At 66.1% G+C, this 56,560-nt stretch carries 53 protein-coding genes (2 of these 53 cut by a window edge); 27 read left to right on the top strand and 26 right to left on the bottom strand.

From position 1 onward, the window contains the following. Positions 1-1,008, bottom strand: the 5' portion of a protein-coding gene (locus ToN1_RS22890; protein ID WP_210147915.1) for a methyl-accepting chemotaxis protein. 627 nt of this gene lie to the left of the window's left edge; the window shows 1,008 of its 1,635 coding nt (coding positions 1-1,008); it begins with the start codon at positions 1,006-1,008; its stop codon lies off the left edge, out of view. A gap of 412 nt (positions 1,009-1,420) precedes the next feature. Between ToN1_RS22890 and pdhA the strand changes: the two genes are divergently transcribed. From pdhA to ToN1_RS22875, 3 genes are read left to right on the top strand one after another with little or no spacing between them, the layout of a single operon-like run. Further along, positions 1,421-2,512 carry a pyruvate dehydrogenase (acetyl-transferring) E1 component subunit alpha gene (gene pdhA / locus ToN1_RS22885; RefSeq protein ID WP_169208019.1) on the top strand — a complete coding sequence of 364 codons (1,092 nt, stop codon included), beginning with the start codon at positions 1,421-1,423 and terminating at the stop codon, positions 2,510-2,512. Further along, positions 2,505-3,485, top strand: coding sequence for an alpha-ketoacid dehydrogenase subunit beta (locus ToN1_RS22880; protein ID WP_169208018.1), 981 nt, complete (start codon positions 2,505-2,507; stop codon positions 3,483-3,485). Before pdhA ends, ToN1_RS22880 begins: the two co-directional genes overlap by 8 nt. Beyond that, positions 3,482-4,585: a dihydrolipoamide acetyltransferase family protein gene (locus ToN1_RS22875; protein WP_169208017.1), complete on the top strand. Its 1,104-nt coding sequence runs from the start codon at positions 3,482-3,484 to the stop codon at positions 4,583-4,585. Before ToN1_RS22880 ends, ToN1_RS22875 begins: the two co-directional genes overlap by 4 nt. 66 nt (positions 4,586-4,651) lie before the next feature. On the opposite strand, the gene ToN1_RS22870 is transcribed toward ToN1_RS22875, so the two are convergent. The 4 genes from ToN1_RS22870 to ToN1_RS22855 all read right to left on the bottom strand — a co-directional run bounded on the left by ToN1_RS22870 (position 4,652) and on the right by ToN1_RS22855 (position 11,455). Beyond that, the gene (locus tag ToN1_RS22870; RefSeq protein WP_169208016.1) at positions 4,652-5,776 is read right to left on the bottom strand and encodes an ABC transporter permease; all 1,125 of its coding nucleotides are present in this window, start codon (positions 5,774-5,776) and stop codon (positions 4,652-4,654) included. Positions 5,777-5,778: 2 nt separating this feature from the next. Continuing rightward, a complete protein-coding gene (gene rbbA, locus ToN1_RS22865; RefSeq protein WP_169208015.1) occupies positions 5,779-8,562 on the bottom strand; it encodes a ribosome-associated ATPase/putative transporter RbbA in 2,784 nt (927 codons plus the stop codon). Beyond that, complete coding sequence (locus tag ToN1_RS22860) at positions 8,526-9,599, bottom strand: HlyD family secretion protein (RefSeq protein WP_169208014.1); 1,074 nt, start codon at positions 9,597-9,599, stop codon at positions 8,526-8,528. Before ToN1_RS22860 ends, rbbA begins: the two co-directional genes overlap by 37 nt. A 218-nt stretch (positions 9,600-9,817) precedes the next feature. Then, positions 9,818-11,455, bottom strand: a complete 1,638-nt coding sequence (locus ToN1_RS22855) for a L,D-transpeptidase family protein (protein ID WP_244860864.1) — start codon at positions 11,453-11,455, stop codon at positions 9,818-9,820. Between the two features lie 79 nt (positions 11,456-11,534). Between ToN1_RS22855 and ToN1_RS22850 the strand changes: the two genes are divergently transcribed. After that, positions 11,535-12,095 (top strand): YcbK family protein, encoded by a 561-nt coding sequence (locus tag ToN1_RS22850; protein WP_169208013.1) that lies wholly within the window; start codon positions 11,535-11,537, stop codon positions 12,093-12,095. Positions 12,096-12,100: 5 nt separating this feature from the next. Here the strand turns inward: ToN1_RS22850 and ToN1_RS22845 are convergent, their stop codons facing one another. Next, positions 12,101-12,622 carry an Lrp/AsnC family transcriptional regulator gene (locus ToN1_RS22845; RefSeq protein WP_169208012.1) on the bottom strand — a complete coding sequence of 174 codons (522 nt, stop codon included), beginning with the start codon at positions 12,620-12,622 and terminating at the stop codon, positions 12,101-12,103. Between the two features lie 120 nt (positions 12,623-12,742). Here ToN1_RS22845 and ipdC point away from each other — a divergent pair, with 120 nt between their 5' ends. The 3 genes from ipdC (at position 12,743) to ToN1_RS22830 (ending at position 15,967) form a co-directional block, all read left to right on the top strand. After that, positions 12,743-14,365, top strand: coding sequence for an indolepyruvate/phenylpyruvate decarboxylase (ipdC, locus tag ToN1_RS22840; protein ID WP_169208011.1), 1,623 nt, complete (start codon positions 12,743-12,745; stop codon positions 14,363-14,365). A gap of 12 nt (positions 14,366-14,377) precedes the next feature. Further along, complete coding sequence (locus tag ToN1_RS22835; RefSeq protein ID WP_169208010.1) at positions 14,378-15,211, top strand: DUF3025 domain-containing protein; 834 nt, start codon at positions 14,378-14,380, stop codon at positions 15,209-15,211. Between the two features lie 99 nt (positions 15,212-15,310). Further along, positions 15,311-15,967, top strand: coding sequence for an HAD family hydrolase (locus ToN1_RS22830; protein WP_169208009.1), 657 nt, complete (start codon positions 15,311-15,313; stop codon positions 15,965-15,967). 16 nt (positions 15,968-15,983) lie between these two features. On the opposite strand, the gene ToN1_RS22825 is transcribed toward ToN1_RS22830, so the two are convergent. The 4 genes from ToN1_RS22825 to ToN1_RS22810 form a co-directional block, all read right to left on the bottom strand. Continuing rightward, positions 15,984-16,574: a nucleotidyltransferase family protein gene (locus tag ToN1_RS22825; protein WP_169208008.1), complete on the bottom strand. Its 591-nt coding sequence runs from the start codon at positions 16,572-16,574 to the stop codon at positions 15,984-15,986. Between the two features lie 205 nt (positions 16,575-16,779). Then, entirely contained in the window at positions 16,780-17,988 is a 1,209-nt protein-coding gene (locus ToN1_RS22820) for a 3-oxoadipyl-CoA thiolase (RefSeq protein WP_169208007.1), read from the bottom strand. Positions 17,989-18,017: 29 nt separating this feature from the next. Continuing rightward, positions 18,018-19,538: a 3-hydroxyacyl-CoA dehydrogenase gene (locus ToN1_RS22815; RefSeq protein ID WP_169208006.1), complete on the bottom strand. Its 1,521-nt coding sequence runs from the start codon at positions 19,536-19,538 to the stop codon at positions 18,018-18,020. A gap of 3 nt (positions 19,539-19,541) precedes the next feature. Continuing rightward, entirely contained in the window at positions 19,542-20,312 is a 771-nt protein-coding gene (locus ToN1_RS22810) for an enoyl-CoA hydratase (RefSeq protein ID WP_169208005.1), read from the bottom strand. A 212-nt stretch (positions 20,313-20,524) separates the two neighbouring features. Between ToN1_RS22810 and paaY the strand changes: the two genes are divergently transcribed. Beyond that, positions 20,525-21,139 (top strand): phenylacetic acid degradation protein PaaY, encoded by a 615-nt coding sequence (paaY, locus tag ToN1_RS22805; protein WP_169208004.1) that lies wholly within the window; start codon positions 20,525-20,527, stop codon positions 21,137-21,139. 124 nt (positions 21,140-21,263) lie between these two features. On the opposite strand, the gene ToN1_RS22800 is transcribed toward paaY, so the two are convergent. The 4 genes from ToN1_RS22800 to badH form a co-directional block, all read right to left on the bottom strand. Continuing rightward, positions 21,264-22,004, bottom strand: coding sequence for a nitroreductase (locus ToN1_RS22800; RefSeq protein WP_169208003.1), 741 nt, complete (start codon positions 22,002-22,004; stop codon positions 21,264-21,266). Next, complete coding sequence (locus tag ToN1_RS22795) at positions 22,001-23,155, bottom strand: acyl-CoA dehydrogenase family protein (RefSeq protein WP_169208002.1); 1,155 nt, start codon at positions 23,153-23,155, stop codon at positions 22,001-22,003. Before ToN1_RS22795 ends, ToN1_RS22800 begins: the two co-directional genes overlap by 4 nt. 100 nt (positions 23,156-23,255) lie before the next feature. Beyond that, entirely contained in the window at positions 23,256-24,038 is a 783-nt protein-coding gene (badI, locus tag ToN1_RS22790) for a 2-ketocyclohexanecarboxyl-CoA hydrolase (RefSeq protein WP_169208001.1), read from the bottom strand. A 48-nt stretch (positions 24,039-24,086) separates the two neighbouring features. Further along, entirely contained in the window at positions 24,087-24,854 is a 768-nt protein-coding gene (gene badH, locus ToN1_RS22785) for a 2-hydroxycyclohexanecarboxyl-CoA dehydrogenase (RefSeq protein WP_169208000.1), read from the bottom strand. A gap of 99 nt (positions 24,855-24,953) precedes the next feature. Between badH and ToN1_RS22780 the strand changes: the two genes are divergently transcribed. Continuing rightward, complete coding sequence (locus ToN1_RS22780; RefSeq protein ID WP_169207999.1) at positions 24,954-25,424, top strand: MarR family winged helix-turn-helix transcriptional regulator; 471 nt, start codon at positions 24,954-24,956, stop codon at positions 25,422-25,424. On the opposite strand, the gene aliB is transcribed toward ToN1_RS22780, so the two are convergent. Then, on the bottom strand, positions 25,421-26,569 hold the full coding sequence (gene aliB / locus ToN1_RS22775; RefSeq protein WP_169207998.1) for a cyclohexanecarboxyl-CoA dehydrogenase: 1,149 nt from the start codon (positions 26,567-26,569) through the stop codon (positions 25,421-25,423). The two genes, ToN1_RS22780 and aliB, sit on opposite strands and share 4 nt — an antisense overlap. 430 nt (positions 26,570-26,999) lie before the next feature. On the opposite strand from aliB, the gene aliA reads away from it, so the two are divergent. Both aliA and ToN1_RS22765 read left to right on the top strand, forming a co-directional pair. After that, complete coding sequence (aliA, locus tag ToN1_RS22770; protein ID WP_169207997.1) at positions 27,000-28,628, top strand: cyclohexanecarboxylate-CoA ligase; 1,629 nt, start codon at positions 27,000-27,002, stop codon at positions 28,626-28,628. 20 nt (positions 28,629-28,648) lie between these two features. Beyond that, the gene (locus ToN1_RS22765; protein WP_169207996.1) at positions 28,649-29,422 is read left to right on the top strand and encodes an enoyl-CoA hydratase; all 774 of its coding nucleotides are present in this window, start codon (positions 28,649-28,651) and stop codon (positions 29,420-29,422) included. 43 nt (positions 29,423-29,465) lie between these two features. Here the strand turns inward: ToN1_RS22765 and ToN1_RS22760 are convergent, their stop codons facing one another. Beyond that, positions 29,466-30,785, bottom strand: a complete 1,320-nt coding sequence (locus ToN1_RS22760; protein WP_169207995.1) for a DUF1615 domain-containing protein — start codon at positions 30,783-30,785, stop codon at positions 29,466-29,468. A gap of 240 nt (positions 30,786-31,025) precedes the next feature. Between ToN1_RS22760 and ToN1_RS22755 the strand changes: the two genes are divergently transcribed. Then, the gene (locus tag ToN1_RS22755) at positions 31,026-31,937 is read left to right on the top strand and encodes a ketopantoate reductase family protein (RefSeq protein ID WP_169207994.1); all 912 of its coding nucleotides are present in this window, start codon (positions 31,026-31,028) and stop codon (positions 31,935-31,937) included. Between the two features lie 22 nt (positions 31,938-31,959). Here ToN1_RS22755 and ToN1_RS22750 read toward each other — a convergent pair whose 3' ends face one another. Then, on the bottom strand, positions 31,960-34,002 hold the full coding sequence (locus ToN1_RS22750; protein WP_210147914.1) for a helicase-related protein: 2,043 nt from the start codon (positions 34,000-34,002) through the stop codon (positions 31,960-31,962). Between the two features lie 242 nt (positions 34,003-34,244). Here ToN1_RS22750 and ToN1_RS22745 point away from each other — a divergent pair, with 242 nt between their 5' ends. Beyond that, positions 34,245-34,448: a tautomerase family protein gene (locus ToN1_RS22745; RefSeq protein WP_169207993.1), complete on the top strand. Its 204-nt coding sequence runs from the start codon at positions 34,245-34,247 to the stop codon at positions 34,446-34,448. A 54-nt stretch (positions 34,449-34,502) separates the two neighbouring features. Here ToN1_RS22745 and ToN1_RS22740 read toward each other — a convergent pair whose 3' ends face one another. Further along, a complete protein-coding gene (locus ToN1_RS22740; protein ID WP_169207992.1) occupies positions 34,503-35,207 on the bottom strand; it encodes a 2-phosphosulfolactate phosphatase in 705 nt (234 codons plus the stop codon). A 165-nt stretch (positions 35,208-35,372) separates the two neighbouring features. Here ToN1_RS22740 and ToN1_RS22735 point away from each other — a divergent pair, with 165 nt between their 5' ends. Both ToN1_RS22735 and ToN1_RS22730 read left to right on the top strand, forming a co-directional pair. Beyond that, positions 35,373-36,533 carry a GNAT family N-acetyltransferase gene (locus ToN1_RS22735; RefSeq protein WP_169207991.1) on the top strand — a complete coding sequence of 387 codons (1,161 nt, stop codon included), beginning with the start codon at positions 35,373-35,375 and terminating at the stop codon, positions 36,531-36,533. A gap of 35 nt (positions 36,534-36,568) precedes the next feature. After that, the gene (locus ToN1_RS22730; protein WP_210147913.1) at positions 36,569-37,180 is read left to right on the top strand and encodes a DUF938 domain-containing protein; all 612 of its coding nucleotides are present in this window, start codon (positions 36,569-36,571) and stop codon (positions 37,178-37,180) included. A 152-nt stretch (positions 37,181-37,332) separates the two neighbouring features. On the opposite strand, the gene ToN1_RS22725 is transcribed toward ToN1_RS22730, so the two are convergent. Beyond that, positions 37,333-39,069 (bottom strand): SulP family inorganic anion transporter, encoded by a 1,737-nt coding sequence (locus tag ToN1_RS22725; RefSeq protein WP_210147912.1) that lies wholly within the window; start codon positions 39,067-39,069, stop codon positions 37,333-37,335. Positions 39,070-39,261: 192 nt separating this feature from the next. Beyond that, on the bottom strand, positions 39,262-39,729 hold the full coding sequence (locus tag ToN1_RS22720) for a MarR family winged helix-turn-helix transcriptional regulator (RefSeq protein ID WP_169205090.1): 468 nt from the start codon (positions 39,727-39,729) through the stop codon (positions 39,262-39,264). Positions 39,730-39,802: 73 nt separating this feature from the next. On the opposite strand from ToN1_RS22720, the gene ToN1_RS22715 reads away from it, so the two are divergent. From ToN1_RS22715 to ToN1_RS22670, 10 genes are all read left to right on the top strand, one after another. After that, entirely contained in the window at positions 39,803-40,960 is a 1,158-nt protein-coding gene (locus tag ToN1_RS22715; RefSeq protein ID WP_169205089.1) for an aminotransferase-like domain-containing protein, read from the top strand. Between the two features lie 53 nt (positions 40,961-41,013). Next, positions 41,014-41,985 (top strand): phosphoesterase, encoded by a 972-nt coding sequence (locus ToN1_RS22710; RefSeq protein ID WP_169205088.1) that lies wholly within the window; start codon positions 41,014-41,016, stop codon positions 41,983-41,985. A 60-nt stretch (positions 41,986-42,045) separates the two neighbouring features. Further along, a complete protein-coding gene (parS, locus tag ToN1_RS22705; protein WP_169205087.1) occupies positions 42,046-42,507 on the top strand; it encodes a type II RES/Xre toxin-antitoxin system antitoxin in 462 nt (153 codons plus the stop codon). Beyond that, positions 42,507-42,971 carry an RES family NAD+ phosphorylase gene (locus ToN1_RS22700; RefSeq protein ID WP_169205086.1) on the top strand — a complete coding sequence of 155 codons (465 nt, stop codon included), beginning with the start codon at positions 42,507-42,509 and terminating at the stop codon, positions 42,969-42,971. Before parS ends, ToN1_RS22700 begins: the two co-directional genes overlap by 1 nt. An 80-nt stretch (positions 42,972-43,051) precedes the next feature. Next, positions 43,052-43,924, top strand: coding sequence for an HDOD domain-containing protein (locus ToN1_RS22695; protein WP_169205085.1), 873 nt, complete (start codon positions 43,052-43,054; stop codon positions 43,922-43,924). A gap of 167 nt (positions 43,925-44,091) precedes the next feature. After that, positions 44,092-46,062 (top strand): M10 family metallopeptidase C-terminal domain-containing protein, encoded by a 1,971-nt coding sequence (locus tag ToN1_RS22690; protein WP_169205084.1) that lies wholly within the window; start codon positions 44,092-44,094, stop codon positions 46,060-46,062. Positions 46,063-46,186: 124 nt separating this feature from the next. Beyond that, entirely contained in the window at positions 46,187-46,900 is a 714-nt protein-coding gene (locus ToN1_RS22685; RefSeq protein ID WP_169205083.1) for an SIMPL domain-containing protein, read from the top strand. A gap of 38 nt (positions 46,901-46,938) precedes the next feature. Next, complete coding sequence (locus ToN1_RS22680) at positions 46,939-47,268, top strand: MliC family protein (protein ID WP_169205082.1); 330 nt, start codon at positions 46,939-46,941, stop codon at positions 47,266-47,268. Positions 47,269-47,360: 92 nt separating this feature from the next. Continuing rightward, positions 47,361-47,903: a C40 family peptidase gene (locus ToN1_RS22675; RefSeq protein ID WP_169205081.1), complete on the top strand. Its 543-nt coding sequence runs from the start codon at positions 47,361-47,363 to the stop codon at positions 47,901-47,903. Between the two features lie 94 nt (positions 47,904-47,997). Continuing rightward, positions 47,998-48,429, top strand: a complete 432-nt coding sequence (locus tag ToN1_RS22670; protein WP_169205080.1) for a CBS domain-containing protein — start codon at positions 47,998-48,000, stop codon at positions 48,427-48,429. A 29-nt stretch (positions 48,430-48,458) separates the two neighbouring features. Here ToN1_RS22670 and ftsB read toward each other — a convergent pair whose 3' ends face one another. From ftsB to ToN1_RS22650, 4 genes are all read right to left on the bottom strand, one after another. After that, on the bottom strand, positions 48,459-48,737 hold the full coding sequence (gene ftsB, locus ToN1_RS22665; RefSeq protein ID WP_169205079.1) for a cell division protein FtsB: 279 nt from the start codon (positions 48,735-48,737) through the stop codon (positions 48,459-48,461). A 110-nt stretch (positions 48,738-48,847) separates the two neighbouring features. Next, positions 48,848-50,137, bottom strand: a complete 1,290-nt coding sequence (gene eno, locus ToN1_RS22660; protein WP_169205078.1) for a phosphopyruvate hydratase — start codon at positions 50,135-50,137, stop codon at positions 48,848-48,850. A 56-nt stretch (positions 50,138-50,193) separates the two neighbouring features. Further along, entirely contained in the window at positions 50,194-51,033 is an 840-nt protein-coding gene (gene kdsA / locus ToN1_RS22655; protein ID WP_169205077.1) for a 3-deoxy-8-phosphooctulonate synthase, read from the bottom strand. A 10-nt stretch (positions 51,034-51,043) separates the two neighbouring features. Next, on the bottom strand, positions 51,044-52,687 hold the full coding sequence (locus ToN1_RS22650; protein ID WP_169205076.1) for a CTP synthase: 1,644 nt from the start codon (positions 52,685-52,687) through the stop codon (positions 51,044-51,046). Between the two features lie 111 nt (positions 52,688-52,798). Between ToN1_RS22650 and ToN1_RS22645 the strand changes: the two genes are divergently transcribed. After that, on the top strand, positions 52,799-53,926 hold the full coding sequence (locus ToN1_RS22645; protein ID WP_169205075.1) for a polysaccharide pyruvyl transferase family protein: 1,128 nt from the start codon (positions 52,799-52,801) through the stop codon (positions 53,924-53,926). On the opposite strand, the gene ToN1_RS22640 is transcribed toward ToN1_RS22645, so the two are convergent. After that, entirely contained in the window at positions 53,916-54,464 is a 549-nt protein-coding gene (locus ToN1_RS22640; protein WP_169205102.1) for an isochorismatase family protein, read from the bottom strand. The genes ToN1_RS22645 and ToN1_RS22640 overlap by 11 nt on opposite strands. A gap of 79 nt (positions 54,465-54,543) precedes the next feature. Continuing rightward, positions 54,544-54,948 carry an acyl-CoA thioesterase gene (locus tag ToN1_RS22635; protein ID WP_169205074.1) on the bottom strand — a complete coding sequence of 135 codons (405 nt, stop codon included), beginning with the start codon at positions 54,946-54,948 and terminating at the stop codon, positions 54,544-54,546. A 168-nt stretch (positions 54,949-55,116) separates the two neighbouring features. Here ToN1_RS22635 and ToN1_RS22630 point away from each other — a divergent pair, with 168 nt between their 5' ends. Next, positions 55,117-56,560: the 5' portion of an electron transfer flavoprotein-ubiquinone oxidoreductase gene (locus ToN1_RS22630; protein WP_169205073.1), read on the top strand. 200 nt of this gene lie beyond the right edge of the window; 1,444 of the gene's 1,644 nt are visible here — the first part of the coding sequence; it begins with the start codon at positions 55,117-55,119; its stop codon lies beyond the right edge, outside the window.

Genomic DNA, 56,560 nt, shown 5'->3' with positions numbered 1-56,560 from the left:
CGAACGGCGCAGGCTCTCGCGAGAAAGCTTGCGCACTTCCTCGGCGCTGCGGGCGACCGTGGCGATGCTCGCAACCATCTGCTCGACCGCCTGGGCCGTGGTTGCGGAAGTTGCGCTCTGGCTCTGCGACGACGCCACGACCTGGTCGGCACGCACGACCAACTCGGCCGCCGCGTTCGACACCTGCGCTGCGGATTCGCCGACATGGCGCACCAAACCGGCGATCTTGGCCATCATCTCGTTGAACACCGCCGAGGCGACGCCGATCTCGTCGCTCCCGCGCACCTCCAGGCGACGCGTGAGGTCGCCCTCGCCCGACACGATCGCGCGCAGACCCGCCACCATGCGCTCCAGCGGTCCGGTGACGGCCCCCCGGATGAAGGACCAGATGAAGACGAGAACCACAAGGCTCGCGACGAGCGCGATGCCGAGGGACTCCAGTCGCTTCGCGGTGATCGCGTTATGCATCTTGTCGAGCGAAATCTTGATCCCGATCGTACCGATCGTCGCATTTTCCGGCGCGTCGTGGCATTCGACGCAATTCTTGCCGAGGTATTTGGTGACGTTCTTCGCCGGGCGAATCGCGTACAGGTAAGCGCCCTTATCGTCCTCGCGTACGTCGATGTAGGGCTCGCCGCTGCGCAGCACCTGCGCCTCGAGCTCGTTGGGTTTCAGGTCATCGCGAGGCTTGCCCTCATCCTTGGAGCTCTCAACGCCCTCACGCGCGAGCTCGCCTGGGACGACGCGCAGTTCGCGGATCGCCGCGAGATGACTGATCTGGTCGAGCAGCACATGCTTCTTGTGCATCGTCTCGGTGATCATCATCGCCGTCAGCCCGGCAAGGGCTGAGTCGTGCATGCTCAGCGAGAAATCCATCGCCTGCTCGACCGCGAGCTTGCGACTGTTGTGGCTGTCCCAGAAGATCATTCCCGCCCACACGACGATCAGCAGCGCCCAGATCGACGCAGTCAGCCGAACCCAGATCTTGATGTCGGAAGTCCGCAGCATTTCGTTCCACCTTCGCCCGATGCAGGGGCGTAAAAATTTCGGGCTGCCGCAGGGCCAAACCCCGCGCGCCGTGCGATCCGCGCCGTGGAGCAAATCGCACGCCCATCAATAGCCACGTATCACATTCTATCTACATCGTCCCAACGTCACGTCATGATGAAGAAGGGAAATCGGTGTCATTTCCGTCAATTGACGTTCGACGCCTGACGACGAAACTGCCGCACGCGGCGACGGTCGACAGTTCGGACGTGTTGTCACTTCACGCCGCCGCGACGAGGGCATCCGCGTTGAATCGCAGGGTCGGCGTGACGTCTTTCCTTCGACGCAGACCATCGGCGCGCGTCGGATGGCAGGCATGCATTAGACTGAAATTTGACAGGGTCAAGAACAACGACGAACGAGGAGACTGGCCATGGCTACCGTTGCCCGGTTCGAAGTCGAATTCACCCGATTTCTCGATGCGGAGGGCGAGGCGACGCAGGAGCTTCCCGCCTTTGCGCTCGATCCCGCCAATCTGATCCCCCTCTACCGCGCGATGCAGCTCACGCGTGCCTTCGACACGAAGGCGATCGCGTTGCAGCGCACCGGCAAGATCGGCACCTTCGCGTCTGCGCTCGGCCAGGAGGCGATCGGCGTCGGCGTCGCCGGTGCAATGCGCAAGGAGGACGTGCTGGTGCCCTCCTACCGCGACCACGCGGCCCAGTTCATGCGCGGCGTGACCATGGCCGAGAGCCTGCTGTACTGGGGCGGGGACGAGCGCGGCAGCGACTTTTCGGTGCCGCGCGAGGACTTCCCGATCTGCGTGCCGATCGGTACCCAGGTGTGCCATGCGGCCGGCATCGCGTATGCCTTCAAGCTGCGCGGTGAGGCGCGCGTCGCCACGTGCTTCCTGGGCGACGGCGCGACGTCCAAGGGCGATTTCTACGAGGCGATGAATTTCGCGGCCGTATGGCGCGCCCCGCTGCTGATCGTCATCAACAACAACCAGTGGGCGATCTCGGTGCCGCGCGAGCATCAGACCTTGACGCCGACGCTCGCACAGAAGGCCATCGCGGCGGGCATCGCGGGCGTTCAGGTGGACGGCAACGACGTGATCGCCGTCCATGACGCGGCACGCCAGGCCGCGGAGAAGGCGCGCGCGGGCGGCGGGCCGACCCTGATCGAGGCGATCAGTTACCGCCTGGGGGACCACACCACCGCCGACGACGCCACGCGCTACCGCGATGCGGACACCGTGCAGCAGCAGTGGGCGAACGAGCCGATCCGGCGGCTGCGCAACTATCTGGCGCGCATCGGCGCCTGGGACCCGGGGAAGGAAGAGCGGCTGCTCAAGGAATGCGCCGATCAGGTCAATGCCGCGGTCGAGGCTTACCTGGCGATCCCGCCCCCCACCACGGCGGCAATGTTCGATCACCTGTACGCGACGCTGCCGGCCGCCTTGCAGGAGCAGCGCGAGGCTGCACAGTGGTTTGCATCGCACGACGGAGGAGGCAGCCATGGCTGAACTGAATCTGGTCGAGGCCATCAATCGCGCCCTGGAGTGGGAGTTGGCGCACGATCCAGCCGTGGTCGTGCTGGGCGAGGACGTCGGCGTCAATGGCGGCGTCTTCCGCGCGACGGTCGGACTGCAGGAACGCTTCGGCGCCGAGCGTGTGCTCGACACGCCGCTCGCCGAAACGGCCATCGTGGGAACGGCGATCGGCATGGCGGCGCAGGGCCTCAAACCCGTCGCGGAGATCCAGTTCTCGGGTTTCATCTATCCCGCGATGGACCACATCTGGAACCACGCCGGACGCCTGCGCAACCGCACGCGCGGCAGGCTGTCCTGCCCGCTGGTCGTGCGTTCGCCCTGCGGCGCGGGCATCCACGCGCCCGAACACCATTCGGAAAGCCCCGAGGCACTGTTCGCCCACCTGCCCGGTGTGCGCGTCGTGATCCCCTCCTCGCCCTCGCGCGCCTACGGCCTGCTGCTGGCGGCGATCCGCGACCCGGATCCGGTGATTTTCCTCGAACCCACCCGGCTGTACCGCCTGTTCAAGCAGGAAGTGGCCGACGATGGGGAGGCCCTGCCGCTCGACGTGTGCTTCACGCTGCGTGCGGGCACCGACGTCACGCTGGTGAGCTGGGGGGCGATGCTGAACGAAACCCAGGCCGCAGCCGAGGCGCTCGCGCAGGAAGGCGTGATGGCCGAGGTGATCGACGTCGCGACCTTGAAGCCGCTCGACATGACGACCATCCTCGAATCGGTCTCGCGCACGGGTCGGTGCGTGATCGTCCATGAAGCGACGCGCGCTGGCGGATTCGGCGCGGAGATCGCGGCAAACCTGGCCGAGCACGGGCTGTACTCGCTGCTCGCCCCAGTTCAGCGGGTCACGGCGTGGGACGTCGTCGTACCGCTGTCGCGACTCGAACACCAGTACATGCCGAGCGTCGAACGTATCGTCGCGGCGGTCAGGAAAACGCTGGAGGGCGCATGAAGATCTTCAAACTGCCCGACCTGGGCGAAGGACTGCAGGAAGCCGAGATCGTCGAATGGCACGTCAAGCCGGGCGACGAGGTGAAGACGGACCAGCCGCTGCTGTCGGTCGAAACGGCAAAGGCCATCGTCGAGATTCCCGCCCCGTGGGACGGGCGCATCGAGAAGCTGTTCGGTGCGGCGGGCCAGATCGTGCAGGTCGGTGCGCCGCTCATCGGCTTCGAGGGGGCGGGCGGCGACGCCGATGCGGGCACGGTGGTCGGTGAGGTGCAGGTCGGCACGCAAGTGCAGCAGGAGGCGCCGGCCGCGGTCGGACGACCGGCCGCTGCGATCAAGGCGACCCCGGCGGTGCGCGCGCAGGCGCGCCAGCTCAATGTCGACCTGGCCATGGTCACGCCATCGGGGCCGGACGGGCTCATCACGCTGGCCGACGTGCAGCGCGTCGCGAAGATCCTCGCCGAGGTCGGTCCACCCGAGATCCTGCGCGGTGTGCGCCGGGCGATGGCGCAGAACATGGCCCTCGCACAGAGCGAGGTGGCCGCCGCGACCGTGATCGACGACGCCGACATCCACGCCTGGCCGGCGGGCACCGACATCACGATCCGGCTGATTCGCGCGCTGGTCGCGGGCTGCAAGGCCGAACCGGGACTCAACGCCTGGTACGAGAGCCACACCATGGGCCGGCGCGTGCTGAAGAAGGTCGACGTCGGCATCGCCGTCGACCTCATCGACGGGCTTTTCGTGCCGGTGCTGCGCGACGTGGCGAACCGCGACCCCGCCGACCTGCGTGCTGGCCTCGACCGCATGCGTGCGGACGTCGCGGCGCGCAAGATCCCGGCCGAGGAGATGCGCGGCAACACCATCACGCTGTCGAACTTCGGCATGATCGCGGGCAAATACGCCGCACCCGTCGTCGTGCCGCCCACGGTCGCGATCCTCGGCGCCGGGCGCGTGCATGACACGGTTGTCGCGGTCGACGGCAAGCCGGCCGTGCATCGCGTGTTGCCGCTGAGCCTCACTTTCGACCACCGCGTCGTCACCGGTGGCGAGGCGGGACGCTTCCTCGCTGCGGTGATTGCCGATCTGAGCGCCGCGGCCTAGCGTCCTGCCGCGGCGCTCGGCACCGGGGGCGCTGTGACGAGCGCCCCGGCGAGCCCGCGGAGGCGCTCATGCGAGCTGGCCAAGCGTCTTGCGGAAGCGCGCCAGGGCGATGAGGAAGAATACGAGCCCGATCGCAACGATGGCGACGAAGTATGGCCACACGACCTCGATGCCCGCCCCGCGGTAAAGGATGGCCTGCGCCGCCGCCGTGAAGTGCGTCGTCGGCGCAGCCAGCATGAGCGTACGGACGAGTTCGGGCATGCTTTCGCGCGGGGTCATTCCACCCGACAACATCTGCAAGGGCAATAGCGTCAGCATCATCAGCAGGCCGAACTGGGGCATGCTGCGCGCGACCGTCGCAAGCAGGATGCCCATCGACGTCGTCGAGAAAAGGTGCAGCGCGACGCAGGCGAGGAACAGCGCGACGGAGCCTTCGATCGGCACGCGCAGCACGCCCTTCACGACGACGATGAGCGCAAACGCCGCCCCCAGCAGCACGACGAGGCCGTTCGACCAGACCTTTGCGAGCATGATTTCGCTGGGCGTGACCGGCATGACGAGCAGGTGTTCGACCGTGCCGTGCTCGCGCTCACGGATCAATGCGGCGCCGGCGAGGATGATCGACAGCATCGTGACCTGGTTGATGATCTCCATCAGCGAACCGAACCAGGACTGCGTCAGTGAAGGGTTGAAGCGCGCGCGCAGCGCGAGGTCCACGGGCGGCGCCGCGCTGCCGCGATAGCGCTGCACGAACTCGTTCACCTCGCCGTTGACGATCTGCTGGATGTTGCCGCTGCCGGTGAAGGCCTGGCTCATGCGTGTCGCGTCCACGTTGAGCTGGATTGCGGGCGAGCGCCCGGCCAGGACGTCGCGCTGGAAATCCGGCGGGACGTTGATGACGAAGGTGAAATCGCCCGCATCCATGCCTGCGTCGGTCTCCTTGGGCGACACCAGCACCGGCGCCTTGAAATGCGGCGGGTAGAAGGCCGACGCGAGACGCGCGGACAGCGGCGAGCCGTCTTCGTCGACGATCGCGACCGGCGCGAGGTGCAGCGAATCCGGCATCGCGGTTGCTGCAGTGTAGATCGCAAACGTGAACGTGTATGCGATCAGCACCAGCATGATCGGATCGCGCGCGAGGCTCCACAGCTCCTTCACGCCGAGGCGGTAGACGTTGACGGGGCGGCTCATCCTCAGTTGTCCTGCTTTCGCAACAGGGCGATGGAAAGGCCGATGATCACCGGCACCGCGAGCACGAGTGGGACGAACGCCGCGTGCAGGTCGGCGAGGTTCAGGGCTTTGCTGAACACGCCGCGGCTGATGATCAGCATGTAGGTCGCGGGAAAGAGCTCACCGACCACCCGCCCGACGCCCTCCAGCGAGGATACCGGGTTCAGCAGGCCCGCGAACTGGACCGCGGGGAGGATGGTGCCGATCATCGTGACGAACATCGCAGCAATCTGGCTGCGCGTGAAGGTCGATGCGAACAGGCCCAAACCCGTCGCGAAGCTCACGAAGAGCAGCGCCCCGAGCGCCAGGGCCAGGAAGCTGCCGGTCAGCGGCACGCCGAATACGGTGACCGCGACCAGGGTCATCAGCAGGAAGTTCAACATGCCGAGCACGACATAGGGCACCTGCTTTCCGAGCAGGAACTCGCTGCGGGTCACCGGCGTCACGTACAGGTTGATGATCGAGCCGAGCTCCTTCTCGCGTACCACGGAAAGTGCCGTAAGGATCGCCGGGATCATCAGCAGCAGCAGCGGAATCACCGCAGGCACCATCGCGGGCAGGCTCTTCACATCCGGGTTGTAACGAAAGCGCGTCTCGATCGTCGCGGCGCCCTTGCCCGCGTCGAGGCCTAGGCGCGTGGCCGCGAGGTCGACGAGCCAGCCCTGGTGCATGCCCAGCACATAGCCGCGGACGGTTTCCGCACGTTGCGGCATCGCCCCGTCCATCCATGCGCCGATCTGCACCGCGTTGCCGCGCAGCATGTCGCGCGCGAATCCGGAAGGGATCTCGATCGCCAGCGATATTTCGCCGCTGCGCATGCGCCGGTCGAGGTCGGTGTAATCGGCAAGCGGCGGATGCTCGACGAAGTAGCGCGAGCCTGCGAGATTCAGCGTGTAGTTGCGGCTCAGGGCGGTCTGGTCACGGTCGAGTACGGCGAAACCGAGATCGTCGACATCCATGCTGATGCCGTAACCCATGACGAACAACAGGATCAGGCTCCCCATCAGGGCCAGCGTCGCACGTACGGGGTCGCGCTGCAGTTCGAGCGTCTCGCGCAGCGCGTAGCTGAAGGCCCGCGACACGCTGAATGCACGTGGAGGGCGGCGCACATCGATGACGCCCGACGCAGCGGGGGGCCGCCCCGACCGACGTGGCGTCCGTTCGCCCTGCGCGCCCGCGTCCACGAGGTGTCCGATGAAGGCCTGCTCCAGCGTCGCCACTCCGCGGCTTGCGACGATTGCCGCCGGGGTGTCGCTCACCAGCACTTGCCCCGCATGCATCAACGAGATGCGGTCGCACCGCTCGGCCTCGTTCATGAAGTGCGTCGAGATGAAGATCGTGACCTTGTCGCGCCGAGCGAGGTCGATCATGAGCTGCCAGAAGTTGTCGCGAGCGATCGGATCGACGCCCGAGGTCGGCTCGTCCAGAATCAGCAGCTCGGGCGCATGCACCATTGCGACAGCCAGTGACAGGCGCTGACGGATACCCAGCGGCAGGGCGTCGGGCAGTTCGTCGATGACGTCGGCGAGACCGAAGCGGGTGACCATCGCGTCGACGCGCGGCGCGATCTCCGCTTCGGGCACGCTGAACAGGCGGGCATGGAGCACGAGGTTCTGGCGCACGCTGAGTTCGGTGTACAGCGAGAACGCCTGCGACATGTAGCCGACCCGCCGGCGGGTGGCGATGTCGTGCGGATCGACCGCGTGACCGAACAGCCAGGCCTGACCATCGCTCGGCGGCAACAGGCCGGTGAGCATCTTCATCGTCGTCGACTTGCCGCAGCCATTGGAGCCGAGGAAGCCGAAGATCTCACCGCGGCGGATGCGGAAGCTGACCTGATCGACCGCGGTGAAGTCACCGAAGCGCATCGTCAGCCCGCGCGCCTCGATGGCGATTTCCTCCGTCTCGCCATCCGTGAGCGGCGGGACGACGACGGCCCGGTGCCCGCGGCGCCGCTCCTCCGGCAGCAAGGCGATGAAAGCCGCCTCGAGGGCATCGGTGCCGGTGCGTTCATGCAGCTGGAGCGGTGTGCCGGTCGCGAGCACCCGCCCCGCGTCCATCGCGACCAGCCAGTCGAATCGCTCGGCCTCGTCCATGTACGCCGTTGCGACAATCACGCTCATCCCGGGTCGCTCACCCCGGATATCGGCGATCAGCTCCCAGAATTGGGCGCGCGCGAGCGGATCGACGCCGGTCGTCGGTTCATCGAGGATCAGCAGGTCCGGATCATGGATCAGCGCGCAACACAGGCCGAGCTTCTGCTTCATGCCGCCGGAAAGCTTGCCGGCGGGACGGTCGAGGAAGTGACTCAGGCCGGTCGCACCCGTCAGGCTGTCGATGCGCCGGCGGCGCTCGGCGGCATCATGGTCGAATAGACGGCCGAAGAACTGCAGGTTCTCCTCGACCGACAAGGTCGGATACAAGTTGCGCCCGAGGCCCTGCGGCATGTATGCGATGTGGGGGCATACCGCGTCGCGGTGGCGCTTGCTCACCATGTCGCCACCAAGCGCCTCGACGCGACCGGCCCGAACGGCCCGCGCCCCCGCCACCAGCGACAGCAGGCTGGATTTGCCGACGCCGTCCGGGCCGATGAGTCCGACCATGCGGCCGGACGGAATCTCCAGGTCGACCGCGTCGAGCGCCTGGGTCCGACCGTATTGCAGACTGACCCCGGCAAGCCGGGCGACCGGCGCATCGGCGACGCCGGCGTTCACTCCGGCACCTTCACCGCCAGCTTGGCGGGCCATTCGGCCTGGCCGTCGAGTTTCAACCACGCGAGGCCCGGCAGGCCCGTCTTGACCTGTGCGAGGTGGCGCTTCAACAGCTCGGGGTCGATCTGCGCCTTGACGCGGAACATCAGCTTCTGACGCTCGCTGGCGGTCTCCACAGTCTTGGGCGTGAACTGCGCGGTGCTCGCGACAAACGATACCCTGGCCGGAATCACGTAGGCAGGTGCCGCGTCGAGCACGATGCGGACCTCGCTTCCAAGCGCGACCCGACCGGCGACCGTTTCGGGCAGGAAGAAGGTCATGTACACGTCCGAGAGATCGACGAGATTCAGCACCTTGCCTCCCGCCCCCAGCACCTCGCCGGGCTGTGCGACACGGAACTGGATTCGTCCGGCGCGCGGCGCCTTGAGCTGGCTGTCGGCGATGTCGGCATCGACGCGCGCGACCGTCGCCTCGGCGGCCGCGACCGTCGAGCGCGCGCCGACGAGCTGCGCCTGGGCCGCGGAGATCGCCGCACGGGCGGCGGCGACCTGTGCCTTCGCTGCCGCCAGCGCAGCCTGGGCACCTCGCACGCGGGCACGATCGTCGTCGAGTTGCTGCATCGACGAAGCGCCGTCCACGGACAGCGCCTGGGAGCGCGCGAGGCGCCGTTGTGCCGCGTCCAGTTCGCTTTCGCGCTGCACCACCACCGCCTGCGCCGCCGCGATATCGCTTTCGCGCACCGCGACCTGGGCCTCGGCGCTGGAGACGGCATGGATGGTCTGCTGGTGATGCGCGCGCGCCTCCTCTCGCTGGGCCTCGAGCACGCTTACCTGCATCTGCGCCAAGAGTTGGCCGGCTTCGACGAAGTCCCCTTCACCGACGAAGATGTCCTGTACCCGCCCGCCGAGCTTGGCCGCAATGTCAATCTCGGTCGCCTCGATGCGGCCATTGCCATTCACAAACCCTTCGCCGGGGCCGTCCGGATTCGTCGCCTTCCAGGCCCACACCCCGCCGGCCACGGCCAACACGGCGATCAGCGCGGGAACCAGGTTCTTGCGGATTGGAAACGTCATGGTGTTCTCGCGTGGTTTGCGTTTGCGGGCAGTTCGACCGCCGCTCCGTGCGGAGATGGAAAACGCATGAAGAGCCTATCGACTTGCGCTAGGCACCGAACATATGTCGGATTTTACTGCAATGCACAATAACCGTCTCGCAGCGGCAGCCGGAGCGGCACCTCGACGATGCATTGGTGACTGGAGCCAGGAGCGCGTGAAACGGGGGCTGAGTCGCGTCACCGAACGTTTCCCGCGCGCCCGGCCGTGCTGAAGCGGAACGGGCGCGCCAGTGCCGCTGAAACCTCGGCGTCGCGATCGTAGAGGTCCGGCCGGAAGTCTGTTGTGCCGTCGTCGCCGACCTCGACGGTGTGGTAAAGGATCATCACCGGTACGCGCCGCTCGACCGGGACCGTGCGCGTTTCGCCGATCTCGATGGCCTTCTGCAGCGCCTCCGCATTCCACTGCTCCGGGTCGTCCAGCAACAGCACGGCCAGTTCCAGCGGACGCTCGAGGCGGATGCAGCCCGAGCTGAAGGCCCGCTCGCTGCGCCCGAACAGCGCTCTTGACGGGGTGTCGTGGAGATACACCGAGTACTCGTTCGGCAGCATGAATTTGATCCGCCCGAGCGGATTCTCCGCTCCCGGCGCCTGGACGATCTGGTATGGGAAGCCGCCGTTACGGTAGCGCGCCCAGTTGATGGCGGCCGGTGCGATCGTCCGCCCGGCGCCATCGACGACACGCATGTCGTTCTCGGCCAGGTAGCGGGCGTCGCGGAGCACATTGGGCACGACGTCCTCGCGCAGAATCGTCGGCGGCACCACCCATTTCGGATTGAGCACGAGGTACTGCATCACCGCCCGGAAGGTCGGCGTCTTGCGGTAAGGACGGCCGACCACCACGCGCGACTGCCACGCAAGGCGGTTGTCCAGGTACAGCCGGGCGCTGAACCCGGCGATGTCGACGATCAGGTAATCGCCCTCGATGTCCTGCGCGACCCAGCGCAGGCGTTCGAGATTCACGCGGATCTGCTCGATGCGCCGCCCGACGTCGACCTGCAGCTCGGCGAGCGTGCGGCGCCCGACGGCGCCGTCCGGTTCCAGGCCGTGGTGTGACTGGAAGGCGATGACCGCCGTGCGCAGTCCATCATCGAACAGATCCGGTTGAGGCGTGCCGGACGACACGTAGTCGCCACTCGCCGCCAGGCGCGCGCGCAGGGCCGCGACGCGGGCATCGTGTTCGCCGGCCCGCAGCGTCGGCCCCGGACGAAGCGCCGGCCAGCCGCCGCGCGCCTCGATTGCCTGGTAGGCGGAAAGCGCATTGCGAAGGCGGCGGTAGGATTCGAGTTGCGGTGCATAGCGCTCGACGGCATCGTGAAGAGAGTCCGCCCGCACGAGCGCTTCGAGCGCCTGCACCGACCGGACCGCTCCGAGGGAGCGCGAGAAATTCCACTCCGGGTAGAGTTCGCGCGGGTCGACCTTGCCGAATCGCAGATGATAGACCAGCCGGATCAGCGCTTCCGTAAACAGCAACTCGCAGTCCGCCATCTTCAGCGGATCACTGCCGGCTTCGTCGGCCAGCTTGCGCAGCACGTCGATCTGATAGTCGGCGGGATCGAGCCCGTGGCTCGCGCTGTCCCGGACTGTCGTCAGCAGCGCACTGCGGCGGTCGGCGTCCGCCCACGCCGGCGCAAAACCCCGGCTTTCGTAGAACTCCGGGATCACCCTGCGTGCCGCGATGACGCCCCCCCCGGGCCGCACGTCGCCGCCGTTGCGCAGCGCTTCGGCACGCTCGCGCAGCGCGTCCCGCAGCAGACCGTCGGCCAGCGGCGCGGCAATGGCTGCGGTGGCGAGCGCAAGCAGGATCAGGGCAAGCACCCCACGGATCGCACACCCAAGTCGTGCCACACGGTTTACGATTGCTCCCGTGCGCCGTCGCCCCGTCATCCGAACAAACATGTCGAAGAATCTCCATTCTGTCACCGCCCGTCGCCGGCTCCTGCTGAAAGGCCTTGCCGCCCTTCCCCTTGGCCTGAACTTCGGCAAGGCGCAGGCCAGCGTCGCCGAAGCCGACTGCGAGCTGTGCTTCCGCCACACGCATACGGACGAGAACCTGCGCATCGTCTATCGCAGCGGCGGGATCTACTTGCCCTCGGCGCTGGAGCGGATCGACTGGCTGATGCGCGATTTCCGTACCGGGGATGTCGCTCGCATCGACCCCCGCCTGCTGGATATTCTCCATACATTGCGGACGACATGCGGTGGAGAAAGTTTCGAAATCATCTCGGCTTTCCGCTCGCCGGTGACCAACGGCATGCTGCACAACGCCGACGGCAAGGGCGTTGCGACGCGCAGCCTGCACATGGACGGGCGGGCGATCGACGTTCGCATGCCTGGCTTCGACACCGCCGCACTGCGCGACGCTGCATTGGCGCTGCAGGCGGGCGGCGTAGGCTACTACCGGGAGTCGGATTTCGTACATCTCGACACCGGCCGCGTGCGCCACTGGGCGGGCTGAGCGCGCTACGCCGATGCGAATTGCATTCGGCGCCGCGGCTGCGGCGCGTGCATGATGTGGTCGAGCGGCAGCACGCTCGTTTGTTTTACCGTCTTCAGCGCGATATTGGTCTTCAGGTGCGCCAGCCCCGGCAGGCGCATGATGCGCTTCATCATCACGTCGGAGAACGCGACCAGGTCGGGCGCGACGATGTGCATCACGTAATCCGCATCGCCGCTCACCGAAAAACACGCCACCACCTCGGGCAGGGCTGACACCGCGCGCTCGAAGGCGTCGCTGCGCGACTCGCCGTGGCGCTCCAGCGTGACTTGCGCGAAGGCCGACACGTCCAGCCCCACTGCGGCCGGGTCGAGCAGCGCGGCGTAGGATGCGATGATGCCGCCCTGCTCCATGCGGCTGATGCGCCGGCTGATCTGCGAGGCCGAGAGATGGATCTCCTCCCCGAGCGCGCTGTTGGTGGCGTTGCCGCGGCGCTGCAACGCATCGAGAATCTGCAGGTCGAATTTATCCACGACGATCTGTTGCATCGTTTCTAATCCTCATACGCATTTCGTGCACAGAAGACCCAATTATGCGCACATAACGAACGCAATGTGCGCAAGACGCGCGCAATAATGCTCGATAACAACGCATAGGAGGAGCAACGCATGAACCTGGTCGAATCCCTGCTGCACGCGCTCAAGGACCACGGCGCCCATGAGATCTTCGGCATCCCCGGAGACTTCGCCTTGCCGTATTTCCGCATCATCGAGGAATCGCAGATCCTGCCGCTGTACACGCTCTCGCACGAGCCGGGAGTGGGATTCGCGGCGGACGCGACCGCGCGCATCCGTGGCGGACTGGGCGTCGCGGCCGTCACCTACGGCGCAGGCGCGTTCAACATGGTCAATGCCGTCGCGGCGGCCTATGCGGAGAAGTCGCCGGTGGTCGTGCTCTCCGGCGGCCCCGGCAAGGGCGAAGCGAGCTCCGGCCTGCTGCTGCACCATCAGGCCAAGACGCTCGACTCGCAGCTGCAGATCTTCAAGGAGATCACCTGCGACCAGGTCAAGCTCGACGACCCCGCGCGCGCGCCGGCGGACATCGCACGTGTGCTGGCGAGCTGCCTGCGCAACTCCGAGCCGGTGTATATCGAGATTCCGCGCGACATGGTGCGCGAGGAATGCGCCCCCGTCCTCCGCGAGGCGCCGCGCGTCATCGACCGGGACGCGCTGGCCGCCTGCGTCGACGAGATCCTGGGCCGGCTCGACGTCGCCAAGAGCCCGGTGCTGATGGCAGGAGTGGAAGTGCGGCGCTTCGGCCTCGAACAAAAGGTCGCGGAGCTGTCGCGCCGGCTGGGACTTCCGGTCGTCACCAGCTTCATGGGCCGCGGCCTGCTTTCCGACTGCGACGCACCGCTGGTGGGGACCTACATGGGTGTCGCGGGCCTCCCGGACGTCACCCAACTCGTCGAGGGCTCGGACGGCCTCTTCCTGCTCGGCGAGATCATCTCGGACACCAACTTCGCGGTATCGGAAACCCGCATCGACCTGCGCAAGACCATCCAGGCGCACAACGGCCAGGTGACGCTCGGCTACCACATGTACGCCAACATCCCGCTCGCCGCCCTCGTGGATGAGATGCTCGCACGCGTCAAGGCGAGCGCCGACAAGGCCTTCTCGGTCGCGCCGCACCAGTACCCGAGGGACCTTGTCGCGGACGGCGAGACGATCGCGCCGACCGACATTGCCAAGGCTGTGAACGACCTCTTCGCCGAACACGGCAAGCTGCCGATCGCCTCCGACATCGGCGATTGCCTGTTTACCGCGATGGAGATCGAACAGACCGCGCTGCTCGCCCCCGGCTACTACGCGACGATGGGCTTCGGCGTGCCCGCGGGCCTGGGCCTGCAGGCGACCAGCGGCCAGCGCCCGCTGATCCTGGTCGGCGACGGCGCCTTCCAGATGACGGGCTGGGAACTGGGCAACTGCAAGCGCTACGGTTGGGACCCGATCGTGCTTTTGTTCAACAACGCGAGTTGGGAGATGCTGCGCACCTTCCAGCCGGAATCGGGTTTCAACGACCTCGGCCGCTGGGGATTCGCGGAGATGGCCGCGGGACTCGGGGGCGATGGGGTGCGCGTGTCGACGCGCGCCGAGCTCAAGGCCGCGCTCGACAAGGCGATCGCGACGCGCGGCCGCTTCCAGCTGATCGAGGTGACGATCCCGCGCGGCGTGCTGTCGACGACGCTGTCGCGCTTCGTCGCCGGGGTAAAACGCATCAGCATGAAATAACGCAGGAGATCGATGACGGCCGGACCCGACACCCCCGCGGCATTCGCCGCCCGGCCGCTCTTCGAACCCATCGCGGCGCTGCTCGCGCGCTTCACCGCGCCCGCGCTTCCCGATGCCCTTCAGCTCACGGCGCTGATCCGCGAGGTCGCGCCGGCGGCCGCGAGCGGTAGCGGGCAGCCGATCCGTTTCGTCCCGCCGCCTGCGCAAGGCCACGCCTACGAGGACCACATCTTCACGACCGGCGCAGTGCCGACCCGTGCGTATGACTGGCACGACTTCTTCAATGCCCTCGCGTGGTGCGTCTGGCCGCGCACGAAGGCCGCCTGCAATATCCTCCATCGGCGCGAGCGCGAGGCGCGAATCGCCGCCGGCCTGCCTGGGCGCGGACTGAGGCGCGACGCCCTGACGCAGTTCGACGAATGCGGCATCGTCGTCGTGTCGAGCGACCCGGAGATTCCCGCCTCGCTCGCCGCCCATGCATGGGAAGAAGCGTTCTGGACGCGGCGCGCACACTTGATCCAGACCACGCGCTTCATCGTCTTAGGTCACGGCACTTGGGACCAGTTGCGCGAGCCCTTCTTCGGGCTGTGCGGCAAGGCGCTGTACCGCGTCGTCGATGCCGGCTGGCTGGCACGCCCCGCCGCCGAACGACAGGCAGAGACCGACGCATGGCTCGCCGCGCAACTGCTCGATTCCGGCCTGCTGCGCACTCCGCGCGAGCTCGCACCGTTACCGCTGCTGGGGATTCCTGGCATCACACCGGAAAACGAGTGCGCCTCGTATTACCGCGACACGCGCCAGTTCCGCCCCAAACGCGTGCCGGCGAACAAGATTCCCGCGGACTGATTCCAAGGCGATTGCACGAACTGGCGTGGGCCCCCGGTTCTCGCCGCTGCGCACGAAGCGCCGTAGAATGCACGCCCGACAGTAAGCCTCCCTCCATCGATGCCCCGCTTCCAATACGTCCTCTTCGACCTCGACGGCACCCTGATCGACTCCGCGCCCGCGATCCTCGCGAGCTACCGCCAGGCCTTCGCCGCCGCGGGGCGCGCGCCGGCCGTGACGATCGATGAATCCATCGTCGGCCCACCGCTGATCGAGACGCTGCAGATCCTCGCCGGGACGAAGGATCCGCAGGTCATCGACGAGCTCGCCGGCCACTTCAAGGCGAGCTACGACACCGCGGGCTACCGGGAGACTGCCGCCTACGCCGGGGTGGGCGACATGCTGGAACGCCTTGCTGCCAGCGGCCGCACGCTCGCGATCGCAACGAACAAGCGCCTGCATCCGACGCGCCTGATCCTCGATCACCTCGGCTGGAGCGGTTACTTCAAGACGGTCTACGCGCTGGATCTCTTCGAACCGCGCCTGCCGACCAAGGCGGCGATGATCGCGCGCCTGATGGCCGACCACGACATCCCTGAACACATCTCGGTATACGTCGGCGACCGCAGCGAGGACGGCGAATCGGCCGACGCGAACCGCCTGCCCTTCTTTGCCGCGACCTGGGGGTACGGCAGTCTGGAGGCGGGTGAACTGGCGGCGCACTGGCGCGCCTTTTCCAGCCCGGCCGCGCTGACCGAGGCGCTGCTGGAAGCCTGAAACGCCGCTGCGCCCGTCAGGCGCGAACGTCGCCCGGCACGTCGATGTCGGCGAGGACGCCCGGGTCGTCGCAGTGGACGCGGCGCAACTGCTCCTTGTGCGCGACGATCACGCGCCGGGCGCCTTCGTCGCCTTGCAGCGCCAGGAGTTCGTCCTTCAAAGAGACGGCAAAACCAACCGGATGCCCGCGCTCTCCGTCGACGAAGGGCGCGGCGAGCAACGCTCCGCCTCCAATCGCCGCAGCGACCGCAGCAATCGTTTCCGGCCGGATGTAGGGCATGTCGCCCAGCGCGATCACCCAGCCCGCGGTGCAGGCGGTCGCGCGGATCCCGCAGGCCAGCGTCGCCGCCATCCCCTGTTCGGCGTCGGGACACAGGACGTACGGAAGTCCCGCCGCATCGAAATGCCCGCGCAGCAACGAATCCTCCGGGCGCACGACCGCGAGCACCGCGCCCAGCGCACCTCGCAGGTTAGTGGCGCTGCGCACGGCGACCGGCGTGCCGTCAGGCAGCGGATGACAGAGCTTATTGCTGCCGAAGCGCGAACCCTGCCCCGCTGCGAGCAGGATGCCGACGATGCCCGGGGGCGATTTCGGACGATCTTCCAATTCCTCACCTCAGCGCGAACACGATTGCTGGACCACAGCTTAGCTGATGCGAATTCCCCGCGAGAGCCGCGGCCCGGATCGATGTCCGGGCCGTCGGGCCGGAGGCGTATTCCGCCATCCGGACGCCGGGCAGGATGACGCGCCGTTGTGGCGGGACGCGCAATGCTGCTCCCGCCCTACGGGATGTCGCGCGTTTGCCCTTGCTTCAACTCGGCACGCGTTCGATCACCAGCGCGATGCCGTGGCCGACGCCGATGCACAGGCTGACCACCGCATAGCGCCCGTTGCGCCGCTCCAGTTCGCGCGCGGCCGAGAGCGCGATGCGCGCGCCGGACGCACCGAGCGGGTGGCCGATCGCGATCGCACCGCCGTTGGGATTCACGCGCGGATCGTCGAACGCGACACCCATCAGCTTCAGGCAGCTCAGCACCTGCGGAGCGAAGGCCTCGTTGATCTCGATGACGTCCATGTCCTTGAGCGTGAGCCCGGCACGCGCGATCGCCTTCGGGATCGCGTAGGCGGGGCCGACGCCCATGATGCGCGGCTCGACGCCCGCGACCGCGCCCGCGAGGATGCGCGCCATCGGCTTTGCGCCGGCCTTCTCGCCCGCAGCCTTGCTGCCGACGAGCAGCGCCGCTGCGCCGTCGTTGATGCCGGAGGCGTTGCCCGCGGTGACGACGCCGTTCGGGAAAAGGGACTTCAGCTTCGCCAGCGATTCATAGGTCGACTCGGGGCGCGGATGCTCGTCTTCGGCGACAACCAGCGGCGGGGTCTTGCGGCCGGTCGGCACCGAGATCGGCAGGATCTCGCCGGCGTAGAAACCGGCTTCCTTCGCGGCCGCGTACTTCGACTGCGACGCAGCCGCGAAGCGGTCGGCGTCCTCGCGCGAGATGCCGAATTCGGCGGCGACGTTGTCGCCCGTCTCGGGCATGCTGTCGTTGCCGTACTGCTCGACGATCTTCGGGTTCGGGAAGCGCGCGCCGATGGTCGTGTCGAACACCTTGAAGTCGCGGCTGTAGGGCGATTCCGCCTTCGCGACGACGAAGGGGGCGCGGCTCATGCTCTCGACGCCGCCGGCGACGTAGAGCTCGCCCTCGCCCACCGTGACGGCGCGTGCCGTGTCGAGCACCGCGGCGAGGCCGCTGCCGCACAGGCGGTTGATGGTCTGGCCGGCCACCTGCGTCGGCAGGCCCGCGAGTAGCGCGGCGTGGCGTGCGACGTTGCGCGAATCCTCGCCGGCCTGCGCCGCGCAGCCGAGGACGACGTCCTCGATATCCGCGGCCGCGAACGGTGAACGCTCAACGACTTCGCGGATCACGGTGGCGACGAGGTCGTCGGGGCGAACCGGGGCGAGCGAGCCGGCGTGGCGGCCGATGGGGGAACGCAGACCGGCGTAGAGGTAGGCATCGAGCATGGAATCTCCTTTGGTGAATGGTTTGTTTGTCAGTTGTCAGGCGTCGTCAGCGACACGCCCAGGCGTGCGCGGCGGGTGAGCCAGGGGCTGGGGCGATAGCGTGGATCGCGGTAGAACTCGTGCATGCCGTCGAGGATCGCGAGGATGGTCGCGGCGCCGAGCGAATCGCCGAGCGCGAGCGGCCCCTTCGGATAGCCGAGGCCGAGACGCACGGCCGAGTCGATGTCTTCCGGCGACGCGACGCGCTGCTGCGCGATGTCGCAGCCGATGTTGACGATGGTCGCGACAACGCGTTGCGCGACGAGGCCGGCGCTGTCGCGCACGACGGACACGGCCTTGCCGCCGGCCGCGAGCGCGGCCCACGCGGCGTCACGCGCTTCGGCTGCCGTCACCGGCGTCGTCATCAGCGTCAGGTGCTTGTCGACGAACAGCGGATCGAGCGCCAAAGTGCGCTTGGGGTCGAGTCCCTCGGCCAGCGCGCAAGTGGTCGCATCGGTGCCGACCGGCAGCACGACGCCGACCGAATCAGCGGACGGACGATCGCCGCGGTCGAGCGCGACGCCCTGCGCCTCCAGCACGGCGACGACGCGCGCATGCAACGCCGCATCGGCGCGGCTCACCCACAGGGGCACCGGCGCGACGGCCGGTACGGGCGGCATCGCGACGGATTGCGCGCTTCCATCCTTGTACACGTAGAAGCCCTGCCCGCTCTTGCGCCCGAGCAGGCCGCCCGCGAGGCGCTGGCGCGTGATCGGCGACGGGCGGAAGCGCGGTTCCTGGTAGTACTGCTCGTAGATCGATTCCATCACTGGATGCGACACGTCCAGCCCGGTAAGGTCGAGCAATTCGCACGGTCCCATGCGGAAGCCGACCGATTCCTTGAGGATGCGGTCCAGCGTCGCGAAGTCAGTGATGCCTTCGCCGAGTACGCGCAGGGACTCCGTGAGGTAGCCGCGTCCGGCGTGGTTCACGATGAAGCCCGGCGTGTCGGAGGCGCGCACCGGCGTGTGGCCCATGCGTCGCGCGAGCGCCATCAGCGCATCGCCCACGGTGCGATCGCCGCGCACGCCGTCGATGATCTCGACGACCTTCATCAGCGGCACCGGGCTGAAGAAGTGCAGGCCCGCGACCCGCTCGGGGCGCCGGCAAGCGGCAGCGATGGAGGTCACTGACAGCGAGGACGTGTTGGTCGCCAGCACGCACTCGTCGGAGACGACTTCTTCGAGATCGCGGAACAGGCCGCGCTTGGCGTCGAGGTTCTCGACGATGGCCTCGACGACGACATCGCAGCCGGCCAGCTCCGCGAGACTCGCCGCGACGGTCATGCGCTCGGTCGCGGCGCGCGCCGCGGCGGTGTCGATCTTGCCCTTCTCGGCGAGCTTCGCCAGCATGCCGCCGACCGCATCGCAGGCTTCGGCTGCCGCGCCGGCGCGCGTGTCGAACAGCCGCACCGTGACGCCTGCCTGCACGGCGATCTGCGCGATCCCGCGCCCCATCAGGCCGGTGCCGACGACGCCCAGGGTCAGGTCATTACGCATCGCATCGAACATCGCTCACTCCCCCCGGAAATCGGCTGCACGCTTGTCGAAGAAGGCTTGCATGCCTTCCTTCTGGTCGCGGCTCGCGAACAGCAGCTGGAAGGCCTTCCGCTCGAGCATCAGCGCCGCATCGAGCGAGGCATCCTGCCCCGCGAGCAGCACTTCCTTGATCTGCGCGATCGCGAGCGGCGGCAGCGCAGCGATCTGCGTTGCAAGTTCCATCGCACGCGACTGCACCTCGGCATCCGGCACGACCTCACTCGCCAAACCCATCTCGCCCGCCTCGCGCCCGCTCACCGGCTGGCCGGTCAGCACCATCTTCATTGCCTTGAATTTGCCCACCGCGCGTGCCAGGCGCTGCGTGCCACCGGCGCCGGGCATGATCCCGACCTTGACCTCGGGCTGGCAGAAGGACGCACCCTCGCCCGCAACGATGATGTCAGCGTGCATCGCGAGCTCGCACCCGCCGCCCCACGCGAAGCCATTCACCGCGGCGATCACCGGCTTCGGGCAGCTCGCGATCGCGCCCCATAGGAGGTGGGTATTGCGCAGCATGATCTCGATCGCACCGGCCCCGACCATTTCGCGCAGGTCCGCGCCGGCAGCGAAGTACTTGTCACCGCCGGTCAGCACGATGGCCCGCACCTCGGGGTCGCGCCCGAGCGTGGAGAAGTGCTCGGCCAATTCCTTGCGCACCTGCTGGTTCAAGGCATTGCGCGCCTCCGGCCGGTTCATGCGCACGACCGCAACCTGGGGACTCGGTCGTTCGACCACTACTGCTTCCATCTCGTTCTCTCCTTGGGTCCGCACTGGGAACCGTTCTTCTGAATGTATTGGGAAATGCACGATACTGCTTTTCCGCGAAGGGATAAACCCCTAGAATCCAACTTGCCGGGCAATATAATGCCTTTAAGGCGTGAGGCGGCGCATGACGCCGCACCAAGAACAACGGATCCACCCCACCCCACGAGCCCACGCTGGGCGAACAAGGAGCTTCGATGAACACTCCCCGCGTATTCGCAATCGACGGCGTCGTGCCGGTGGTCGACCCGACCGCCTACGTGCATCCGACCGCCGTGCTGATCGGTGACGTGATCGTCGGCCCCGGCTGCTATGTCGGCCCCTGTGCCAGCCTGCGCGGCGATTTCGGGCGCCTGATCCTGCAGGCCGGCGTGAACGTGCAGGACACCTGCGTGATCCACAGCTTCCCCGAGCACGACACGGTGGTTGAGGAGAACGGGCACATCGGCCACGGCGCCGTCCTGCACTGCTGCACGATCAAGCGCAACGCACTGGTCGGCATGAACGCCGTCGTGATGGACAACGCCGTGATCGGGGAAAACACCTTCGTCGCCGCATGCAGCTTCGTGAAGGCCGGCATGGAAGTTCCGGCCAATTCGCTGGTCGCCGGCGTGCCGGCCAAGGTCGTGCGCGCGCTGACCGAGCAGGAGATGGCGTGGAAGGTGCGAGGAACGGGGATCTACCAGAGCCTCGCGGTGCGCTGCCTCGAGACAATGGAGGAGACCGACGCTCTGACGGCGGTCGAGCCGGGACGCAAGCGCATCGTGATGCCCGAGATCGTGCCGCTGAGCGAACAGAAACAGCGGGGCTGAGGAAAAAATCCGGCTCGACGCGAAGGCGTCGAGCCGGCCAGAACTCCGGCGAGTTTGGGAGAAGGGAGCAGGACGAACTGCACCGGAGGCGGGACGTTCGGCTGGAACGCCCCACGAAAAAACCTTAGTGCGCGGCAACGGCCGCCTCGCCGTGCATGACGACAAATTCGGACAGCGGCGCACGCTCGGTGACCAGCGCGTTCTCCGGGGCGTCGGGGTCGGCGTAGCCGAGCGCCATGCCGCACACGAGTTGCTCGTGCTCGCCGAGGCCGAGCGCCTCGGAAATGATCCGGTGGTACGGATTCCACGCCGCCTGCGCGCAGGTGGATAGACCGCGAGCCTCGGCCGCCAGCATCACGTTTTGCAGGAACATGCCGTAGTCGAGCCAGCTTCCCTGCCCCAGACGCCGGTCGATCGTGAACACGAGTCCGACGGGGGCGTCGAAGAACCGGAAGTTGCGTCGCGTCTGCACGCGCATCCGCTCGCGGTCGCCCTTCTCGATGCCGAGGTGGGCGTACAGCCCCCAGCCGCTGCGGCGACGTCGGCCGAGGTAGGGCTCGAAGAACTCGGTCGGGTAATATGCGTACTCCAGCTCGTGGCTGTCGTCGGCGTGGTCGAAGGCCGCGCAGACGGCATTCACCAGCGCATCGCGCTTCACGCCGGTCACGACATGCACACGCCACGGCTGGATGTTGTTGCCCGACGGCGCGCGCGCGGCGACCCGCAACAAGCCCTCGATCGTTCCCCGATCGACGGGGACCGACAGGAAGGCGCGTATCGAGTGGCGACGCGAGATCAGCCAGTCGAGCGCCGCCTCGTCGCCGCCGAAGGACACGACGGGATCGTCCCGCACGCGCGCGTTCATTCACCGGCTTCCCGGATCATGTTGCGCGCGATCACGAGCTGCTGGATCTGGCTCGTGCCTTCGAAGATGCGGAACAGGCGCACGTCGCGGTAGAAGCGCTGGATGCCGTATTCCGACAGGTAACCTGCGCCACCGAAGATCTGCACGGCACGATCGGCGACGCGGCAGCACATTTCCGACGCGAAGAGCTTGGCACACGCGGCTTCCGTGCCGACATCACGCCCCTCGTCGCGCTTCCTTGCCGCGTCCACCACCATGCTGCGCGCGGCGTAGATCTCGGCCTTGCTGTCGGCGAGCATTGCCTGGATGAGCTGGAACTCCGCGATCGGCTTGCCGAACTGCTTGCGCTCCATCGCGTAGCGCAGGGCGTCCGCCAGCATGCGCTCGGCCACGCCGACGCAGATCGCTGCGATGTTGATGCGGCCCTTGTCGAGCACCTTCATCGCGGTCTTGAAGCCGACCTCTTCCTTGCCGCCGATCACGTTGGCGGCGGGAATACGGCAGTCCTCGAAGATCACGTCGCAGGTATGGGCGCCCTTCTGGCCCATCTTCTTGTCGATCTGGCCGAGCGACAACCCCGGCGTGCCCTTCTCGACGATGAAGGCGGAGATCCCCGCAGCCCCTTTCGCGTCGGGGTTGGTGCGTGCCATCACCGTGAAGATGCCGGCTTCGGGCGCGTTGGTGATGTAGCGCTTGGTGCCGTTCAGCACATAGGAGTCGCCGTCGCGCCGGGCCGTGGTGCGGAGGCTACCCGCGTCGGACCCAGCGTCGGGTTCGGTCAGCGCGAAGGAGCCGATGATCTCGCCGGACGCAAGCCGCGGAAGGTAGTCGCGCTTCTGTTCGGGCGTGCCGTCGATGACGATGCCCTGGGCGCCGATGCCGTTGTTGGTCGCGAACAGGGAGCGAAAGCACGGCGAGGTCTGGCCGATTTCGAAGGTGGCAAGGACCTCCTCTTCCATCGTCAGCCCCATGCCGCCGAATTCCTCGGGAATCGACAGGCCGAAGAGCCCCAGCTCCTTCATCTCAGCGACGAGCTCCGCCGGAATCTGGTCGGTCTCGGCGACGTGAGCCTCCTGCGGCACGAGGCGCTCGCGCACGAAGCGCGAGATCGTGTCGAGAAGAATGTTGAGTGTCTCCTGGTCGCGGATCATGTCGTGTTCCCTCTCCGATGCTGCGTTGTGGTTGTCTGGGTGATGCGCGGCCCGCGTTCCGGCGGAGAACTTCCGGCCGGAACGCGAAACGCGTGCGCGCTTACTTCTGGTATTTGCGGAACTCGGGCTTGCGCTTCTCGCGGAAGGCGTTGCCGCCCTCGGCCGATTCCGCCGTCTCGTAGTAGAGCTTGAGCGCGTGCATTGCCAGGCCGCCCATGCCGCGGATCAGTTCCGTATCGACGTTGAAGGACTTCTTCGCCAGCGCGATCGCGGTCGGGCTCTTCTCAACGATCTCGTCGCACCATTTCTTCACTTCGGCGTCGAGCTGGTCGTGCGGCACGACGGCATTCACGAGGCCCATCGCCAGCGCTTCCTGCGCGGTGTAGCGGCGGCACAGGTACCAGATCTCGCGTGCCTTCTTCTCGCCGACGACGCGCGCCAGCAGCGCGGTGCCGAAGCCGGGGTCGACCGAGCCGACGCGCGGACCGGCCTGGCCGAGCTGGGCCTTGTCGGAGGCGATCGCGAGGTCGCAGATCGTCACGAGCACGTTGCCGCCGCCGATCGCGTAGCCGTTCACGCGGGCGATCACGGGCTTGGCGATGTCGCGGATGGCACTCTGCACTTCCTCGATCGGCAGGCCGATCGTGCCGCGGCCGCCGTAGCCGCCGTCCTGCGTGCCCTGGTCGCCGCCGGTGCAGAAGGCCTTGTCGCCCGCACCGGTCAGCACGACCACGCCGATGGTGCGGTCGAAGTCCGCATCCTTGAGCGCGTGGATCATTTCCTCGCAGGTCTGCGCGCGGAACGCGTTGTACTGCGCGGGACGGTTGATCATGATCGTCGCGATGCCGTCCTGCTTGGTGTAGAGAATGTCCTGGTATTCCATGGTCTGCTCCTCGTTGTAATGCCTGAAATGGTGTTGATCGTTCGCGTCTTAACCGGCCATCGTCAGGCCGCCCGACACACTCATCACCTGCCCGGTGATGAATGCGGCGTCGTCGCTGGCGAGGAAGGCCACCGCGCCCGGCAGGTCGCCCGGCTGGCCGAGGCGGCCGAAGGGCACGGCGCGGGTGAAGGCGGTGCGCAGCTTGTCACCGCGTTCGCCCTCGCCGCAGATGTCGTCGAGCAGCGGGGTGTCGGTCGGGCCGGGGCACACGACGTTGATGTTGATCTGCTGGCGGGCGAGTTCGCGGGCCATCGTCTTGGAGAACGAGATCAGGCCGCCCTTGCAGAAGGAGTACACCGCCTCGCCCGACGAACCGACACGGCCGGCGTCGGACGCGACGTTGATCACGCGGCCGTAGCCGCGGTCACGCATGCCTTTGACGACCGCGTGGTGCATGTACAGCGCGCCGTACAGGTTGATCGCGACGATCCTGTCCCACAGCGGCTTGTCGGTATCGAGGAAGTTGCCGACCTTGTCCCAGCCGGCGTTGTTTACCAGCACGTCGATCGGGCCGAGTTCGCCCTCGGCGGCGGTCACGGCGGTAATCACCGAATCCTGGCTCGTCAGGTCGACCGGATATGCGCGCGCCTTGCCGCCCGCCGACCGGATTTCCGCAGCGACGGCCTCGGCCGCGTCACGGTTGATGTCAAACACCGCGACGCTGGCACCCTCTTCGCCGAAACGGCGGCAGATTGCGGAACCGATACCACCCGCACCGCCCGTCACGATCACGACCTTCCCTTCAAAACCACTCATCTCTCACTCTCCTGTTGGATAACCATCAATTCGGCCCGTTGCGTCCGGGCCATGCTTTGCGCTTCAATGGGCGCCGTTCGCAACCGACCTGACTCCCCGATGAAAGACCTTTCCGCTGCCAAGGACCTCGCCACGATGGAGATCAGCAACCGGCTGTTCTTCCGTTTCTTCCAGGCCGCGAACACGCTGCACACCAAGGGCACGCAGGCCCTCGACGAGTTCGGCGTGACGACGCAGCAGTGGTCCGTGCTCGGCGCGCTGTCCCGGCCCAAGGTCAAGGAAGGCATGGGCGTCGGCGAGCTGTCGCGCTTCCTGCTCGTCAGCCGCCAGAACCTGTCGGGCATCCTTACGCGGCTCGAACGCGACGGCCTGATCGAACGCGCCACCAGCGAGGAAGACCGCCGATCCGTGAAAGTCAAGCTCAGCCCCAAGGGCGAGGAGCTGTGGGTCAAGCTCGCCGATCCCATCCACGACTTCTACGACCAGGCGCTGAAAGGCTTCTCGTTCGATGACCGCCTGCAGTTCATCCACTACGTCAGCCTCCTGCAGCGCAACATGGCCAAGCTTTAGATTTCGTGCGCCGCGAGCTTCTGACGACCGATGATCATCTTCATGATGTTCGCGGTGCCGTCGCCGATCTGCAGGCCCATGACGTCGCGATAGCGCTGGCCGAAGTCGTAGTCGCTCGCGTACCCGCCGTGGCCGTGCGTGAGCAGGCACTGGTGGATGATTTCGCACGCCACCTTCGGCGCCCACCACTTGCACATCGCCGCCTCGGCCGTGTGCTCCAGTCCCTGATCCTTCAGCCACAGCGTCTTCAGGCATAGCACGCGGCAGGCTTCGTACATCGTCTCGGCCTCGGCGAGCGGGAAGGTCACCCCCTGGAACTCGCCGATCTTCTTCCCGAAGGCCTCGCGCTCCTGCACGTAGCGCCAGGTCTCGTCGAGCGAGGCGCGCACCACACCCATGCACTGGATGCCGATCAGCGCGCGGCTGTAGTCGAAGCCCTGCATCACCTGCACGAAGCCCTTGCCCTCGTCGCCGAGCATCATTTCGGCCGGCACACAGACGTCGTCGAAGAAGATCGAACCGCGACCCACCGGGCGGGTACCGATGTCGTCGAAGGCCGTACGGGTGATCCCGGGCAGGTCCATCGGGACAAGGAAGGCGCTGATGCCGCGGGCGCGATCGGATTCGGCGCCGGTGCGGGCGAACACCACCGCCACGTCCGCCTGCGTCGCCATCGAGATCGAGGTCTTCTCGCCGTTGAGCACCCACACATCGCCTTCGCGCGTCGCCTTCAGCTTGAGGCGCGCCGCGTCGGAACCGGCGCTCGGCTCGGTCAGCGCGATCGCGATCGCCTTCTTGCCGGCGATGACCTGGCCCAGCCACTCCTTCGCGATGTCCGGCCGCGCGTAGTTCGCGACGATCTGTCCGCACAGCGAGGTGAGCAGATTCACGTAGGAGACGTTGAAGTCACCGTACGAGATCTGCTCCAGCAGCAGGCCGCTGGTCAGGCAATCGACACCCATGCCGCCGTGCGCTTCGGACAACTCCGGCCCGAGGAAGCCGAGTTCGCCCATCTCGCGGATGACTTCGCGCTCGATGCGTTCGGCCTTCTCACGCGCCTTGTAGCCCGGGGCGAGCCGTTCGCGGGCAAAACGGGCTGCGGTATCGACGAGCGCCTGCTGCTCGGGGCTGAGACTGAAATCCATCGCTGCTCCTCCTGTGTAGGTTTTGCGCATTCTAGGGAGCAGCAAACTTTTCTGTCAATACATTGCTATTTAATTTTTTCCAGTGCGAGCACAACGGCCACCGCCGAAAGGTCTGTATCCCGCCATTCCTTCTGGTGTTACAAGGCTCTTACGGAACACAAGGAGCACGTCAATACCGCGCTGATGGCGTTAGTGTGTAGCAATCTATTGACTTACTTTTGCAAAGAGAATAGCTTTGCCATGCCTCCGGGGAAGGTCGGAGGCCGAGATCGACAAGCAGGAAGATGCGTGGCAAAAGGAACGCAGGGCCGCGGGGACCGAACGTCGCGGACCGCGCCGCCGCGAAGCCCGTCGAGCGCCACGGTCTCGCTGGACATCATTCAGGGTTGTGCGCGGGCCCCGCCCCCGCCAAAAGTGAGGAGAGAAAAAAATGAACTTCGACCCGGTGCTGATCGCCGACCGCATGACTGCCATGAATGCCGCCGGCCTGTGGCGCGACGAGACGATCGACGTGCATTTCCGCCGCGCGCTGGCGGATTGCCCGGACAAGCCAGCCGTCGTCGGCTACCGCGACGGGCAGACCGAACCGGTCCGCCTCAGCTACCGCGAACTGGACCGGCGGGTCGACCTGATCGCCCGCGGCCTCGTCGCGCTCGGCGTGGGCCGCAGCGACGTCGTGAGCTTCCAGCTGCCCAACCGCTGGGAATTCGTCGCGCTCTCGCTCGCCTGCGCCCGTATCGGCGCCGCCGCAAACCCAGTGATGCCGATCTTCCGCCAGCACGAGCTGAGCTACATGCTGGACTTCGCCGAATCGAAGGTCTTCATCGTGCCGGCGGTGTTCCGCAAGTTCGACCACGCCGCGATGGCGCGCGAGCTGCAGCCCAGGCTGCCGCATCTGAAACAGGTCGTGGTCGTCGACGGTGACGGCGAGGACAGCTTCGACCACGTGCTGATGCGCGAGGACACGCAGCCTATTTCCGGCCCCGGCATCGGCTCCGACGATGTCTCGCTGCTCATGTACACCTCGGGCACGACGGGCGAACCCAAGGGCGTGATGCACACCTCGAACACGCTCTTCTCGAACCTCCACGCCTATATCGCGACGATGGAGCTGAGCCCGTCGGACATCATCCTCGGGGCGTCGCCGATGGCGCACCTCACCGGCTACGGCTATCTCGCGATGCTGCCGCTGATCCTGAACTCGACGACGGTGCTGCAGGAAATCTGGGACGCGCCGCGTGCGCTGGAGATCGTCCGCGACGAGGGTGTGACCTTCAGCATGGCCTCGGCGGCCTTTGTTTCCGACATGTGCGCGGCAGTCGAAGCGGGTTCGCCGGTGTCGCCGCAATTCACGAAGTTCAACTGCGCCGGCGCACCGATCCCGCCCGTCGTCGTCCAGCGTGCCTGGGACCTGATGGGCTTGAGCATCTGCTCGGCGTGGGGCATGACCGAATGCGGCGCGGTGACCGTCACCGAACCGGCGCGTGCGCTGCAGAAATCCGGCGTCTCCGACGGCCGCGCCCTGCCCGGCATCGAGATCCGCATCGTCGGAGCGGACGCGGCCGAACTGCCCACAGGCGAGACGGGCGAACTGCTGATCCGCGGCTCGTCCCTGTTCGCCGGCTATCTCAAACGTCCGCAACTCAACGGTGTCACCGCCGACGGCTGGTTCGACACCGGCGACACGGCCTTCCAGGACAGCGAGGGCTATATCCGCATCAACGGGCGCAGCAAGGACATCGTGATCCGCGGCGGCGAGAACATCCCGGTCGTCGAAATCGAGAACCTCCTGTATCGCCACCCGTCGATCACGACGGTCGCCGTGGTCGGCTACCCGGACCGGCGCCTGGGCGAGCGCGTATGTGCCTTCGTATCGCTGAAACCCGGCAGCACGCTCAGTTTCGAAGAGATGACCGCCTATCTCGACAAGCAGCAGGTTGCGAAGCAGTACTACCCCGAGCGCCTCGAGATCGTCGAGGACCTGCCGCGCACGCCGGCCGGCAAGCTGCAGAAGTTCAAGCTGCGCGAAGCCGCCAAATCCTTCGGCAGCGGCCAATGATGGCGATGGGGAACGACACCATGACTTCAGTGATCCTCGTCGAGACGCGTGGCAAGGTCGGACTGATCCGCATCAACCGGCTCGAAGTCTTCAATGCGTTGAACGATGACGTGATGAGCGCGATCGGCCTGGCACTAGACCGCTTCGAAGCGGACGCCGGCATCGCCTGCGTGGTGGTGACGGGCTCCGAAAAAGCCTTCGCCGCCGGTGCGGACATTGCCGCAATGCGTGCGATGGACTACATGGACGCCTACAAGGGTGACTTCATCACGCGCAACTGGGAGCGCCTCAAGACCTTCCGCAAGCCGACAATCGCCGCCGTCTCCGGCGTCGCGCTGGGTGGCGGATGCGAACTGGCGATGATGTGCGACATCGTCTTCGCTGCGGAGAACGCACGCTTCGGCCAGCCGGAGATCAAGATCGGCACGATCCCCGGCGCCGGCGGCACGCAGCGCCTGCCGCGTGCCGTGGGCAAGACCAAGGCGATGGACCTGTGCCTCACCGGTCGCCTGATGGACGCACAGGAAGCCGAGCGCAGCGGACTCGTCGCGCGCATCTACCCGGCCGAGAGCGTGCTCGACGAGGCGCTCGCGGCCGGCACGAAGATCGCGGAGTTCTCGCTGCCCGTCCTTATGATGATGAAGGAAACGGTGAATCGCGCCTTCGAAGGCCCGCTCAACGAAGGCCTGCTGTTCGAACGGCGCACCCTGCACGCCACGTTCGGCCTGGCGGACCAGAAGGAAGGCATGAGCGCCTTCGTCGAGAAGCGCGCCCCGCGCTTCGCCGACCGCTAGGCACCTGCGCCGAACCCGCGCCCGCCCGGCGCGGCCCCATGGCCTACAGCCTCGTTCCGTTCGACCACGCCGGCTGCAGGTCCGGCACGGCGGCTGCCCGGTTCACGCACGAGCGATAGCGCGTGTTTACCCGGTCGGCAAACCAGGCCGTGGTGATCTTGCTCGTGATCTTCGGGCTCTTCAGGCGGATCTGCGGCAGCGCCTCACGCGGCACCGGCCGCCCGGCCGCTTCGTCCGCGAGCGAGAACACGCGCTGATAGAGCTTCGTGCTGCCGAACGACTCGTCCTTCTCCTGCCGCAGGGCCGACTCGATCTCCACCTCGTTCAGGCGCAGCCTGCGCGAGATCTTCAGTGCCGCGCGCTGGGTCGCGCTCGCCACCGTGCTCGGACGGCCGTCCTTGTAGCGCAGCAGGTCGCCGTCCGGCACTAACGCCAGCCCGGCCACTTTGCCTAAGGCCATCTGGAAGGCCGCATTGCGACTGGCGTAGTGACCCGCGTTGAAATCCGCGAAGCGGTAGAGCGGAGTACGATACGGCGCCGGATAATCGAGCAGGTGTGCGATGCCGAAATAGACGCCGCCGCGGCGCGTGAACACCGCCTCGCGCACCTTGCCGTTCGTCGCCCCGGCGTAAGACTTCTCCCGTGCATGCTCCTCCGCGAACGCGACACTCACCTGCATCGGTCCACCGGTGCGCACCGGGTTGTATCCACTCAGCAGCAGCTTGCCGCCGGGCACCTCGCCGATGATATCCGCATAGAGGATGCTCATCTGGCGCTCCGTCTTCAGCGCGTTGATGCGCTGGCGGTAAGTCTTGCCGTTGCGCGACGGCTGGGACAGTGCGGCGTCCAGCGCCATCTTCGGGATCAGGTAGCGCTTGCGGCGGGTCTCGATTTCCCGCCACACGATCTTCGACAAGCCGGGGACCACCGGATCCGCCTGGAAACTCGATTCCTGCTCGATCACCGCGATCGACGCGCAGAAGTTTTCGGCGCTCGGTGCGAGGCGCAGCGCCATGACGGCCGCGACGATGTCCGCCGCCCACTCGTCGCGCTCGCGCGTGACGCCCGGCGGAAGCAGCGCGTACACGAACCTGCGTGCGTCCTGTTCCTGCACCCGCGGCGGGAAACCCTGCACGAATCGCCCCTCGGGCGGTGCCGCGGGTACGCCCCCCTGCGATGGAGGCGTCGACGGGAGCACGTCCGCCGTTCGCATTTCGACCGGCGCGGGCGCCTGCACGGCAGGTGGTTCCGAAACGGCGGCGCACCCACCGAGCACGAAGGCCGTGATGGAAAGGACGGGAACGAGTCGACTGAGGTGCGGCGTATTCATCTGGTGATGCATGCGGTGATCGTGAAAAGGCATCCGGCGGATTCCCGGGGCAGCGGCACGCGGGGGCCAGCTCCTGGCGAGAGTCTCCGCGCGGAGCGCAACACTATCAGATTGCACCCCCGGAGCCGCGCGATTTTGCACTCCAGGTAGCGCCAGCGCACCTGTCCCGTCCCGCAGCGAGCCCGCAAGGGTCTAACATGTCGGTCTGGCCGCGGAGCGCCGCCTCGATGACGCGCGGCCCGCGACTCCTGACGCCCCAAAGGAGAGATGCTCATGAGAATTGCAGTGATGGGAGCCGGCGCAGTCGGCTGCTACTACGGCGGCATGCTCGCGCGCGCCGGTCACGAGGTCGTCTTGATCGGTCGTCCGATGCACGTCGAAGCCGTGACGCGCGATGGACTCCTCCTCGACACGCACGAGTTTCAGGAACGCATCCCGGTGAAGGCAAGTACCAGCGCCGAAGCCGTTCGGAACGCGCAGCTCGTGCTGTGCTGCGTGAAGTCGACCGACACGGCGGACGCCGCGGCGGAAATGGCTCTCCATCTATCGCCCGAGGCGATCGTGCTCAGCCTGCAGAACGGTGTAGACAATGCTGAACGGCTGCAGGCACTGCTCGGCCGCCAGGTTGGCGCCGCCGTCGTCTATGTTGCGACGGAAATGGCCGGCCCGGGCCATGTGAAGCACCACGGCCGCGGGGAGCTCGTGATCGCGCCGTCCGACGCCTCCGCGCGCCTTGTCGAAATGTTCGGTGCCGCCGGCGTGCCCGTCGATGTCTCGGACAACGTCGTCGGCGCACTGTGGGCCAAGCTGATCCTCAACTGCGCGTACAACGCCCTGTCGGCGATTACGCAACTACCCTACGGCCGGCTCGTTGCGGGGGAATCGATCGAGGACATCATGCGCGACGCGGTGCAGGAATGTCTCGATCTAGCGTGGGCTGAAGGCATCACCGTTCCAGGCGATTGCTGGGACGCGGTGCAGAAGATCGCGCAGACGATGCCAGCGCAGTTTTCGTCCACGGCGCAGGATCTCAGGCGCGGCAAGCGCAGCGAGATCGACCATTTGAACGGCTACGTGCTGCGGCGCGGGCGGGCCCTTGGGGTTCCTACCCCGGTCAACCGCGTGCTGTTCGGCATCGTGAAGCTGCTCGAGGAGCGGAACGCGGGGACCGCGTCCGCCGCTTGACAAGCATCCCGAAGCCGGCCGATCACCTGCCCTTGCCGCGATCGGCAGACGGACGCCGGCGACCGTCATCCCTGCGCGCCTTGCCGCGCCCCTTGCCCCGGGACGCGGAATCCCGCCGTCGTCCGTGCTGGCGCGCAAGCATCTCGTCGACGGTCTCCGACATGCTGCGAGCAAGCGCGACGGCGACTTCGGCATCCGGGTAATGTTCAGGTAGCCGATAGCCTAGCCACGCATAGGCAGAATACTTCTTGCACGCATCCTCGGCGGCCTGCAGCGCGTAGCGACCGCCCCCCACCGGTTCGATCGACAGGTGCGAGGTGCGCTCCTTCGACAGCGCACGCGCCCATTCCTGCCAAGCCTGGTTCAGAGACTCCACGCGTGTCGATACCGGCACCAGCGACAGCGTGAAACGATGCTCAAGCGACAAGGGCAGGGTATCGAGCCAGCGCGCACGTTCGATCTGCTCGGTCAGGTCGCCGGGCAGGAAAAAATCGTCGGTGAGGTCGATGTTGCGCGAGAAGAGTTCGAGCAGGCGCGCCAGCGCACGCTCGCCGGTTGCAGCCGAAATGCTCCTCAGGTGATGCAGCGAGGGCGTTACATAAAAACCGCGGCTCGACAGCGGATCGGCCCCGGTGCGCATCAGCCGGCCGACGATACGGTGCGTGTGCTCGTCGAAACCGGCGACGAGGCCCGCCTCGTGCAGACCGAAGCGCCCTGCCCGCCCGGCAATCTGGTGCGTGAGCCAGGGCGGCAGGATGTCCTCCGAGATGCCGTCGAACTTCTTCGCCGTGGAAAACACCACTCGCGCCACCGGCAGGTTGAGTCCCATGCCGATCGCGTCGGTCGCAACGACGATGTCGGCCTCGCCGTCACGGAAGCGCTGCGCCTGCGCGCGACGCACCTCCGGCGAGAGATTGCCGTAAATCGTGGCAACGCGGAAACCGGCCTCCGCGATGTTGGTAGCCCAATTCAGCACGTCGCGGCGCGAGAACGCAATCACCGCGTCGCCTCGACGCAGCTGCCCGATGCTGCCGACCGGACGCGGCGCCATCTCCAGCGGCGATTTGCGCTCCAGCGTGCGTACCTCCAGCTCGCAGCCGAGGCGCTCGGCGAGCGCCTCCACCGCCGGGCGGGCCGACAGCGCGCCGAGCAGGAACACCGTCTTCGCCGCCGCGCCACATACCGCCGCGGTCCACGCAGAGCCGCGATCGAGGTCTTCCAGCATCTGTATCTCGTCGATCACCGCGACCTCGACAGGACGCGAGGTGTCGAGCATCTCGATGGTGCTCGCGACGTGGGTCGCACCGGGCGTGATGCGCCGCTCCTCGCCGGTAACGAGGCTCACCGCGACACCGCGGTCGGCCAGGCGCTCGTAATTCTCCAACGCCAGGAGGCGCAGCGGCGCGAGATACACGCCGGTCGCGGCCTTCGCCAGCGCCTCCATCGCCTGGTGGGTCTTGCCCGAATTGGTCGGCCCGAGGATTGCGACGAAGCGTCGCCGCATCATGAACGCCGTCTCGAAGGACTCCGGATAGCGCGTCAGCTTGACCGTGTCGCGCGCGGCCTCGGCCACTGTCTCCGCACGGCGACGCACGGCCGCTTCGGCGAGGCGGTCCTCGACGATGCGAAAACGTCGGCTCGCCAGTTCCTTGCCGGTCTCCAGCGCGCGCAGGAATCGCGCACCGTCCAGCCCTTCGGCCTGCGCCCGCTGCAGCACGCCGGTGACGAACGCGCGCACGTCAGCCTCGAACTCCGCCACCGAGGCCATGTGGAGCCGCTCGCGCACCAACGCGAGATGCTTCTCCTCAGGCAGCTTGCGCCACTTGGGCACTCGCGCCAGCACGCAGCGCTCGGGCACCAGGCGGTAGGGGTAGCGCTGGCCACCGGCCTCCACTTCGCCGGCGACCTCGATCGCGACTGCGCCCTCGTTGTGCACCAGGCGCGCGTTGAAGCTCTGCAGCCACAGATGGAGTTCTCGCGCGACGTCGAGCAGCGCATCGTCGTTCTCGGCATCGTCCTCTGCGGGCACGACGGCTTCCGGGTCGATGAAGAAGTTCTCTTCCAATTAATGTGATCCAGGCAGGAAAGAATGGAGGGTCTCATGGCTCGGGCACTCGGCGATACCCCGACAATCGATCTTGCGCGGATCGCCCCTGAGCGTCCGACGACAAAACGCAGGAGGTCAGCGCAACAATCCCAAACCGAGATATGTCACATCCAATTAATTCATTTTACGTGATGTTGACTCGACGCTAACCTGCGACCGATATTGTTCCATAGTGATTCACACCCAGCAGGAAGACGCACATGCCCTACGTAAACATCAAGATCACCCGCGAGGGCGCCACGCCCGAGCAGAAGGCCGAACTGATCAGCGGCGTCACGCGCCTGCTACAGTACGTCCTCGGCAAGAACCCGCAGACCACGGTGGTGGTCATCGACGAGGTCGACACGGACAACTGGGGGATAGCCGGTGAGAGCGTCACCGTGCGGCGCAAGCGCGGATCATAGTGCCGGCACCCGCGGTTCGCCGGCGAATCGCGTTCGTCCCCCCGCAGCACACGATCAGCGACGCTCGGGGGCGACTCGCATCACCAGTCCGTGGTGCCCCCGCGTCACCGGCATCGCGAAATCGAATCGATCGACCTGAGCACACAGGTCGAGGTCGGCGAGCGGCAGCGCCGGATCGTTTCCCGCAATGAAGCGCCGACCGAAATCGGAATCGCGTACCCGGCGCGCCAGCGCATCACCGTCGATGCGCTCGCCCTGCAGACCGGCCGCGAGGTAGTCCGCGCAGGCGATGTCCTCGTCCCCATCGCGATCGATCCATTCACCCGTCGTGATCAGCGCGACCCGCTTCGGCGCGGCCGCGCGCAACGCGCGCAGGGTCGCGCCGGCACACACGAGGCTGGCTGCAAACAGCCGCGGCGCACTGCGAAAGCGCAGCAGCGCCTGAACCCCCGCCGCGGTCGACAGGATCACCGGCCGGCCGCGGAGGTTCAGCTCCCGCACGCGTGCAGGCGAGTTCCCGAGGTCGAATCCCGGCATCGGACGCCCGCCGGGCAAGGCCCCCACTGTCAGTGCATCGGGCAACAGATCCAGCAACAGCTCCGCCTCGGCGGCGGTTCCGACCGGATGAATCTCGGACGCACCGGCAGCAAAGGCATAGGCGGCGGTGGAGAACGACCGCAGCACGTCGATCGCAACGACGGCGTCGAAGTCGTGCGATTCCTGCACGAGGCGATTCAGGGCGACGCGGAAGATCTGCATCGTTCGATCATACGACAAGGGGGCACGACACGACACATCCGGGCCGCGGCACGAAGCCGCGCCGCTACGGCATCCGACGCCGTATGCTCGAAAATGCGCAACCGCCGGAACGATTTCCTGCACACTTGTCCAACAGGCCCGTTCGCATTCCCCCTTGCCTCACGCATGAACAAGCTGACGATCCGCATCGCCCACGGTGCCGGCGACATCCCGCGCGAAGACTGGAGCGCCCTGTGCGAACCGGGGCACCCCTTCTTGAACGGCGACTTCCTCCGCATCGTCGAGGAACGGGGCGTGGCCGCGCCCGATGCCGGCTGGCAGCCGCTGCACCTCGTGGCGAGCGAAGACGGCGCGATCGTCGGCATACTCCCCCTTTATCTCAAGGGTCACTCGCACGGCGACTTCATCTACGACTGGAGCTGGAAACCCGTATGGGATCGCTTCGGGCACCGCTATTACCCGCGCCTGATCTCCGGCCTGCCCTACACGCCTGTCGCGGGGCCGCGTCTGCTGATCGCGCCGCGGGTCGTTGACCGCTCAGTGGTGCGCGACGCATTGATCGCCGCCGCTCAGGGCATCTGCGCCGAGAACGGCTTTTCGACCTGGCACGTCGCGCTGGCCACGACCGCCGACATAGACGCCGTCGCGGCCAGCGGTCTGCTCGTGAGCCACGACGTGCAATACCACTGGTCCGACGCCGGCTTCGGCGATTTCGACGGTTTCCTGCAGTCGTTCTCGGCCGAGAAACGGCGGAAAGTGCGCGCCGAGCGGCGACGCGCGGCCGGATCAGGCCTGCGCATCGACGTCCGGCATGGCGACGAGGTCGGCGGACACGAGTGGCCCGGATTGCACCGCCTGTACAAGTCGACCTTCGACCGCTTCGGTAATTTCGCCGCCTTCAGCCCCGAATGTTTCGCCGAACTCGCGACGACGCTGGGTGACCGGATGGTGTTGTTCACAGCCCATGACGGAGACGAGACGGTCGCGCTGTCACTGTGCTTCCGCAGCCATGACACGCTGTTCGGGCGCTACTGGGGCGCCAGCCGCCACGTCGACAGCCTGCACTTCGAGCTGTGCTTCTATCGCGGCATCGACTACTGCCTGAGCCACGGCCTCACACGCTTCGAACCGGGCGCGGGCGGCGAGCACAAGCTTGCCCGCGGGTTCACGCCACAGATCGTCCGCTCCGCGCACTGGATCGCGAATCCGCAAATGCGACGCGTGATTGCGCCTCATCTCCAACGCCAGAAGCTCGACGTTGCCGCCTGGCAGGACGACGCGAGGAACCATCTACCGTTTCGCAAACCGGATGCCGGCGTTCGCTGACACCGCCCGCCTCACCTGCATGGACCTCCGCCACGATGGACAAGCCTCACGCCCCCGCCACCGAGCGCAACCGCGAACCGATTCTCGCCGCGCTGCGGCGCCACTTCTCAGACCGCCACCATGTGCTCGAGATCGGCAGCGGAACCGGCCAGCACGCCGTCCACTTCGCCGCGGCCCTGCCCCACCTGATCTGGCAATCGTCCGACCGACCGGAGTACCTTTCCGGAATCCGCCTGTGGCTGCACGAAGCACGACTGCCCAACACGCCTGCACCCATCGCACTGGATGTCAACGCCCCCCCCGCCCTGCCCCCGCGCCATGACGCGGTGTTCACTGCGAACACGCTGCACATCATGAGTTGGCCCGAGGTCGAACGCCTCTTCGCCCTGCTTCCCTCCCTCATGACCCCGGGTGCGCTGCTCTGTTGTTACGGTCCGTTCAACTATGGCGGCCGCTTCACCAGTGCGAGCAACGCGCAATTCGACGCGGCCCTGAAACTCGACGACCCCCGGCGCGGCATCCGCGACATCGAGGCGGTCGACGCACTGGCAAGAGATGCCGGATTCGTGCTCGTCGAAGACATCGAAATGCCGGCCAACAACCGATGCATAACTTGGCGACGCGAGCGTCTTGGAAATCGGGCCTAGCAGTGCGAAGAGAGGGAACGCCACATCATGCAGAGAATGCCGCGTCTCGGGTGGTGGGCGGCGGGGGTGTTCATGCGAGGAGAATCCTCTGACGCGCTGACCGGCGTCGGGTTCGCTGGAGCTTGAGGTCTATTTACAGGTACTGCGCGATTCTAGCCGCGCCCGGCCCCGCCCGGCATCTTGGCGCATTCAAGGAAGATGCGCGCTGTGCACCGCGCGCAAATGTCGGGATCGAGGGTCGGAACGATGTGTGCGAGCGCGTCCGCCTTGCTCGCGAAGATGTGCCGCCCTCCGAGAAGCTCCTGATGCAGGCCGCTGCGCCGCCACGCATCGACCACGCGCGGTCGGGGGCGGTGGAAATACAGTCCTCCCCCCGTCCCCGCCCGCAGACGGAACTCGCGCGACCACAGCAGCTCGCCGGCCATATCTACGAAATTCATGCTCTTGGCCATCACCAGCAGGTGCTTCTGTCCAGGATGACGCTCGCGGAACTCCCGGAGCACGTTCCCGACGTGCTGCGTGGCGCCAAAATAGACGTCGCCTTCCATGCGCACCAGCTTCAATTGCGGGCACTCCGCCACCGCACCGGTGACTTCCTCGACCGGAGTGAAACGCCGCTCCGGCCCATGCGGCACCAACACGCGCATCACCGGCCGCGACGTGTGGTGCAGGTAGAACAGCAGCGACAGCCCAACCCCGATCAGGATCGCGAATTCGATCGGAATCAGGAGCATCGCCACCCAGGTGGCCCCGAGGCAGACCGCCTCCTGACGGCTGAAGCGCACGATCCCCGTGATCCTGCGTACGTTGATCAGCGTCCACGCCACGTACAACAGCAGGGCCGTAACGGCGGACATCGGAATCCCCGCAAGCAGATCCGCACTCGCCAGGACAAGCGCCAGCAACAACACGCTCGAGAAGACCGCCGCAAGCGGCGTCTGCGCCCCCGCCTCCAGGTTCGGAAGCGAACGGTTCAGGGAGCCGCAGGAAAGATAGGAGGAGAAGAAACTGCCTGCGATATTCGACAGCCCCTGTCCGAGAAACTCGCGGTTGACGTCGATGTGCTGACCGGAGCGCTCGGCCATGGCCTTCGCGATCGAAATCGACTGACCGAGCGCAACGATGGTCAGCGACAGCGCGATGCCGGCCAGTTGTGCAAGCGTCGCGGGGGACAGGTCCGGCATGCTGAGCGGCGGAATCGCCGACTTCAGAGCACCGAGGCGTGCAACCGCCTGCCCGCTCTGCCACTGCCAGCCCTCGGCGAGCGCATGGCCTGCAGCGAGTCCCAGCAGCATCGCCGGCCACCGTGGCCGAAAACGGGAGGCGGCCACCGTTGCCGCGACAGTCACGAGAGCGACTCCGGGTTCGATCCAGGCGAAGCGCCCTGCAGGCCACGCCAGATGCCAAAGATCCACCGCAGCGTGATAGGCAATCAGGCACGCCGCACCCGACATGAAACCGCTGAGCACCGATGGCGAGATGAAATTTGCGAGCGAACCGAAGCGGAAACGCGCGATCAGGAACTGCATCACGCCGACCATGAAGGTGGCCGTGAGCACGAGGCGCAGATAGTCAGGCGTCCCTGGTATCGCCAACGGCGACAGCATCGCGAAAAGCGCAAGCGAATTCGCATTTGTCGGTCCCGACACCACGTGGCGGCTGGAACCGAACAGCGCCGCGACGATGCAAGGGACGACCGCCGTGTAGATGCCGTACTCCGGGGGCAGGCCCGCGAGCCGCGCAAATGCCACCCCTTGCGGCAACACCAGCAGCGCACCGAGCAGGCCCGCGAGCAGGTCCGCCCGCAGGCCGGCCGCGGTCAGCGTCCGCCACCAGTCGCCGCCGCGAGCGGCCAGTTGCTCGAGAATCCGGCTCTGCAGCTTGCTCAAATACTCTCACCCCAGGTTGTCCGACCCGCAGCAACACGACCTGCGTAAGCGCAACGCCCCTGATGGGGGTCGCCTCACGGCCAAGCATTCACCCCCGAACCAATACCGTTCGGTCTGAGGGAGTCAAAGCCCTCGAACTTCAGAGCCTCCTTGATATCACAATCCCCAGTGGCATTCAGCAGCGCCCCCCCGCTAAATTCCTCGGTCTGCAAGGCATTCCATGACGGCCAGCCACCCGGCCTCGGCCCCGACACCTGCCTGCCGGAATGCTGCCTCCAGTTGGACCATCTGCGCCCCAGTGAGGCGTGCTTCGAGCGCTTCGCCGTCGGCACTGAGCTGCAACTGGCGGACGCGCCGGTCGTGCGCCGCAGTATCGGCAGCAATGAGGCCCATCTCGACCAACTGGCGCAAGGGCGCGTTCAGGGCCTGTTTGCTCACCCCGAGCACACCGAACAAGGCATTCACCGAAATTTTCGGATTGCGACCGACGAAATAGAGTATGCGGTGATGCACGCGTCCGAGGCCTCGCTCCGCGAGGATGCAGTCCGGCGGAGCGGTGAAGGCACGATAGCCGAAGTACAGCAGTTCAATCGCCTTGCGCAGGCGTGCCTCATCGCCAACCAATGGTCGACGGTCATCGGAGAAAAGTTGGTCAATCATGTTGACATGCTAGAAGGCGAATCGTTATCTTGTCTATAGGTCAAGTTTCTTGACCCTTATAACGGACGCCATCATGACCGCCACGCCATCCGCCCTTCCCGCCTTCTCCACCCGTACTCGCGACCTGCATGCGTCCCCGATCCGCGAAATCCTCGCCGTCGTCGATCGCCCCGGGATGATCTCCTTCGCCGGCGGCTTGCCCTCCAGCGACAGTTTTCCGTGCCTATCCCTCGACGGCATGCCCCGGAATGCGTTGCAATATGGTCCCAGCGAGGGGGAGCGGCCGCTGCGCGAATGGATTGCCGCAGACCTGCGCGCACGAGGGCTTCATTGCATAGCCGACCAGGTCCTGATTGTCTCCGGGTCGCAACAGGGCATCGACCTCGTCGCAAAACTGTTTATCGACTCCGGAACGCCCGTCGCTGTCGAATCCCCGACCTACCTCGCGGCCCTGCAGGTGTTCCGCTTCTTCGGCGCACACCTGCTTGCCTACGATGCCGAGGCACCCGATACGGCAAGCTTTGCGCGCGAAAAGCCCGCATTCGCCTACGTCATCCCCACCTTCCAGAATCCGAGCGGACGCTGCCTCGACGCCGCGCAACGCGCTGCCTTGGCAGCCCGCCTCGACGAGGCACGCATCCCCGTCTTCGAGGACGACCCCTACCGCGACCTCGCCTACGACCCTTGCGAACGCACCCCGCTGTGCGCCCGGTTGCAGCGCACGCCGTGGATCTACCAAGGTTCTTTTTCGAAAAGCCTGGCCCCCGGCCTGCGCCTGGGCTACCTCGTCGCCTCGCCCGAACTGCTCCCGTTCCTGACGCGCCTCAAACAGGCGGCCGATCTGCACAGTAACCGCGTCAGCCAGTGGGTAGTGCTGCAGCAGCTCAACGATCCCGCGCGCCATGCGCGCATCGACGCCCTCGTCGCAAGCTATCGCGTCCGCCGCGACGCATTCGAGCAGGCGCTGCGCCGACATTTCGGCGACATCGCTACATGGCAGACACCCCCCGGCGGCCTCTTCTACTGGCTGACGCTGCGCAAGAAGATCGACACGCGCGCGCTGCTGTCCAAGGCGATCGCAGCAAACGTCGCTTTCATGCCCGGCGAACCCTTCCTGCCGCACGAAACGGAAGCCTGCGGCCAGTTGCGGCTCAATTTCAGCCATGCGACCGCGGAGCAGGCCGATGTCGGGCTGAGGCGGCTGGCAGCGCTGTTACGCAGCGCATCCTGACTCCCGTCGCCTCCGGTCCGTTCCGGGCGCCCTATGGCATGATGGAATGCACTATGAGCACACCCGCAGCCACCATCTACTATCACGCCGACTGCCTCGACGGCTTTGGTGCCGCCTATGCAGCCTGGCGTCTCCTGGGCGACGCGGCACGTTACCTGCCGATGCACTACGGCAACGACTGGCAAGCGGAAGACGTCACCGGACGCGACGTCTTCATCCTCGACTTCTCGTTTTCGCGCGCCGAGCTCGAGCGCATTGCCACCCTGGCCCGCTCGGTCTGCCAGATTGACCACCACGCGAGCGCCCGCACCGCTTGGGCGGAGCTGCTGAATACGGACGTAGGGACGGGCGGCGAACGCTTTCACGATGCCTCCCGCAATCTGACGGTGATCTTCGACCTCGAACGATCCGGCGCCAGGCTCGCATGGGAATATTTCCATCCGGGCACGGCAATCCCGACGGCGCTCGCGCATATCGAGGACCAGGACATGTGGTGCTTCAGGCTCCCCGGCACACGTCCCTTCTGCCGGGCATTGCGCATGCGCGATTTCGCCTTCCTCACCTGGGATCCGATCGTGCGCGCAAGCGAGGATGCGTCTTCACCCGCTCATCGTGCGCTGATCGACGAAGGCGAAGCCGTTGATCGTTTCCTTGCCATCGAGGTCGATCGGCTCGCCTCCAGTGCGCTGGTCATGCCGGTAAGCCTGCAGGCCAACCTCGCTCCCGCAGCCCCCGCTGCCGAGTCCGACATGCGGGTGAACGGCCTTGCGATCAATGCCAGCGCAGCATTTGCATCCGAGCTCGGCGGACGGCTCGCCGAGCGCTCGCGCACCTTCGGCCTCGTCTGGCAACTGGGCCGCGACGGCTTCGTGAAGGCTTCACTGCGCGGCTGCAATGTAGTCAACGTCGCACGCATCGCCGAACATTACGGCGGCGGCGGCCATCCCAATGCTGCGGGCTTTCGCATGCGCTTCCATGATTTCCTTGAACAGGTGCTCGCGACACAGCCCGATCCCGCGCTCTGAACGTCCAGGCGCGCCAAATTTGCTTATAATTGAAGCCAGATGGCGCAAATGGAGTTCACCATGAATACCCCCGCCGCAGCCCTGCCGCCCCCTCCGTCGCTCTCGATCGAATCCGTGCTCGGCGGTCAGGGCGTGCTGCGCGCAAGGCCGCGGACGGCGCTCGACTGGGTTGCGGTCATCCGCCGCGGCATTTCGTCTGCGGCCGTCGATTCGGCAACGAAGACGCTCCACGTCACGCAGGCCGAACTTGCCGGAGCCCTGGGGATTCCCGAGCGCACCCTCGCCCGTCGCAAGAGGGAAGGGACCCTCAACAGCGAGGAATCCGCCAAGCTGGTACGCCTCGCACGGGTGGCCGAACGCGCCCAGGAGGTCTTCGAGGATCCCGAAGTCGCCATGCACTGGCTCAAATCGCCGAACACCGCCCTCGGCACTGCCGTGCCGCTGTCGCTCATGGACACCGACATCGGCGCCGAGAGCGTCCTGGACACCCTGGGCCGCATCGAGCACGGCGTCTTCGCCTGATGCTCACCGTGTGGCGCCTGGTGACGGCGCGCTTTGCGGAGTCGGCGTTCTCCGGCGAGGGCGCCCGCCTCTACGGTGGACGCTGGAACCGCAAGGGCATCGCGATGGTGTATACGGCCGCGACACAATCCCTCGCCATGCTCGAAATGCTCGTTCAGGACGAACCCTTGCGCGCCCGTTACGTGGTCATCCCGGCACGAATCCCGAGCGGGCTGCATATCGACCGCATTGCCGCCGACACGCTCCCGGACGATTGGCGCACCCCCGCGGCGCGCGAACAGCTGCAGGACATGGGCAGCGACTGGGCGAAGGGCGGTTCGGCCGCCGTACTGGCCGTCCCCAGTGTGGTGATCCCGTCGGAAACCAACTACCTGCTCAACCCCTTGCACCCGTTCTTTGCGAAAATCGCCATCGGTGAAGCGCAGGAATTCGTCACGGACTTGCGCCTCATTCGAAGCTCATGATTTTTCAATGCCCGCGACGGCAGATGGCGCCCGAAGACGGTCACCTCACGCGGAAAATCGACAAACCTCCCCAACTCCTCATGTCCTCCACACGCGAAGAAGACAAGACCGGCGATGCCCTCAAGGCCCAGCGTTTCCGCATGCTGGAAGACATCGCCACCGAAATGTCCCGCAAACTGGTCTTCCCGACCTGTTTCGACGTCACGATCCGCCTGCGCGAACTGCTCGACGACCCCGACGCACCGATCGAGAAGATCAGCGCCGCGGTGAGCCTCGACCCCATGATCAGCAGCCGCCTGCTGAGCGCAGCCAATTCCGTGCTCAACCGCCGCGACGGCCCACCCTGCAAGGACCTGCAGTCCGCGGTCATGCGCATCGGAACGAAGTCCGTACGTTCCCTGGCGCTCGGCATCGCGATGCGGCAGCTTCTGCTCGCCAAGGACCTGACCGACTTCGACGGCATATCGCGTCGGCTTTGGACACACTCCGTGACCACCGCTGCCGCCTGTTCCGTCCTCGCGCAGAAATTCGGCCGTGTGACCGCCGACCAGGCGCTGTTCGCGGGGCTGGTGCATGACCTGGGCGCCAGCTACATGCTCTATCGCGCCTCGCAGTACGACGAACTGCGGGAGCGGCCCGATACCGTCCGACACCTCGTCTACCAATGGCACGAGAGCATCGGCGAGTCCCTGCTCTTCTCCCTCGGCATTCCCGAGGAGATCGCCATCGCCACGCGCGACCACGACCACCCCCGTCCCGTACCCGAGTACCCGCGCCATCTCACCGACATCGTCTACATCGGCAACGTCATGGCCGGTGGACATTTCGAGTGGATGAAGAAGGATTTCGACGCCGCTGCGCAGGCCCGCGCCGAGCTAGGCGAACCGTATCTATCCCTCATGGACGACATGAACGCCGTGGCCACCGATCTACACGCCGTGCTTGAGGGTTGATCCATCCGGCAAGTGACCACGAGCGGAAACTACGGAGCCGAATCCCCTACGGATTGCCTGTAAAATGACCTCCGGACCGGGGCACGCGAAACGCCGGGGTCGCCCCGGCGACGCCACGATCGATTCGCCTGTCCGACCGACCATCCCGCACGGACACGGAGGCGCGCATGGCTCTGGCAGCACTTTCGACGCAGCAGATCATCGAACAGCTCGATTCGGGCTATCACTGGGTCGGCAGCACCGTCACCTACGCGTTTCCCGTCAGCACCGCCAACCTGTACTGGACCGACGAAGGCGGCTCGTTCCAGCCGCTGGGTTTCACCCAGCAGGCCCACGCCGAACTGGCACTCGCCTCCTGGGACGATTTGATCGCCCCTTCCTTCGCCGAAGTGTCGGGCACCTCGTCCGACATCGAATTCGGGTTCACGCTCAGCACCGACTATGCCCACGCCTACTTCCCGAACTACGGAAGCGTCTGGTTGAGGGCCGGCGAAACCTCGCTCGCCGACCCCGAGGTCGGCAGTTACGGCTACATGACCTATGTCCACGAGATCGGCCACGCCCTCGGGCTCGACCACATGGGCGACTACAACGGTTACGCACCCGAGCCGACCAGCTACCAGGACAGCACCGTCCTATCCGTCATGTCCTACTTCGGCCCAACCCATGGCACCTGGTCCGCCGGAACCGGCCAGATCGCTTGGGCCGACTGGATAGGCTCGGATGGTCAGCTCCATCAGCCCCAGACGCCCATGCTCAATGACGTGCTGGCGATCCAGAGCATCTACGACGCAGATCGCAGCACCCGCAGTGGCGACACCACCTACGGCTTCGGCGCCAACGTCGGCGGCGCGATGGCGACAATCCTCGATTTCAGGCTTAACCCCCACCCCGTACTCACGATCTACGATGCGGGCGGTAACGACACCCTCAACCTCAGCGGCTGGTCGTCGGCCAGCACGGTCGATATCGCGCCGGGAGCGTACAGCTCCTGCAACGACATGACCAACAACCTCGCCATCGCGTACTCGACGGACATCGAGAACGTCATCTGCGGCGGCGGCGCCGATACGATCAGAGGCAATACCCTCGCCAATCGTCTCGACGGCGGCGGCGGAAACGACTGGATCTATGGATTCGGCGGCGACGACGAACTCCTCGGCGGCAGCGGCAACGACTACCTCGACGGCGGCATCGGCGTCGACTGGGCCATCCTGGGCGCGGATCTCGGCAGCTACGCGATCATCTACGACTCCACCGCCGGGGCCTTCACCTTCCAGAGCCAGTGGAGCGGCATCGACACAATCACCGGCGTCGAGTACTTCCGCTTCGCCGACGGCCTCACCCGCAGTGCGGGTGAACTCACCGGGGGACAGCGCGCCGCGCCCGTTGCCGGAATCGCGGTTTCGGGCACCGGTCGCGCCGACATCCTCTCCGGCACCGATGCGGACGACCAGCTATTCGGCCTGGGCGGCGCCGATTCGCTCGACGGCGGGTTCGGTCATGACCTGCTCGACGGCGGCCGTGGTGCGGACCGACTCTCGGGCGGCAACGGCGACGATACCTATATCGTCGACAACCGTAGCGACGTCGTGACCGAATCGAACGGCCTGCTGGGCGGCATCGACACCGTGCGCAGTTCCATCTCCTTCGCCCTGGGCGCAAGCCTCGAACATCTCACCCTCACCGGCCGCGCACGCGCCAACGGCAGCGGCAACGACGGCGACAACGTCATTGCGGGCAACACCGGGCGCAACACCCTCGAAGGCGGCGGCGGCGACGACACCCTGATCGGCGCCGGGGGCCTCGACATCCTCACCGGCGGCGCAGGTCAGGACATTTTCCGCTTTGACGCCGTGGCCGACAGCGGAGTGAGCGCCCGCAAGGCGGACCGGATCACTGATTTCACGATCGGCGAGGATCTCCTCGACCTCTCCCTCATCGACGCGAACCTCCTCACCGCAGGGGACGACGCCTTCGACGCCACCTTCGTGGCCGCTGGAACGGCCTTTTACGCACCGGGCCAACTCCAGCTTGCCGACGGCATCCTGTACGGCAACGTGGACGCCGATGCGAAACCGGAGTTCGTGATCAACGTCGGACTCCTCACCCTCTCCCACAACGACATCGTGCTCTGATCGCCCGATTTGACGCATTTCCCGCCCAATCGCCTTACACACAATTACAACGCAAGTGCATGGAAGGCTTGATACCGAACGCGGTCGCGCTACACTTCGCGCCTTGACGCCTTCCGGACGGAATATGCACAAACACACGGCCATGCACCGCTGCCTGCTCGTCCTCCTGCTTCCGCTGCTCGTCTCAACGTCAAGCCATGCAGCCGAACAGAAATCGGCCAGCGAGGGAACGACTGTCGAGCTATCCGCCGATGCCCGCCGCGCGGCCCCCAATGACCTCGCCATCGCAAACCTCTATTTCCAGGCGGATGACCGAAATCCTGCTGCGCTCGCACGACAGGTCAACAGCGCCATGGCGACCGCACTTGAACAGGTGCGCGGCCACGCGACCGTGAAGGCGAAATCCGCCGGGACCACGACTTTCCCCGTGTACGGCAAGGAAGGCCGGCGTATCGAGGGCTGGCGCATGCGCTCCGACATCCAACTCGAAAGCCGGGATCTCCCTGCGCTCACCGAACTCCTCGGCAAGCTCCAGGGAACGCTTGCGCTCGGAGGCCTGACCCTGCAGCCCTCGCCCGAAACGCGCAAGAACACCGCAGACCTCGCCGCCACGGACGCTATCCGCGCCTTCCAGGAACGCGCCGGAGCCATTGCTGCCACCCTGAACAAACCGTGGCGCATTCGCCACCTGGCCGTGACCCACAGCGGCTCCCCCCGTCCGCCCTTCCCCGCAGCACGCGCCTCGGCATTCGCCGCCGAGGCCGCACCGATGCCCGTCGAAGCTGGCGAAACGGAGATCATCGTCACCGTCAGCGGGACCATCGAACTGACGGATTAACTCGGCCCCACCCGCCGCACGCTTCATACAGACACTTCATGCGCATCAATCGCCATCTGGCCGCCCTTTCCGCAGTTCTCATCGGCGCCGGCTCCCTTGCCGGCACTGCCTGGCCCCGAGAGGGATCGCGGGTCGTCAGTTACAGCTGTCCCGGCGGCGAGCAGTTCACCGTCGAATATTTCGACGGCCATGTGCGCCTGCGCACCGGCGCAGGCATCTTCGCCCTCACCGGCGAAAAGACGGTCGACGGGGAGAAATATTCCGACGGGCATACCCTGCTCTCGGCCAACGGTGACCAGGCAGCACTGGTCCGGCCGGGCCTGCCCGACAGCCTGGCCTGCCGGCCTGTCGGCAAAACCTCGCTCTGACGCCCCGTAGGGTACTGCCACAACCTGAACGCCCACTGGACACCAGAAGGCAAATTCCCCTATCGTTCGGGGATCGCGTGCAGGGGAGCTCCATGGTCGTTCGCAAGCTGCTTCATGCCTTCATGGCATCGACGATCGCAGCCCTCGTAGCGGCCTGCGGCAGCGTTCCGGCCCCGCGCCCCGAGGCCTCCACCGCGCCGAACAATTCCTCCGGGCGCGTCAGCGCCGACTACTTCGTCCTCGAAGAACCCGAACATTCGCGGGAAATGGTCATCTTCGCGCTGGGCCTGCTCGACACCGGGTACCGCTTCGGCGGCCGCAATCCCGATGCGGGTCTCGATTGCAGCGGCATGGTGTCCTACATCGTCGAACAAGTTTCCGGCCGCCGCTTGCCGCACAACGCCGCACAGATCGCCGACCGGACGCGCCCGGTCAGTCTCGCGCTGCTCCAGCCGGGCGATCTCGTGTTCTTCAACACCATGAACCGGCCATACTCCCACATGGGCATCTACATGGGCGAAGGCAAGTTCGTGCACGCACCATCGAGTCGGGGGCGCGTGCGCGTCGAACGGCTCGACAGCCCCTATTTCAGATCCAGATTCGACGGTGCCAGGACGCTCCTGGCGGACAGTTGAACGAGGCGACCCGGGCGCCTACAACCCGGGGCGGCGCTGCACCCGCCGACGCTGACAGGAAGCATCTCATCCACTCTTCAGCAGGAGCAGAATCATGCATACACGAAAGATCAGCGAGGTCATCGCCGGCCGCCCCATCCTCACAGGCCCTGCGGACCTGACCGTCAGCGAGGCTGCGCGTCTGATGGCCGCGGCCAAGGTCGGATCCATCATGCTCACCGAAGGCGGCCGTCTCATCGGGATCTTTACGGAACGCGACGCCCTCGTGCGCGTGCTCGCCGCCGGACTGGACCCGCAGGCGACACCCGTCGCGCGTGCGATGACCACGAAGGTGATGACCGCAACGCCCGAAATGCCCCTCGGCCACGCATTGCACCTGATGTTCGAAGGCGGATTCCGGCACGTGCCCGTCGTGAGTGACGGCCGGCCTGTGGGAATGGTGTCTGCGCGCGACGCGCTCGGCCCCGAGCTGGTCGAATTCGAGGGTGAGCTGTTGCAGCGCGAAGCGATCGCCGAAGTGCTCTGAGCAGGCAGCACTCCCCGGGGTAGCCGCCGTCAGGGCTTCTGCCGGGGGGTGTGAACGAAAACCTCGCCGGGCTTGGTCAGCCCGAGCTCGAAACGTGCGCGTTCCTCGATCGCCTCGTTGCCGGACTTGAGATCACGGACCTCGGCTTCCAGGCCCGCGTTGCGCTGCTCCAGCTCGCGATTCTTCTCGCGCTGCTCCTGCAGTTGCCGGTCGACATCCCACACCCGCAACCAGCCGCCTTTGCCCAGCCAGAGCGGATACTGGAGGGCTCCAACCAGCAGGACAAGGATGACCAGAGGCCAGCGCATAAGGATGAAAATAAGTTCGTAATCAAAAGAAGGCCGGCGAATCGATCGCCGGCCTTGTGCATTGAATCATCGCGAACGGCCCTTTCAGGCCGCCGCAGAACGCGAAACGCTCAGCGCACGCGCAGGTTGTAGAAGGCGCGACGGCCTGGGTAGCTGACGGTATCGCCGAGATCTTCCTCGATGCGCAGCAGCTGGTTGTACTTCGAGATGCGGTCCGAACGCGAGAGCGAACCGGTCTTGATCTGCATCGCGTTGAGGCCGACGGCAATGTCGGCGATCGTCGAGTCCTCGGTCTCGCCCGAACGGTGCGAGATCACGGCCGTGTAGCCGGCGCGCTTGGCCATCTCGACCGCTGCGAAGGTTTCCGACAGCGTGCCGATCTGGTTGATCTTGATGAGGATCGAGTTGGCGATACCCTGATCGATACCCTGCTCGAGAATCTTCGTGTTGGTCACGAACAGGTCGTCGCCAACGATCTGGATCTTCTTGCCAAGCTTGTCGGTCAGCGTCTTCCAGCCCGCCCAGTCGCCTTCGGCCATGCCGTCCTCGATCGAGACGATCGGGAATCGGTCGGCCAGCGTCGAAAGGTAGTCGGCAAAGCCTTCGGAGCTCAGGGTCAGGCCCTCGCCGGCGAGCACGTACTTGCCGTCCTTGTAGAACTCGGACGCAGCGCAGTCGAGCGCCAGCAGCACGTCGCGGCCCGGCTCGTAACCGGCGTTCGAGATAGCCTCGAGAATGAGATTCAAGGCCTCGTCGGTGCCCGACACGTTCGGCGCGAAGCCGCCTTCATCGCCGACGGTCGTCGGGTAGCCCTTCTTGTCGGTGAGCTTCTTCAGGTGGTGGAAAACTTCGGCCCCGCAGCGTAGCGCCTCACGGAAGCTGCCCATCGACACCGGCATGATCATGCATTCCTGGATGTCCAGGCTGTTGTTCGCGTGCGCGCCGCCGTTGATGACGTTCATCATTGGCACCGGCATCGCCATCGGGCCCGAACCGCCGAAGTAGCGGTACAGCGGCAGGCCGGCCTCTTCGGCTGCAGCCTTGGCGACCGCCATCGACACAGCCAGCATCGCATTGGCGCCCAGGCGCGACTTGTTCTCGGTCCCGTCGAGCTCGATCAGGCTGCGGTCAATGAACGCCTGCTCCTCAGCGTCGAGGCCGATGATCGATTCCGAGATCTCAGTGTTGACGTTCTCGACCGCACGCAGGACGCCCTTGCCCAGATAGCGCGCGGCGTCACCATCACGCAGTTCGATGGCTTCGCGCGAACCGGTGGAGGCGCCCGACGGCACCGCCGCACGGCCCATAACGCCGGATTCGAGCAGAACGTCCGCCTCGACGGTCGGGTTGCCGCGCGAATCGAGAATTTCGCGGGCAATGACATCAACGATTGCACTCATGGGTATTCCTGTCCTTCAAGGGGTCAAAAATAAGTTGATCGAAAGCGGACTGCCGCTCAGCCTGCCAGTTCGATGAAGCCGTGACGCTTCACCAGGCTATCGATGTCCTTCAGCGTCGCCAGCAGCGCCTTCATCTTCGGCAGCGGCCATGCGTTCGGTCCGTCCGAGAGGGCTTTTGCGGGGTCGGGGTGGGTCTCCATGAAGAGACCCGCAACGCCCACTGCCATGGCCGCACGCGCCAGCACCGGCACGAACTCGCGCTGCCCGCCGGAGGCCGTGCCCTGGCCGCCGGGAAGCTGCACCGAATGTGTCGCGTCGAACACGACCGGGCAACCCGTTTCGCGCATGATCGCAAGGCTGCGCATATCCGACACGAGATTGTTGTAACCGAAGGATGCGCCGCGCTCGCACACCATGATGGTGTCGGCACCGCCGTTGGCCTCGCGCGCCTTGTCCACGACGTTCTTCATGTCGCCCGGCGCGAGGAACTGGCCCTTCTTGATGTTCACCGGCTTGCCGCTGGCGGCGACCGCATGGATGAAGTCGGTCTGGCGGCACAGGAAGGCCGGCGTCTGCAACACGTCAACGACGGCCGCCACCGCCGGGATTTCCTCGATCGCGTGCACATCGGTCAGCACCGGCACGCCGAGCTGCTTGCGCACGTCGGCGAGGATCTCGAGGCCCTTCTCCATGCCCGTGCCGCGGTAGGACTTGCCCGAACTGCGATTGGCCTTGTCGTACGACGACTTGTAGATGAAGGGGATGGCGAGCTCGGCGCAGATTTCCTTCAGCGCGCCGGCCGTCTCGAAGGCCATGTCGCGCGACTCGATCACGCACGGTCCGGCGATCAGGAAGAAGGGCTTGTCAAGACCGACCTCGAATCCGCAGAGTTTCATCACGACTCCCTCAGGCCGCGGCAGCAGCCGTCTTGCGCGCCAGCGCCGCCTTCACGTAGGCCGTGAACAGCGGATGCCCCTTGCGCGGGTTAGAGGTGAATTCCGGGTGGAACTGGCAGCCAACGAACCACGGATGCACGTCGGCGGGCAGTTCGATCATCTCGCACAGGTCCGTTCCGGGCGCACGGCCGGAAACCACCAGACCCTTTTCTTCGAGCTGCGAGAGCAGCTTGTTGTTCACTTCGTAGCGGTGGCGATGACGCTCGACGACGTCGGCGGAGCCATACACATCGCGGGCGAGCGACCCTTCGGCGAGATGACAGAGCTGAGCGCCGAGGCGCATCGTGCCGCCGAGGTCGGAGCTTTCGCTGCGTTTTTCGACCTTGCCGCTGCGATCCTGCCATTCGGTGATCAGGCCGATCACCGGATACTGCGTGTCACGCTCGAACTCTGTCGAATGCGCGCCGGCCATTCCGGCCACGTCGCGCGCGAACTCGACGACGGCAAGCTGCATGCCCAGGCAGATGCCCAAGTAAGGTACCTTGTTCTCCCGCGCATAGCGGATCGCGGCAATCTTGCCTTCCGTGCCACGCTTGCCGAAGCCGCCGGGCACCAGGATCGCATCCATCTTCTCGAGCGCCTTGCAGCCGTCGCGCTCGATGTCCTCGGAGTCGAGGTAATGGATCTTCACCTTGCTCTCGGTGTGCATCCCTGCGTGGTTGAGTGCCTCGATAAGCGACTTGTAGGATTCGGTGAGATCGACGTACTTGCCGACGAAAGCGATGTCGACGGTCTGCTTCGGGTTCTCGAGCGCATGGACGAGCTTCTCCCACACGGAGAGATCCGCCGCCCGCGCGAGGATGTTGAGCTTGTGGCAGACGATCTCGTCGAGCATCTGGTCGTGCAGTTGCCCGGGGATCTTGTAGATGGAGTTGGCGTCGAGGCACTCGATGACCGCTTCGGGCATCACATTGCAGAACAACGCGATCTTGCGGCGCTCGTCGGCGGGAATCGAACGATCGGCGCGGCACAGCAGGATGTCGGGCTGGATGCCGATCTCGCGCAGTTCCTTCACGGAGTGCTGCGTCGGCTTAGTCTTCAGCTCGCCCGCCGTCGGGATGTACGGAACCAGCGTCAGGTGGATGAAGCAGGTGCTGTTCCGGCCCTCCTCGATCCCCATCTGGCGGATGGCTTCGAGGAAGGGCAAGGACTCGATGTCACCCACCGTTCCGCCGACCTCGACGATCGCGACATCCGCACCCTCGGCGCCGCGCTTGATATATTGCTTGATCTCGTCAGTGATGTGCGGGATGACCTGCACCGTCTTGCCGAGGTACTCGCCGCGGCGCTCCTTCTTGATCACCGACTCGTAGATCTGGCCGGTGGTGAAGTTGTTGCGCTTGCTCATGCGGGCGCTGGTGAAGCGCTCGTAGTGGCCGAGGTCGAGGTCGGTTTCGGCGCCGTCCTCAGTCACGAAGACCTCGCCGTGCTGGAACGGGCTCATGGTGCCCGGATCGACGTTGATATACGGATCCAGCTTGAGGTGGGTAACCTTGATGCCGCGGGATTCGAGAATGGCCCCCAGCGAGGCCGCTGCAATGCCTTTGCCCAAAGAGGACACGACACCGCCGGTAACGAAGACGTATTTGGTCATGGGAACGTTGCTGCGGGAAAGCGCGATGATAACCGAAGTGCCCTGCGGGTCGGAAGCGATGTGCGGCACCTGCCCTTTCCAAGGCCCGAAAACGGTGCGATGTTAAATGCCATGACGAGCGCGACACATCAGGCTGTGTCGGCGAACGGACGACGCCTGATCCTCTTCGGAGCATTCGACCGCCACAACTTCGGCGACCTGCTGCTCGCCCGGTGTGCGGCGGCAGGCGGACGCGACGAAGTCGTATTCACCGGCCTCGCTGCGCGCGATCTGCGCGCTGTCGATGGATTCCGTACCGAGGCGCTGGCCGACGCCATCGCCACGTTTGGGAGCGAGGAGGCCGATTTTGTGCACGTCGGCGGCGAGTTGCTCACCACAACCGCCTGGGAAGCGGCCGTCATGCTGCAGCAAACGGTAGACACGTCACGCTTCGTGGCCCTGCATGACCGCAATGCGGAGGCACGCGCAGCCTGGGCGAGGTCGGTCCTCGGCACCGCACGCCGCATGCCCTACGTCGTCGCAAGGGACGAACTCCCCGCCGGTTGGCGCACACACTTCTGCGCAGTGGGCGGCGTAGCGTTAGACGCGCTGACGACTGCAGAACGGAACGAGGTCATTGGCGCGCTCCGCAGCGCGTCGACACTCGACGTCCGCGATAGAAGTACCCTGGACGCACTTCGCCGCGCCGGACTTACCCCCGGACTCCGGCCGGATCCGGCCACGTCGACACCGAAGCTACTCGGCGCGACGATACGGCAGCGCGGACATAACCGCACGATCACGGCGCTACGCACCCGCATGCGATCGTGGATTGCGGTTCAACTCGCCGCGGCATGGGGAGACGATGCGACGCTCGATTGCGTTGCCCTGCTCCTGAATTCCGCAGCGGCCGCGCGCGACGCCGGCATCGTGCTGTTCCGTGCCGGTCTGGCGCCGTGGCATGACGACCTCGATACGCTGCGGCGTCTCGCGGACCGACTCGGGGCGCGATATCCGCTTGTGATCTTCGATTCGCCGCGCGTTCTGGACATCTGCGCCCTGCTCGCGAGCGCTAGCGCCTACGTCGGCACCAGCCTGCATGGCTGGATCGTGGCAAACGCGTTCGGGATACCTTCGCGCTGCCTTGTGAGAAGTCCGTCAGACAAGGCCGCGCGCTATACCGACACCTGGTGCGAGGTGCCGCGCCAGTGGCGCATGCCCGACGACGAGCCGCTTTTCCCGCAGCAGATCAGCGGATGAAGTCGCGATTGACGCTGCGGAAGAGTTCGGTGCCCCCGCGGCGCAACCACTCGAAAGCCACCATCTCCCGCGAGACGATCTCAATGCCGTGGCCGCGCATGCGTGCGAAGGCCAACTCCCGGTCGCTCGATCGCCGCGAGCCGGCGGCATCCGCCACCACGAAGACGTCGCGCCCCGCCCAGCGCAAGCCCAGCGCGGTCTGCTGGACGCAGACGTGTGCTTCCGTTCCGCACACGACGACCTGCCGCCTGTCATCGATGGTCGTACCCCTGAGGCATCCGTCGACCTCGGCCGAAAAATGCTGCTTGGTGACGAACTGTGCGCCGGCGGCCACTGCCGCGGCCTTCACTTCCGCAACCGTGCCGCCGATCTTGTCCGGGAAGTGCTCCGTGACGACCACCGGCACCCCAACGCGCGCTGCGACGCCGGCAAGCCACACGCAATTGCGTACGACAGCCTCGCCTTCGTCGATCGCCGGCGCAAGCCGCTCCTGCACATCGACAATCAGCAGCACGGATTTCTCGCAGTTCATCAGCATCATCGGATCTCCCTGTGAAAAGGGGTAACGAAAGTTACGTGCATCCTGGACTGTACCCGATCCGGCCGAGCATGATGCGTCAGAGAAAAGCGCGCAGCCCTTCCGGCAGAGGCACCGACTTGTTCGTGGCCATGTCCATCCACACGACCTTGGACGCGCCGTCCGCGTAGAGGCGGTCCTCGCCCTCGACGAAGAGTTCATACCAGGTCATCACGCTGCTTCGGCCAGGTTCGCCCGCATACATCTTCACGATCACGGTCGCGGGATAATTGATCGGCACCAGGAAGGTGCAGTTGGCGTTGATTACGACCGGCCCCGAGCCGCAATTCGGATCGACGCCGAAACCGAGTTGCTCGATCCATTCCACGCGCGCCTGCTCACAATAGCGGAAGTACACCGTGTTATTGACGTGCCCGTAGTAGTCCATGTCTCCCCAGCGCACCGGAATGCGGGTGGTATGGACCAACTTCCGTTTCTCTTCCATTGGGTCGGTTCCTCTGGTTTGGCTCGACAAGACACTCTAACATACGGTACCGTATGTTAGACATGCGTTGCGACGGCAGTTGGCATGCGTGAGCAGGGCCGCGCATGTATTAAACTGCATGTCTGCGATGGACAAAACCAATATCCGCGTATTCAAATGGAGAACTGAATGGAACGCGAATCGATGGAATTCGACGTCCTGATCGTCGGCGGCGGCCCTGCGGGGCTCGCGGCGGCAATCAGGCTGAAGCAACTGGCGGCCGAGAAGGGTAACGACATCTCCGTGTGCCTGATCGAGAAGGCGGCCGAGATCGGCGCGCACATCCTCTCAGGCGCCGTGATGGACCCGCGCGCACTGAACGAACTGATCCCCGACTGGAAGGAACAAGGCGCCCCGCTCAACACCGCCGTCACCGAAGACCGCGTGATCTTCCTCAACGAGACGGGCGGGCGCAAGGTGCCGAACGGCCTCTTGCCGGACTGTTTCCTGAATCACGGCAACTACATCGTGCGCCTCGGGAACGTCGCCAAGTGGCTCGGCGAGCATGCCGAGGCGCTGGGCGTGGAGGTCTATCCGGGCTTCGCCGGCGCCGAGATCCTGTATGACGAGAATGGCGCCGTGAAGGGTGTCGCGACCGGCGACATGGGCGTCACGCGCGAAGGCGAACAGGGCCCCGCCTACCAGCCCGGGATGGAGCTGCACGCGAAATACACGCTGTTCGCCGAAGGCTGCCGCGGCCACCTGGGCAAGCAGCTCGAAGCGAAATTCAATCTGCGCGACGGCGTCGATCCGCAAACCTACGGCATCGGGCTGAAGGAGCTGTGGGAAGTGCCGGCCGAGCGCCACGAGCCGGGCGTAGTCGTGCATACCACGGGCTGGCCCCTGCCCTCGGACACCTACGGCGGCGGCTTCGTCTATCACCTCGAGGACAACCTCGTCGCGATCGGCTACGTCGTGGGCCTCAACTATACGAACCCGCATCTGTCGCCCTTCGAGGAGTTCCAGCGCTACAAGACGCACCCCGAGATCCGCAAGTATCTCGAAGGCGGCAAGCGCCTCGCGTACGGCGCGCGCGCGATCGCCGCAGGCGGCCTGCAGAGCCAGCCCAAGCTGGTGTTCCCGGGCGGCGCGCTGATCGGCGACGACGCCGGTTTCCTCAATGCCGCGCGCATCAAGGGCAGCCACGCAGCGATCAAGAGCGGCGCGCTTGCAGCGGAAGCCGCGTTCGACGCGGTCACGGCCGAACGGCAGCGCGACGAGCTGACGGCGTTCTCGGAGGCGTTCAAGAGCAGCTGGCTGTTCGATGAGCTGCACAAGACGCGCAACTTCAAGCCCTACATGAAGAAGGGCCTGTGGATGGGCTCACTGCTCTTCGGCATCGACCAGAAGGTGTTTGGCGGCAAGGCGCCGTGGACGCTGCACAACTCGTCCGACCACGACAAGCTCAAGCTCGCATCGGAATGCCCGAAGATCGACTATCCGAAGCCCGACGGCGTGCTGACCTTCGACCGTCTCTCCTCTGTGTTCCTGTCGAACACCAACCACGAGGAAGACCAGCCCTGCCACCTGCAGCTTAAGGATGCCTCGGTGCCGATCGCGGTGAACCTCGCGA

It is taken from the genome of Aromatoleum petrolei (genome assembly GCF_017894385.1).
GTDB lineage: Bacteria > Pseudomonadota > Gammaproteobacteria > Burkholderiales > Rhodocyclaceae > Aromatoleum > Aromatoleum petrolei.
The sequence above is the reverse complement of the archived record's forward strand: the minus strand, read 5'-3'. Positions and strand labels throughout refer to the sequence as shown.

Excerpts from the sequence above, each read along its gene's own strand:
- ToN1_RS22755 (WP_169207994.1), top strand. The coding sequence starts at position 31,026 with ATGAGAATTGCAGTGATGGGAGCCGGCGCAGTCGGCTGCTACTACGGC.
- ToN1_RS22680 (WP_169205082.1), top strand. The coding sequence starts at position 46,939 with ATGCGCATCAATCGCCATCTGGCCGCCCTTTCCGCAGTTCTCATCGGC.
- ToN1_RS22685 (WP_169205083.1), top strand. The coding sequence starts at position 46,187 with ATGCACAAACACACGGCCATGCACCGCTGCCTGCTCGTCCTCCTGCTT.
- rbbA (WP_169208015.1), bottom strand. The coding sequence starts at position 8,562 with ATGGCCCGCCAAGCTGGCGGTGAAGGTGCCGGAGTGAACGCCGGCGTC.
- eno (WP_169205078.1), bottom strand. The coding sequence starts at position 50,137 with ATGAGTGCAATCGTTGATGTCATTGCCCGCGAAATTCTCGATTCGCGC.
- ToN1_RS22765 (WP_169207996.1), top strand. The coding sequence starts at position 28,649 with ATGACTTCAGTGATCCTCGTCGAGACGCGTGGCAAGGTCGGACTGATC.
- ToN1_RS22835 (WP_169208010.1), top strand. The coding sequence starts at position 14,378 with ATGACGGCCGGACCCGACACCCCCGCGGCATTCGCCGCCCGGCCGCTC.
- ToN1_RS22640 (WP_169205102.1), bottom strand. The coding sequence starts at position 54,464 with ATGCTGATGAACTGCGAGAAATCCGTGCTGCTGATTGTCGATGTGCAG.
- ToN1_RS22745 (WP_169207993.1), top strand. The coding sequence starts at position 34,245 with ATGCCCTACGTAAACATCAAGATCACCCGCGAGGGCGCCACGCCCGAG.
- ToN1_RS22875 (WP_169208017.1), top strand. The coding sequence starts at position 3,482 with ATGAAGATCTTCAAACTGCCCGACCTGGGCGAAGGACTGCAGGAAGCC.
- aliB (WP_169207998.1), bottom strand. The coding sequence starts at position 26,569 with ATGGATTTCAGTCTCAGCCCCGAGCAGCAGGCGCTCGTCGATACCGCA.
- ToN1_RS22860 (WP_169208014.1), bottom strand. The coding sequence starts at position 9,599 with ATGACGTTTCCAATCCGCAAGAACCTGGTTCCCGCGCTGATCGCCGTG.
- kdsA (WP_169205077.1), bottom strand. The coding sequence starts at position 51,033 with ATGAAACTCTGCGGATTCGAGGTCGGTCTTGACAAGCCCTTCTTCCTG.
- ToN1_RS22690 (WP_169205084.1), top strand. The coding sequence starts at position 44,092 with ATGGCTCTGGCAGCACTTTCGACGCAGCAGATCATCGAACAGCTCGAT.
- ToN1_RS22710 (WP_169205088.1), top strand. The coding sequence starts at position 41,014 with ATGAGCACACCCGCAGCCACCATCTACTATCACGCCGACTGCCTCGAC.
- ToN1_RS22635 (WP_169205074.1), bottom strand. The coding sequence starts at position 54,948 with ATGGAAGAGAAACGGAAGTTGGTCCATACCACCCGCATTCCGGTGCGC.
- ToN1_RS22695 (WP_169205085.1), top strand. The coding sequence starts at position 43,052 with ATGTCCTCCACACGCGAAGAAGACAAGACCGGCGATGCCCTCAAGGCC.
- ToN1_RS22845 (WP_169208012.1), bottom strand. The coding sequence starts at position 12,622 with ATGCAACAGATCGTCGTGGATAAATTCGACCTGCAGATTCTCGATGCG.
- ToN1_RS22830 (WP_169208009.1), top strand. The coding sequence starts at position 15,311 with ATGCCCCGCTTCCAATACGTCCTCTTCGACCTCGACGGCACCCTGATC.
- ToN1_RS22820 (WP_169208007.1), bottom strand. The coding sequence starts at position 17,988 with ATGCTCGATGCCTACCTCTACGCCGGTCTGCGTTCCCCCATCGGCCGC.
- ToN1_RS22815 (WP_169208006.1), bottom strand. The coding sequence starts at position 19,538 with ATGTTCGATGCGATGCGTAATGACCTGACCCTGGGCGTCGTCGGCACC.
- ToN1_RS22650 (WP_169205076.1), bottom strand. The coding sequence starts at position 52,687 with ATGACCAAATACGTCTTCGTTACCGGCGGTGTCGTGTCCTCTTTGGGC.
- parS (WP_169205087.1), top strand. The coding sequence starts at position 42,046 with ATGAATACCCCCGCCGCAGCCCTGCCGCCCCCTCCGTCGCTCTCGATC.
- badH (WP_169208000.1), bottom strand. The coding sequence starts at position 24,854 with ATGAGTGGTTTTGAAGGGAAGGTCGTGATCGTGACGGGCGGTGCGGGT.
- ToN1_RS22730 (WP_210147913.1), top strand. The coding sequence starts at position 36,569 with ATGGACAAGCCTCACGCCCCCGCCACCGAGCGCAACCGCGAACCGATT.
- ToN1_RS22795 (WP_169208002.1), bottom strand. The coding sequence starts at position 23,155 with ATGATCCGCGACCAGGAGACACTCAACATTCTTCTCGACACGATCTCG.
- ToN1_RS22675 (WP_169205081.1), top strand. The coding sequence starts at position 47,361 with ATGGTCGTTCGCAAGCTGCTTCATGCCTTCATGGCATCGACGATCGCA.
- ToN1_RS22760 (WP_169207995.1), bottom strand. The coding sequence starts at position 30,785 with ATGCCTTTTCACGATCACCGCATGCATCACCAGATGAATACGCCGCAC.
- ToN1_RS22870 (WP_169208016.1), bottom strand. The coding sequence starts at position 5,776 with ATGAGCCGCCCCGTCAACGTCTACCGCCTCGGCGTGAAGGAGCTGTGG.
- ToN1_RS22735 (WP_169207991.1), top strand. The coding sequence starts at position 35,373 with ATGAACAAGCTGACGATCCGCATCGCCCACGGTGCCGGCGACATCCCG.
- ToN1_RS22810 (WP_169208005.1), bottom strand. The coding sequence starts at position 20,312 with ATGGAAGCAGTAGTGGTCGAACGACCGAGTCCCCAGGTTGCGGTCGTG.
- ToN1_RS22720 (WP_169205090.1), bottom strand. The coding sequence starts at position 39,729 with ATGATTGACCAACTTTTCTCCGATGACCGTCGACCATTGGTTGGCGAT.
- ToN1_RS22850 (WP_169208013.1), top strand. The coding sequence starts at position 11,535 with ATGTCGAAGAATCTCCATTCTGTCACCGCCCGTCGCCGGCTCCTGCTG.
- ToN1_RS22880 (WP_169208018.1), top strand. The coding sequence starts at position 2,505 with ATGGCTGAACTGAATCTGGTCGAGGCCATCAATCGCGCCCTGGAGTGG.
- ToN1_RS22740 (WP_169207992.1), bottom strand. The coding sequence starts at position 35,207 with ATGCAGATCTTCCGCGTCGCCCTGAATCGCCTCGTGCAGGAATCGCAC.
- ToN1_RS22700 (WP_169205086.1), top strand. The coding sequence starts at position 42,507 with ATGCTCACCGTGTGGCGCCTGGTGACGGCGCGCTTTGCGGAGTCGGCG.
- aliA (WP_169207997.1), top strand. The coding sequence starts at position 27,000 with ATGAACTTCGACCCGGTGCTGATCGCCGACCGCATGACTGCCATGAAT.
- ToN1_RS22800 (WP_169208003.1), bottom strand. The coding sequence starts at position 22,004 with ATGAACGCGCGCGTGCGGGACGATCCCGTCGTGTCCTTCGGCGGCGAC.
- badI (WP_169208001.1), bottom strand. The coding sequence starts at position 24,038 with ATGGAATACCAGGACATTCTCTACACCAAGCAGGACGGCATCGCGACG.
- ipdC (WP_169208011.1), top strand. The coding sequence starts at position 12,743 with ATGAACCTGGTCGAATCCCTGCTGCACGCGCTCAAGGACCACGGCGCC.
- pdhA (WP_169208019.1), top strand. The coding sequence starts at position 1,421 with ATGGCTACCGTTGCCCGGTTCGAAGTCGAATTCACCCGATTTCTCGAT.
- paaY (WP_169208004.1), top strand. The coding sequence starts at position 20,525 with ATGAACACTCCCCGCGTATTCGCAATCGACGGCGTCGTGCCGGTGGTC.
- ToN1_RS22645 (WP_169205075.1), top strand. The coding sequence starts at position 52,799 with ATGACGAGCGCGACACATCAGGCTGTGTCGGCGAACGGACGACGCCTG.
- ToN1_RS22780 (WP_169207999.1), top strand. The coding sequence starts at position 24,954 with ATGAAAGACCTTTCCGCTGCCAAGGACCTCGCCACGATGGAGATCAGC.
- ftsB (WP_169205079.1), bottom strand. The coding sequence starts at position 48,737 with ATGCGCTGGCCTCTGGTCATCCTTGTCCTGCTGGTTGGAGCCCTCCAG.
- ToN1_RS22670 (WP_169205080.1), top strand. The coding sequence starts at position 47,998 with ATGCATACACGAAAGATCAGCGAGGTCATCGCCGGCCGCCCCATCCTC.
- ToN1_RS22715 (WP_169205089.1), top strand. The coding sequence starts at position 39,803 with ATGACCGCCACGCCATCCGCCCTTCCCGCCTTCTCCACCCGTACTCGC.